The organism is Gammaproteobacteria bacterium, from assembly GCA_040183005.1.
Classification (GTDB): Bacteria; Pseudomonadota; Gammaproteobacteria.
The window spans coordinates 230,687-288,357 of the sequence record JAMPIW010000001.1 but is presented as its reverse complement, the minus strand read 5'-3'; the positions used below and the strand labels follow the sequence as shown (position 1 = coordinate 288,357).

The 57,671-nt window shown below is 56.3% G+C and carries 56 protein-coding genes (1 of these 56 cut by a window edge); 23 read left to right on the top strand and 33 right to left on the bottom strand.

The genetic code is table 11. The annotated features are described in order from the left end of the window. On the bottom strand, positions 1-181 hold the 5' portion of the coding sequence (locus M3A44_01380) for a PEP-CTERM sorting domain-containing protein (protein MEQ6340322.1). The gene continues 44 nt to the left of window position 1, outside the view; only the first 181 of its 225 coding nucleotides appear in the window; it begins with the start codon at positions 179-181; its stop codon lies beyond the left edge, outside the window. Between the two features lie 105 nt (positions 182-286). Here M3A44_01380 and M3A44_01375 point away from each other — a divergent pair, with 105 nt between their 5' ends. Beyond that, positions 287-1,336 (top strand): IS110 family transposase, encoded by a 1,050-nt coding sequence (locus tag M3A44_01375; protein ID MEQ6340321.1) that lies wholly within the window; start codon positions 287-289, stop codon positions 1,334-1,336. 430 nt (positions 1,337-1,766) lie between these two features. Then, positions 1,767-2,933 carry an IS4 family transposase gene (locus M3A44_01370; GenBank protein ID MEQ6340320.1) on the top strand — a complete coding sequence of 389 codons (1,167 nt, stop codon included), beginning with the start codon at positions 1,767-1,769 and terminating at the stop codon, positions 2,931-2,933. Here M3A44_01370 and M3A44_01365 read toward each other — a convergent pair. The 6 genes from M3A44_01365 to M3A44_01340 form a co-directional block, all read right to left on the bottom strand. Next, positions 2,930-3,982 (bottom strand): hypothetical protein, encoded by a 1,053-nt coding sequence (locus M3A44_01365; GenBank protein MEQ6340319.1) that lies wholly within the window; start codon positions 3,980-3,982, stop codon positions 2,930-2,932. The two genes, M3A44_01370 and M3A44_01365, sit on opposite strands and share 4 nt — an antisense overlap. Before the next feature lie 465 nt (positions 3,983-4,447). Further along, positions 4,448-5,740: a citrate synthase gene (locus tag M3A44_01360; protein MEQ6340318.1), complete on the bottom strand. Its 1,293-nt coding sequence runs from the start codon at positions 5,738-5,740 to the stop codon at positions 4,448-4,450. Between the two features lie 188 nt (positions 5,741-5,928). After that, positions 5,929-7,353: an MBL fold metallo-hydrolase gene (locus tag M3A44_01355; protein MEQ6340317.1), complete on the bottom strand. Its 1,425-nt coding sequence runs from the start codon at positions 7,351-7,353 to the stop codon at positions 5,929-5,931. Positions 7,354-7,445: 92 nt separating this feature from the next. Next, positions 7,446-7,700 carry a DUF504 domain-containing protein gene (locus tag M3A44_01350; GenBank protein ID MEQ6340316.1) on the bottom strand — a complete coding sequence of 85 codons (255 nt, stop codon included), beginning with the start codon at positions 7,698-7,700 and terminating at the stop codon, positions 7,446-7,448. 7 nt (positions 7,701-7,707) lie between these two features. After that, the gene (gene mdh, locus M3A44_01345) at positions 7,708-8,631 is read right to left on the bottom strand and encodes a malate dehydrogenase (protein MEQ6340315.1); all 924 of its coding nucleotides are present in this window, start codon (positions 8,629-8,631) and stop codon (positions 7,708-7,710) included. 84 nt (positions 8,632-8,715) lie between these two features. Further along, positions 8,716-9,183, bottom strand: coding sequence for a MarR family transcriptional regulator (locus M3A44_01340; GenBank protein MEQ6340314.1), 468 nt, complete (start codon positions 9,181-9,183; stop codon positions 8,716-8,718). Positions 9,184-9,291: 108 nt separating this feature from the next. Here M3A44_01340 and M3A44_01335 point away from each other — a divergent pair, with 108 nt between their 5' ends. Both M3A44_01335 and M3A44_01330 read left to right on the top strand, forming a co-directional pair. Beyond that, positions 9,292-10,002, top strand: coding sequence for a glutathione S-transferase family protein (locus M3A44_01335; protein MEQ6340313.1), 711 nt, complete (start codon positions 9,292-9,294; stop codon positions 10,000-10,002). 257 nt (positions 10,003-10,259) lie between these two features. Then, positions 10,260-11,621, top strand: coding sequence for a Fic family protein (locus tag M3A44_01330; protein MEQ6340312.1), 1,362 nt, complete (start codon positions 10,260-10,262; stop codon positions 11,619-11,621). A gap of 166 nt (positions 11,622-11,787) precedes the next feature. Here the strand turns inward: M3A44_01330 and M3A44_01325 are convergent, their stop codons facing one another. The 4 genes from M3A44_01325 to rsgA all read right to left on the bottom strand — a co-directional run bounded on the left by M3A44_01325 (position 11,788) and on the right by rsgA (position 16,419). Further along, positions 11,788-13,026, bottom strand: a complete 1,239-nt coding sequence (locus M3A44_01325) for a malate dehydrogenase (GenBank protein ID MEQ6340311.1) — start codon at positions 13,024-13,026, stop codon at positions 11,788-11,790. A 25-nt stretch (positions 13,027-13,051) separates the two neighbouring features. After that, on the bottom strand, positions 13,052-13,624 hold the full coding sequence (locus tag M3A44_01320; GenBank protein ID MEQ6340310.1) for a YecA family protein: 573 nt from the start codon (positions 13,622-13,624) through the stop codon (positions 13,052-13,054). Between the two features lie 218 nt (positions 13,625-13,842). Further along, entirely contained in the window at positions 13,843-15,294 is a 1,452-nt protein-coding gene (locus M3A44_01315) for an IS66 family transposase (GenBank protein ID MEQ6340309.1), read from the bottom strand. Positions 15,295-15,558: 264 nt separating this feature from the next. Beyond that, positions 15,559-16,419 carry a ribosome small subunit-dependent GTPase A gene (gene rsgA, locus M3A44_01310; GenBank protein MEQ6340308.1) on the bottom strand — a complete coding sequence of 287 codons (861 nt, stop codon included), beginning with the start codon at positions 16,417-16,419 and terminating at the stop codon, positions 15,559-15,561. Positions 16,420-16,634: 215 nt separating this feature from the next. Between rsgA and pyrC the strand changes: the two genes are divergently transcribed. The 5 genes from pyrC to rsfS all read left to right on the top strand — a co-directional run bounded on the left by pyrC (position 16,635) and on the right by rsfS (position 22,159). Next, positions 16,635-17,672, top strand: a complete 1,038-nt coding sequence (pyrC, locus tag M3A44_01305) for a dihydroorotase (GenBank protein MEQ6340307.1) — start codon at positions 16,635-16,637, stop codon at positions 17,670-17,672. Continuing rightward, the gene (gene rnt, locus M3A44_01300; protein ID MEQ6340306.1) at positions 17,665-18,324 is read left to right on the top strand and encodes a ribonuclease T; all 660 of its coding nucleotides are present in this window, start codon (positions 17,665-17,667) and stop codon (positions 18,322-18,324) included. The genes pyrC and rnt overlap by 8 nt, the downstream gene beginning before the upstream one ends. Before the next feature lie 87 nt (positions 18,325-18,411). Next, the gene (locus M3A44_01295; protein MEQ6340305.1) at positions 18,412-19,362 is read left to right on the top strand and encodes a diguanylate cyclase; all 951 of its coding nucleotides are present in this window, start codon (positions 18,412-18,414) and stop codon (positions 19,360-19,362) included. Positions 19,363-19,444: 82 nt separating this feature from the next. Beyond that, positions 19,445-21,631 carry a bifunctional 23S rRNA (guanine(2069)-N(7))-methyltransferase RlmK/23S rRNA (guanine(2445)-N(2))-methyltransferase RlmL gene (gene rlmKL / locus M3A44_01290; GenBank protein MEQ6340304.1) on the top strand — a complete coding sequence of 729 codons (2,187 nt, stop codon included), beginning with the start codon at positions 19,445-19,447 and terminating at the stop codon, positions 21,629-21,631. A gap of 174 nt (positions 21,632-21,805) precedes the next feature. Next, on the top strand, positions 21,806-22,159 hold the full coding sequence (gene rsfS, locus M3A44_01285) for a ribosome silencing factor (GenBank protein ID MEQ6340303.1): 354 nt from the start codon (positions 21,806-21,808) through the stop codon (positions 22,157-22,159). 144 nt (positions 22,160-22,303) lie between these two features. On the opposite strand, the gene M3A44_01280 is transcribed toward rsfS, so the two are convergent. After that, positions 22,304-23,005: an OmpA family protein gene (locus tag M3A44_01280; GenBank protein MEQ6340302.1), complete on the bottom strand. Its 702-nt coding sequence runs from the start codon at positions 23,003-23,005 to the stop codon at positions 22,304-22,306. A gap of 142 nt (positions 23,006-23,147) precedes the next feature. Here M3A44_01280 and rlmH point away from each other — a divergent pair, with 142 nt between their 5' ends. The 5 genes from rlmH to M3A44_01255 all read left to right on the top strand — a co-directional run bounded on the left by rlmH (position 23,148) and on the right by M3A44_01255 (position 26,638). Next, positions 23,148-23,618 (top strand): 23S rRNA (pseudouridine(1915)-N(3))-methyltransferase RlmH, encoded by a 471-nt coding sequence (gene rlmH / locus M3A44_01275; protein ID MEQ6340301.1) that lies wholly within the window; start codon positions 23,148-23,150, stop codon positions 23,616-23,618. Positions 23,619-23,713: 95 nt separating this feature from the next. Further along, the gene (locus M3A44_01270; protein MEQ6340300.1) at positions 23,714-24,292 is read left to right on the top strand and encodes a L,D-transpeptidase; all 579 of its coding nucleotides are present in this window, start codon (positions 23,714-23,716) and stop codon (positions 24,290-24,292) included. Between the two features lie 194 nt (positions 24,293-24,486). Beyond that, on the top strand, positions 24,487-24,846 hold the full coding sequence (locus tag M3A44_01265; protein ID MEQ6340299.1) for an Lpp/OprI family alanine-zipper lipoprotein: 360 nt from the start codon (positions 24,487-24,489) through the stop codon (positions 24,844-24,846). Positions 24,847-25,209: 363 nt separating this feature from the next. Further along, the gene (locus M3A44_01260) at positions 25,210-26,079 is read left to right on the top strand and encodes a DMT family transporter (protein ID MEQ6340298.1); all 870 of its coding nucleotides are present in this window, start codon (positions 25,210-25,212) and stop codon (positions 26,077-26,079) included. Positions 26,080-26,143: 64 nt separating this feature from the next. Continuing rightward, a complete protein-coding gene (locus M3A44_01255) occupies positions 26,144-26,638 on the top strand; it encodes a peptidylprolyl isomerase (protein MEQ6340297.1) in 495 nt (164 codons plus the stop codon). Between the two features lie 21 nt (positions 26,639-26,659). On the opposite strand, the gene M3A44_01250 is transcribed toward M3A44_01255, so the two are convergent. After that, complete coding sequence (locus tag M3A44_01250; GenBank protein ID MEQ6340296.1) at positions 26,660-28,423, bottom strand: CHASE domain-containing protein; 1,764 nt, start codon at positions 28,421-28,423, stop codon at positions 26,660-26,662. A gap of 104 nt (positions 28,424-28,527) precedes the next feature. Here M3A44_01250 and M3A44_01245 point away from each other — a divergent pair, with 104 nt between their 5' ends. Further along, positions 28,528-29,667 carry a class I SAM-dependent RNA methyltransferase gene (locus tag M3A44_01245; protein ID MEQ6340295.1) on the top strand — a complete coding sequence of 380 codons (1,140 nt, stop codon included), beginning with the start codon at positions 28,528-28,530 and terminating at the stop codon, positions 29,665-29,667. 398 nt (positions 29,668-30,065) lie between these two features. Here the strand turns inward: M3A44_01245 and M3A44_01240 are convergent, their stop codons facing one another. From M3A44_01240 to M3A44_01215, 6 genes are all read right to left on the bottom strand, one after another. Next, positions 30,066-30,857: an rRNA pseudouridine synthase gene (locus tag M3A44_01240; protein ID MEQ6340294.1), complete on the bottom strand. Its 792-nt coding sequence runs from the start codon at positions 30,855-30,857 to the stop codon at positions 30,066-30,068. Positions 30,858-31,216: 359 nt separating this feature from the next. Continuing rightward, positions 31,217-32,890 carry a dihydroxy-acid dehydratase gene (gene ilvD / locus M3A44_01235; protein ID MEQ6340293.1) on the bottom strand — a complete coding sequence of 558 codons (1,674 nt, stop codon included), beginning with the start codon at positions 32,888-32,890 and terminating at the stop codon, positions 31,217-31,219. Positions 32,891-33,078: 188 nt separating this feature from the next. Then, the gene (locus M3A44_01230) at positions 33,079-35,457 is read right to left on the bottom strand and encodes a VWA domain-containing protein (protein MEQ6340292.1); all 2,379 of its coding nucleotides are present in this window, start codon (positions 35,455-35,457) and stop codon (positions 33,079-33,081) included. A 130-nt stretch (positions 35,458-35,587) separates the two neighbouring features. Continuing rightward, the gene (locus M3A44_01225) at positions 35,588-36,391 is read right to left on the bottom strand and encodes a CbbQ/NirQ/NorQ C-terminal domain-containing protein (protein MEQ6340291.1); all 804 of its coding nucleotides are present in this window, start codon (positions 36,389-36,391) and stop codon (positions 35,588-35,590) included. Between the two features lie 339 nt (positions 36,392-36,730). After that, a complete protein-coding gene (locus tag M3A44_01220) occupies positions 36,731-37,087 on the bottom strand; it encodes a ribulose bisphosphate carboxylase small subunit (protein MEQ6340290.1) in 357 nt (118 codons plus the stop codon). A 57-nt stretch (positions 37,088-37,144) separates the two neighbouring features. Beyond that, positions 37,145-38,569 carry a form I ribulose bisphosphate carboxylase large subunit gene (locus M3A44_01215; protein ID MEQ6340289.1) on the bottom strand — a complete coding sequence of 475 codons (1,425 nt, stop codon included), beginning with the start codon at positions 38,567-38,569 and terminating at the stop codon, positions 37,145-37,147. A gap of 225 nt (positions 38,570-38,794) precedes the next feature. On the opposite strand from M3A44_01215, the gene M3A44_01210 reads away from it, so the two are divergent. Further along, positions 38,795-39,763 (top strand): LysR family transcriptional regulator, encoded by a 969-nt coding sequence (locus tag M3A44_01210; GenBank protein MEQ6340288.1) that lies wholly within the window; start codon positions 38,795-38,797, stop codon positions 39,761-39,763. A 19-nt stretch (positions 39,764-39,782) separates the two neighbouring features. On the opposite strand, the gene M3A44_01205 is transcribed toward M3A44_01210, so the two are convergent. The 3 genes from M3A44_01205 to M3A44_01195 form a co-directional block, all read right to left on the bottom strand. Beyond that, positions 39,783-40,106: a transcriptional regulator gene (locus M3A44_01205; protein ID MEQ6340287.1), complete on the bottom strand. Its 324-nt coding sequence runs from the start codon at positions 40,104-40,106 to the stop codon at positions 39,783-39,785. 25 nt (positions 40,107-40,131) lie between these two features. Then, complete coding sequence (locus M3A44_01200; protein ID MEQ6340286.1) at positions 40,132-41,124, bottom strand: sodium-dependent bicarbonate transport family permease; 993 nt, start codon at positions 41,122-41,124, stop codon at positions 40,132-40,134. A 307-nt stretch (positions 41,125-41,431) separates the two neighbouring features. Beyond that, positions 41,432-43,696: a SulP family inorganic anion transporter gene (locus tag M3A44_01195; GenBank protein MEQ6340285.1), complete on the bottom strand. Its 2,265-nt coding sequence runs from the start codon at positions 43,694-43,696 to the stop codon at positions 41,432-41,434. A gap of 168 nt (positions 43,697-43,864) precedes the next feature. On the opposite strand from M3A44_01195, the gene M3A44_01190 reads away from it, so the two are divergent. Continuing rightward, complete coding sequence (locus M3A44_01190) at positions 43,865-44,842, top strand: LysR substrate-binding domain-containing protein (GenBank protein MEQ6340284.1); 978 nt, start codon at positions 43,865-43,867, stop codon at positions 44,840-44,842. 178 nt (positions 44,843-45,020) lie between these two features. Here M3A44_01190 and M3A44_01185 read toward each other — a convergent pair whose 3' ends face one another. From M3A44_01185 to M3A44_01135, 11 genes are all read right to left on the bottom strand, one after another. After that, positions 45,021-45,209, bottom strand: a complete 189-nt coding sequence (locus M3A44_01185) for a histone H1 protein (GenBank protein ID MEQ6340283.1) — start codon at positions 45,207-45,209, stop codon at positions 45,021-45,023. Beyond that, positions 45,206-45,844: an AAA family ATPase gene (locus M3A44_01180; protein MEQ6340282.1), complete on the bottom strand. Its 639-nt coding sequence runs from the start codon at positions 45,842-45,844 to the stop codon at positions 45,206-45,208. Before M3A44_01180 ends, M3A44_01185 begins: the two co-directional genes overlap by 4 nt. 9 nt (positions 45,845-45,853) lie before the next feature. Next, positions 45,854-46,141, bottom strand: coding sequence for a 4a-hydroxytetrahydrobiopterin dehydratase (locus M3A44_01175; GenBank protein MEQ6340281.1), 288 nt, complete (start codon positions 46,139-46,141; stop codon positions 45,854-45,856). 4 nt (positions 46,142-46,145) lie between these two features. Further along, entirely contained in the window at positions 46,146-46,580 is a 435-nt protein-coding gene (locus M3A44_01170; protein ID MEQ6340280.1) for a bacterioferritin, read from the bottom strand. A 129-nt stretch (positions 46,581-46,709) separates the two neighbouring features. Next, the gene (locus M3A44_01165; GenBank protein MEQ6340279.1) at positions 46,710-47,048 is read right to left on the bottom strand and encodes a BMC domain-containing protein; all 339 of its coding nucleotides are present in this window, start codon (positions 47,046-47,048) and stop codon (positions 46,710-46,712) included. A 39-nt stretch (positions 47,049-47,087) separates the two neighbouring features. Continuing rightward, positions 47,088-47,378 (bottom strand): BMC domain-containing protein, encoded by a 291-nt coding sequence (locus tag M3A44_01160; protein MEQ6340278.1) that lies wholly within the window; start codon positions 47,376-47,378, stop codon positions 47,088-47,090. A 50-nt stretch (positions 47,379-47,428) separates the two neighbouring features. Then, positions 47,429-47,728, bottom strand: a complete 300-nt coding sequence (locus M3A44_01155) for a BMC domain-containing protein (protein ID MEQ6340277.1) — start codon at positions 47,726-47,728, stop codon at positions 47,429-47,431. A 56-nt stretch (positions 47,729-47,784) separates the two neighbouring features. After that, a complete protein-coding gene (locus tag M3A44_01150; protein MEQ6340276.1) occupies positions 47,785-48,069 on the bottom strand; it encodes a carboxysome peptide B in 285 nt (94 codons plus the stop codon). A gap of 3 nt (positions 48,070-48,072) precedes the next feature. Continuing rightward, positions 48,073-48,321, bottom strand: coding sequence for a carboxysome peptide A (locus M3A44_01145; GenBank protein ID MEQ6340275.1), 249 nt, complete (start codon positions 48,319-48,321; stop codon positions 48,073-48,075). Between the two features lie 17 nt (positions 48,322-48,338). Then, on the bottom strand, positions 48,339-49,958 hold the full coding sequence (locus M3A44_01140) for a carboxysome shell carbonic anhydrase (protein ID MEQ6340274.1): 1,620 nt from the start codon (positions 49,956-49,958) through the stop codon (positions 48,339-48,341). Between the two features lie 24 nt (positions 49,959-49,982). Further along, positions 49,983-52,793, bottom strand: a complete 2,811-nt coding sequence (locus M3A44_01135) for a CsoS2 family carboxysome shell protein (GenBank protein MEQ6340273.1) — start codon at positions 52,791-52,793, stop codon at positions 49,983-49,985. Positions 52,794-53,047: 254 nt separating this feature from the next. On the opposite strand from M3A44_01135, the gene M3A44_01130 reads away from it, so the two are divergent. The 6 genes from M3A44_01130 (at position 53,048) to M3A44_01105 (ending at position 57,585) form a co-directional block, all read left to right on the top strand. Continuing rightward, a complete protein-coding gene (locus M3A44_01130) occupies positions 53,048-53,494 on the top strand; it encodes a VOC family protein (GenBank protein ID MEQ6340272.1) in 447 nt (148 codons plus the stop codon). Between the two features lie 243 nt (positions 53,495-53,737). Next, positions 53,738-54,859, top strand: coding sequence for a porin (locus tag M3A44_01125; GenBank protein MEQ6340271.1), 1,122 nt, complete (start codon positions 53,738-53,740; stop codon positions 54,857-54,859). Positions 54,860-54,913: 54 nt separating this feature from the next. After that, a complete protein-coding gene (gene glnK, locus M3A44_01120) occupies positions 54,914-55,252 on the top strand; it encodes a P-II family nitrogen regulator (GenBank protein MEQ6340270.1) in 339 nt (112 codons plus the stop codon). A 23-nt stretch (positions 55,253-55,275) separates the two neighbouring features. Then, positions 55,276-56,616, top strand: coding sequence for an ammonium transporter (locus tag M3A44_01115; protein ID MEQ6340269.1), 1,341 nt, complete (start codon positions 55,276-55,278; stop codon positions 56,614-56,616). 134 nt (positions 56,617-56,750) lie between these two features. Then, positions 56,751-57,218 carry a helix-hairpin-helix domain-containing protein gene (locus M3A44_01110; protein MEQ6340268.1) on the top strand — a complete coding sequence of 156 codons (468 nt, stop codon included), beginning with the start codon at positions 56,751-56,753 and terminating at the stop codon, positions 57,216-57,218. Between the two features lie 94 nt (positions 57,219-57,312). After that, positions 57,313-57,585 (top strand): DUF4124 domain-containing protein, encoded by a 273-nt coding sequence (locus tag M3A44_01105; protein ID MEQ6340267.1) that lies wholly within the window; start codon positions 57,313-57,315, stop codon positions 57,583-57,585. Positions 57,586-57,671 lie beyond the last annotated feature (86 nt).

Below are 57,671 nucleotides of genomic sequence, written 5' to 3'. Positions count from 1 at the left end.
CCACAAAGCCCACCAAACCCAGTCCAGCCAGCATCATCACCCAGGTTTCCGCCTCTGGCACCGCCGCCACCTGCAACGTCACGTCATGGGGGTTGTAGAGCACATTGAAGGCCACGCCCGCACCGAAACCATTGACGCTGAGGCCGCTGAAGGTCGTTCCCGCCCGATCGTCAAAGGTCATCACCTTAAAGCTAATGAAATGGACTCCACCCTTCTTCAAACGGCATCATAGTGTGCCAAGCGGGTGAGTTAGGTCACCGGCCAAACGAAAAAGGAGGAGTCCGACATGAAGCATAACGCAACAGTAATTGGTTTGGATATTGCCAAGAACGTGTTTTACGCCGTGGGCCGGGATGAGCGTGGCAATGAGGTATTGAAACGAAAGATGTCGCGGGACCAGGTGCTGACATTTTTTGCCAATCTGCCTGCCGCGAAGGTCGGGATTGAGGCCTGTGCCAGTGCGCATTACTGGGCGCGAGAAATCAGTAAACTGGGGCATGAAGTACGGCTTATTGCCGGCCAGCGCGTGAGCCGACGGGTGGTCGGCAACAAGAATGATTATCGCGATGCGAAGGCGATTTGCGAGCTGAGGGCCGAACCCGAGACCCTGTATGTGCCGACCAACACCGAGGCGCAGCAGGATGTGCAGATGCTGCACCGGGTTCGTCAGCGCCTGGTGGAAAACCGCACAGCACTGATGTTGCAGGCACGCAGTCTGCTGGGCGAATACGGTATGAGTTTCTCCCAAGGGGCTACGGCGTTGCGCAAGGCGTTACCCCGCGTGCTCGGCGGAGAACATAACGGACTCTCCCCCAGCGCCCTGGAGACATTTGCCGACCTGCAGGAACAGTTGACGGCGCTGGATAAACGGATCGAGCACTACGACGAGCGCATCCAGCGGCTGGCACGCCAAGACGCTCAGGCCGCGCGATTGATGGGGCTGCCGGGTGTTGGCCCGCTCACCGCCACCGCCTTTGTCGCGGCTGTGGGTGACCCGCATCATTTCCCGGCAGGGCGTAACTTTGCGGCAAATCTGGGTCTCACGCCACACGAGCATTCCAGCGGCGGCAAACAACAGCTATTCGGCATCTCCAAGCGTGGAGACCGCTACCTGCGCACCTTGCTGATCCACGGGGCGCGCAGTGCGCTACGCTGTGCCGAGGGCAAGCAGGACCGTTTGCTGCTCTGGGCCTTGAAGCTCAAGGCAACCAAGGGTTTTAATGTCGCCGCCGTAGCCTTGGCGAATAAACTGGCGCGAGTAGCCTGGGCCATGCTTGCGCATGGCCGCCGTTATGAGGCGCAGTGGAACCCGCAACCCACTGTGGCGATCAGCTGATATTGCCAAGCCGTTAAGTTTTTTTAGTAAACGAAGCAGCAAGACCTGCCACGATTGCGAAGGTGAAGAAACGAACGATGCCCAACAGGTAAGACCGACGACGGGACACTCCGCAACGGCGTATGGCCAGCAAGGCCGAGACGCTATTTGGAACCCGACGTGCGTATTGCATTATGGCCCGAGCCGATTAATGGCTCACACTGAGGCCGGATAGATACACGCAATCCTTATCCTGAGAGCAAAATTTCAATCTTCCCCTTGCAAAACGGGTGGAGTCCATAGATATCGCCGATCAGAAGTGTCCGGCAATTTCGCAAAGACGGCTATATAACATGATGATGTTGAATAGGAAAGTGTGTGTTTAGGGGTGTCACCGACTTGAACGTGAATTTTTTGGGAAACTGGGGCTTTCCCCCCAGGAGTTTCCGTCATGTATTCAGGCCAGTTGGTGTTCGCACAACTCATGGAGCATTTGCCCCTTCACACATTCCGTCGCTGCGTGCAGCGCTACCCTTCCAAATATCCCACCAAGACTTTTTCGCATCTCGATCAATTTCTCTGCATGGCGTTCGCGCAGCTGACTTACCGCGAAAGCCTGCGCGACATCGAAACCTGTCTGCGCGCCCACCAAGCCAAGCTCTATCACTTGGGCATACGAGGCAACATCGCCAAGAGCACGCTGGCCGATGCCAACGAGCAACGCGACCGTCGCATCTACGCGGATTTCGCGATGAGCTTAATCCAGACCGCCAGAAAGCTTTACGCCAGCGACAGCTTTGCGGTCGAACTGGAACAGACGGTCTACGCACTCGATACCACGACCATCGACCTGTGCTTGAGCGTCTTTCCGTGGGCACGCTTCCGCTCCACCAAAGCTGCCGTCAAGATGCATACGCTGCTCGACCTGCGCGGCAACATTCCAACCTTCATCCACATCAGCGATGGCAAGATGCACGAGGTCAATGTGCTCGATATCCTGATACCCGAAGCCGGCAGCTTTTACATCATGGATCGTGGCTTCACCGACTTCGCTCGCTGGTTCACCCTGCATCAAGCACAGGCGTTCTTTGTCATCCGTGGCAAATCCAATCTGCTCTTTCGTCGCGTCTACTCTCGCACCGTGGACAAGTCCACTGGACTGCGCTGCGACCAGACCATTGCATTGACTGCTCGCAAGGCCAGCAAGGATTACCCGCAGCACCTGCGACGCATCAAGTTCTACGATGCCGAACACGACAGGTTTCTGGTCTTTCTGACCAACAACTTCGACCTGCCTGCGCTGACCATCGCTCAGCTTTATCGTTGCCGCTGGCAGGTCGAGCTATTCTTCAAGTGGATCAAACAGCATCTTCGAATCAAGCGGTTCTATGGCACCACCGAGAATGCAGTCAAGACGCAAATATGGATCGCCATCGCGGTTTACGTCGTGGTCGCCATCGTGAAAAAGCGGCTCAATACCGAGGCTTCGCTTTACACAATCCTACAGATTTTGAGCCTGACTCTTTTCGAGAAAACGCCACTCGATCAATTACTTAAAAATGCGGAGACGCAAATGAGCATGCAGAAAGACAATAACCAATTGAATCTATTCAATTAAATTACCGGACACTTCTGATCGCCGATGATCGGCGTGTAGCCCAGGTTCCACACCGCGATTTCACCGCCCAAGGTCACATCGTCTGTTATCGTCAGCAGATCGAAGCTGGTCAGGCTGGTCAGTTCGAAGTTCAGCACGCCGGTCGAAGTCTGCCTCAGATCGCCGTCAATGGTGAGATGTCCAATGGAGTTGCCAGGGTCGATGTCACCGCTGTTGCTCAGGCCGGACGTCGGGGTCGCCACCGTACCGTTACCGCCGATCACGCCGGTCGCTGTGTTGGCAAAGTTCGTAGCGCTCACCTGGAAGATGGCGCCCGCGTCGACGTTGATTATGCCGGCGTTGGCGAAGTTGCTGGCGATGCTGAGCGTACCGGCATTGACATTGACGGTGCTGGTCGCGCTATTGTTAAAAGCGCCAGCGAGGGTGGTGACGGTGTTGCCCTGCTTGTTGTAGGTGCCGACATTGTTGAAGGCGATGCCGCCGTCGATATAGGTAGCGAAGGCATTGGAGTCGTTCCAGGTGCCGGTGTTATTGATCGTGCCGCCGCTGCCGCTGTTGAGAATACGGTTGTAGTTATTGTTACCGCCCGTGTTGCCGTCCCAGGTGGTGGTACCGGCCGTGTTAATCACCCGGCCACCGCCGATGAACTTGTTGTTGTCACCACTGATGTTGAGATTGCCGTTGAACTGGGTGGTGCCGGTGCCGCCCTGCGTACCAGCCGTCCAGATGGAGCCACCGGATAACGTCAGATTACCGGTGCCCGTCAGCGTGCCGCCACCAAGCGCAAGCCCATTGACCACCGCAGCAAAAGAGAGCGTCGAGGTTCCAGCATTGATGATGGCCAGATCACCCGCGCCGGGCACCCCTGCTGGCGACCACTTGTTGCTGTCACCCCAGTCGCCGGTGCCGCCGAACCAGGTTTGGTTGACGGCCAAGGCCGGGCTGATGCAGCCGATGGCGATCAGCGCGACGGTGAGGGGTTTGAGGATGGCGTTGATGTGGCGCGGTGAGCGGACGGAGATCTGGGCGCTACGGGCATTCTTTTTCATTGCTCTATCTTCCCTGATTGGCTAATGGGTTGGGGTTACATGAACAGGTTCTCGGGGCAGTGAAGTCTGCCCATGGTGCAAGGATAGTTGTAGCGAAACGAGGGGTCGCGCACAGGCGCCCAGAAGCAGACTCCGGCGCGAAGCCGGGAGCTTCCGGAAGGGAAGGCAAGATATTCAGACCCCCAGTGCATGCCCATTTCCTTCTTGTGGGATTATGGCGCAATGATATTTATCATGCACCGTCCGCAAAAAAAGTCAAGACAAAAAGTAACTATTCAGCATCATTGGTCTCCCCCTTTGAAAAAGGGGGATCAAGGGGGATTTTATTCATCCGGCATCCATAACCCCCTGACATTATTGCCATTGTTGGGAGGAAATCCCCCCTGCCCCCCTTTTCAAAGGGGGGAGCTCGATGTCAGGGGTATACTGAATAGTTACAAATTATCAAGGTCCGTGAGATTATCGCTACCTGTCCTTTATCTCCACATAATCCCGCCGTCCCGCCCCGTCATAGACCTGCCGTGGCCGGCCAATGCGCTGATCCGGGTCGGCGATCATTTCCATCCATTGTGCTACCCAGCCCACAGTACGGGCAATGGCGAACATTACGGTGAACATGTTGGTGGGGATGCCGAGTGCTTTATAGATGATCCCCGAATAGAAATCCACGTTCGGATAGAGTTTGCGCTCGATGAAGTAATCATCCTTGAGGGCGACTTCTTCGAGTTTCAGTGCCAGCTCGAACAGCGGATCGTTTTGATTGCCCAGTTTGTTGAGTACCTCGTGGCACATGGCGCGAATGAGGCGGGCGCGCGGGTCATGATTCTTGTATACGCGGTGGCCGAAGCCCATCAGACGGAACGGGTCGTTCTTGTCCTTGGCGCGGGCGATGTATTTGGGAATGTTGTTGCTGTCACCGATCTCCGCCAGCATATGCAGCACCTCTTCGTTGGCCCCGCCATGTGCCGGACCCCACAGCGAGGCGATGCCGGCAGAGATGCAGGCGAACGGATCGGCACTGGAACTGCCCGCCAGACGCACGGTGGAGGTGCTGGCATTCTGTTCATGATCCGCATGCAGGATGAAAATCAGGTCCAGCGCTTTTTCCGCGAGTGGATCGACTTGATAGTCCTCGGCGGGCACCGAAAACATCATGTGCAAAAGATTGCCGCAATAGTTCATGTTGTTGCGCGGATACATGAACGGCTCGCCAATTGAATGCTTGTAACTGGCGGCGGCGATGGTCGGCATCTTGGCGATCAGCCGGTGCGCGGCAATGTCGCGATGGTGTGGATTATGGATGTCCGTCGAGTCGTGATAAAACGCCGACAATGAGCCGACCACGCCGACCATGATCGCCATCGGATGGGCGTCGTGATGAAAGCCGTTGTAAAAAGTCTTCAGGCTTTCATTAAACATGGTGTGGCGGCGGATGATGTTGGTGAACTCGCCGAGTTGCGTCTGGCTCGGCAATTCGCCATAGATCAGCAGATGGGCAACTTCGAGAAAACTGCTTTTTGCCGCAAGCTGTTCGATGGGATAGCCCCGGTAAAGCAGTACACCCTGCTCGCCGTCGATATAGGTTATCGCGCTGTGGCAACTGGCGGTGGCGAGAAAACCGGGGTCGTATGTGACGTATCCCAACTCACGCTGCAACACGCCGATGTCGATGGCGGGAGGTCCGAGCGTGCCGCGCCGGACGGGCAGCTCGACGCTCTTGCCAGTGGCATTATCCGTGATCGTGACAGTGTCTTTCATGGCTGCACCTCCGTTGGTTTGGTCGTGGTGTTCTTTCTATGTTATCGGTTAAATCGTCGCGCTTCTTAGTCCCGGCGTAAAGAGAAATGTAGGACGGGTTGTAACCCGCCGGGCATGCCGTCAGGCATTCGTCCATTCATTCAAGAACAGGTTGAGTGCTTTGCACGCTTGGCGGGTTACAACCCGCCCTACATTTCTATTAAATCCAGCCGCGCTCCGCGCTCGGGGGTATGGACGTGCGCTGCGCCTGCATCGCGCAGCCGCTCCGCCAGCGGGTCCATCGCTTGTGGCTCGCCATGCACCAAGGCGATGGCGGGACGTCCTTCGAAGTGATGGTACCAGTCGATCAGGCCGGCAGCATCAGCATGGGCGGACAGGCCGCCGATAGTGTGTATCTGTGCCGCCACCCGTATTGTCTCGCCTGCCATGCGCAGGTATTGCGCGCCATCCACCAGCGCGCGGCCTGGCGTGCCGCTCGCCTGAAAGCCTACGATCACCACATGGCATCCGCTGCGCCATAGGTTGTGTTTCAGGTGATGGCGGATGCGCCCGCCGTCACACATGCCGCTGCCCGCGATGATGATGGCTCCGGCATTGATGCGGTTGATGGCCATGGACTGGTTGGCGGTACGGCTGATGTGTAGGTTGGGCAGCATCGTGAAGGGATTGCCATGCGCACGCTGCTCTGCGGCGGCTTCTGTGTCATACAGGCCAGTGTGGCGTGCATAAACCTCGGTCGTCTCGATGGCCATCGGGCTGTCCAGAAAGATCAGCCAATCGTCCAGCCCCCATTCGGCATAATGACGGCCGAATTCGTAGAGCAATTCTTGAGTGCGTCCCACAGCGAAGGCGGGGATCAGCACGTTGCCCTGGTTGTGCTTGGCGTGCATGAGCACATCGCGCAGCTCATCCCAGGTTTGTTCCCAGGAACGGTGCAGACGGTCGCCGTAGGTGCTTTCCATCACCACCAGGTCTGCTTCGCGTACCGGTTGGGGGTCTTGCAGGATGGGGGCGTCGCGATGCCCGAGGTCACCGCTGAACACGATCTTGCGGCGCGCACCCTCCATCTCCAGCCACAGCTCCACTATCGCAGAGCCCAGGATGTGGCCAGCATCGGCCAACCGGATGGAAATGCCGGGGAGCAGCGGGATGGTAACGCCATAATCCAGCGCCTTAAAATGACGCAATGTATTCTCCACGTCATCCATGGTATACAAGGGCTCGACCAGCGGCAGGTGCTTGCGCTGGCGTTTGCGATTTTGCCATTCGATGTCTTTTTCGTTGAGATACGCCGCGTCCTTGAGCATGATGCGGCACAGGTCGCGAGTGGCGCGGTGTGTGTAGATGGTGCCGCGGAAGCCATTCTTGACCAGCAGCGGCAACCGCCCGGAGTGATCCAGGTGTGCATGCGTTAACACCACTGCGTCAATTTTTGCCGGATCAAACTCGAACGGCAGTTGGTTGCGCGCCTCGTCCGTCTTTGATCCTTGAATCAGTCCGCAGTCCACCAGAATGCGATGACGTCCTGCGCGGATCAGATAGCATGATCCGGTGACTTCGCGCGCCGCACCAAGAAATTGAATTTCCATGGTCGATTTTTCAACGTTCCCCATTTGTTATCCCCGCTTTTTTAATTTACCCATCCTCGCGCCGATCAGCGTGACAGGTTGGGCTGAACGAATGACAAGTCCAGCATTTCGGTGGCTCAATGTTCTCTGTGCCAGATCAGCGTGCCGTCCTTGTATACTTCCTTGACTCGGTGCAACGGAATCCTGTGCGTGTCGCCGTCTTCGGTTACAAGCTGAAAGGAAAAATGGTCAGCGGGATCAAAGAAGATCTCATGGAATGGCACGATAAGGATCTTGTCCAGCATCCGGTCGTAGTAACCAATCGCAAAATCGCCCTTGCCGAATTCCTCGTCCCAGCGGATTTTGCTAATAAGCTCGTGGATAGGGATCATCGTCTTTCTAGCCTGTTGCTCCGATCCCCGCCCGCACCTGCTCTGCCGAGCGCCGCACTGCCTCCTGCTCTTCCTCGGTCAGCGGCAGTTCCACCACCCTTTCCAGGCCCGCACCGCCAAGGATAGCAGGCACGCCGAAGGCGATGTCGTGCTGGCTATACTCGCCATCCAATATGGCAACGCACGGCAGCACGCGCCGCCGCCGGTGAACCAGCGCATCGACCATGGTGGCGATGGCTGCCGCCGGAGAATCATAGGCGCTGCTGTTCTCTTTCAGGGCTAGAATCTCGGCACCACCCTGACGGGTGTGTTCGGACAAGCGCACAATGGCGTCGGGAGACAGAAAGTGTGTGACAGGAATGCCGTTGATGCAGGTATAACGCGGCAGCGGCACCATCGTGTCGCCATGTCCACCGATCACCAGCGCCGTGATGTCCTTGACAGAGAACCCAGTCTCCAGGGCGATGAAGCTCGCCATGCGCGCGCTGTCAAGCACACCCGACAGGCCGAATACCCGCTGCCGCGCCCAGCCGGTATGACGCCAGGCGTGATACGTGAGCACATCCACCGGATTGCTCACGATCAGTATCATGGCTTGGGGAGCATAGCGCATAACTTGATCGACTATCGTGGTGATGACGGGCAGGTTGGCATCGCGCAGATCGGCGCGCGACATGCCTGGCTTGCGGGGAGCGCCGGCGGTGATGATTACCAGATCTGAACCTGCCATCAGGGCTGGATCGGCCCCACCCGTCACCCGGGTATCAAAACCGAACAGCGGCGCGGATTCCTGGATGTCCAGTGCAATACCCCGCGCCACGCCTTCCTGACGGCCAAGCAACACCAGTTCCCGGCACAGCTCCTCTTTGGCGAGGATCTGTGCGGCTGATTCGCCCACCCGGCCGGGGCCGACGATAGTGATCTTCTCCATATCCCTTTCCCCCACGAAGATGGACCTGCGCAACCTTAATCATGAGGCGGGAACGTGGGATTGTAAAGGCGTGGCTGCAGAGTCTCAGATCCCTTCGGGAGCGCTACCCCTTGCCGCATCCAGTATCCGGCGCAATGCCCCATTCATTATGGCCTGCTCGTCCTTGGAGAGGTGCTGGTTGAAAAGATCCATTATGCAGTCCTGATAGACCGGCCACATCCTTTCTCTCATCGCCAATCCTGCCGGCGTGAGCACGCCATAAGCGCCCCGTTTGTCATCTGTCGCAGATTGCCGCTCCACGAGTCCCGCAGCCCCAAGACGGTCAACTAATCGCGTCAGGTTGCTCCGGGAGAGGACAACCGAATGGGCGAGCTCGTGCATTCGCAAACGGTGCTGAGGCGCGCGCTCAAGCGCCCAAAGTACGTCATACCAGTCGAGGGGCGGCAACTCGGCCGCCTTGAGCGTGGCCTCGATTTTCTCAAGCAGCACGGCATGGGTTGTTAGAAACAGCGCCCATGTAGTGTTTGAAGTTGTTGACTTTGGTTTTCGCATTTTGAGTATCGTACTTCAATAGTAGTTGCAAACTCAATCAATTTACATTATTGCTGCAGTTGCAACTACTTCTATTTCGGGAAGCCTACCGACCCAAAAGGAGATGCCATGAATAAAGCAACACTGCACTTAATAAGTCATAACCTCTGCCCCTATGTGCAACGCGCTGTTATCGTACTCAACGAAAAGGGCGCACCCTTTGAGCGAACTTATATCGACCTCAAAAACAGCCCCGAGTGGTTCAAGAAGATTTCGCCCTTGGGGAAGGTGCCGCTATTGCAAGTCGGCGAGGAGGTGCTCTTCGAGTCCGCCGCCATCTGCGAGTATCTTGATGAGACTCTTGGCGAGCCGCTGCATCCCGGTGACCCCTTGCAGCGAGCCAAGCATCGCGCGTGGATGGAATTTGGCTCCGCGATTCTCGATACCATTTGGGGCTTTTACACTGCCCCGGATGCCAAGGTGCTTGAGATCAAACGCGCAGACCTCCAGGCGAAATTCGAAACCATCGAGCAGCAACTCAAGGAGGAGCCTTACTTTGCCGGTGAGCGCTTCTCGATGGTCGACGTGGTATTCGGCCCGATTTTTCGCTACTTCGACGTGTTCGATACCATTGCTGATTTCGGCGTATTTGATAACACCCCAAAAGCACGGGCGTGGCGTTCCGCTCTTGCCGCTCGATCATCTGTCAAGGAGGCGGTTCTCCCTGACTATTCAGCTCGATTATTGGCTTTTCTGAAGGCGCTAGTGTCTGAGTTGTCCGGGATGATTGCCATGGGCGGGGGTGATGATCTGCTATTTAGCGCTCGCAATAAGCGATAGCCATATTGCGCCGAATGTGACATTGATACTTCCGCAGGTTTTACGCCGGCGTTCTGACTGAGCGAACCGCATTCAGGGCCTGCGCCAGAAACACAGGCGGCGTTTCCCCCGGTGGAAACAATCTTGTCCGGCGAGTGATATAAGTACTGATAATTCGCAAGAGCAAATAGGGCTACTAATTTATGGATAGTTAGTAGCCCTATTTGCTCTTATGCCATATACTAATTTCATAAAAATTAGTATATGGGGCAATCGCTGTGAAAATACCTGAACCACCACCCTCTACTTCTGAAATACTCGATAACCTTACAAAAGAGCAAGGCCATAAAAAGCTGGCGCAAATTCTGACTTCTAATATTGGACTTACCGACAACAAAGGCAGATATCTTCATTGGGAAAAACTAAAACATCTTGCGCCTCCTGAAGGGTTGTCCAGCGAGGAGTACTGGTTTGCTACCAAGCTGGCACGGCAAAAGGCGTTTAAAAAATTATCCATCACAGATAAAAATGGGAGTCCCTTTAATTTTTGCGTCCCGGACACTTTGCAAAGGGAGTTGCATTGGTTGGATCAGAATGCGGCTGGAAGTATTACGATGGATCGGCCTATCACGAACCCTCATACTAGAGACACGTACCTCGTTAGCTCCCTTATCGAGGAATCTATAAGCTCTAGCCAGCTTGAGGGGGCTTCAACGACAAGAAATGTTGCCAAGGAGATGCTAAGGCAGGGGCGGCAGCCTAAAGACCATAGTGAACAGATGATTTTTAACAATCATCAGGCTATGAAGTTTATAAGAGGTTATAAAGACGACGAGCTGACGCCATCCCTAATCAAGCGCCTCCATGAAATTCTCACCCAAAATACTCTTGATGATCCTTCCAAAGCCGGACATTTTAGAGAAAATACGGACGATATCCAGGTCGTGGACGGTAGTGAATCAGTTGTTCTCCATATACCACCGGATGCGGATACTCTTCCTGAGCGCATTGAAAAAATATGCAGGTTTGCTAACGATTCGGAAGAAAAAGAGTTTATTCATCCGGTTATAAAGGCGATAACCTTACATTTTATGATCGGTTACGATCATCCTTTTGTTGACGGTAATGGGAGAACAGCCAGGGCATTGTTTTACTGGGCAATGGCAAAGCAAGGCTACTGGCTGATGGAATTTATTTCTATATCCAGAATCATTAAACAGAACCCTGCCCAATATGGAAAAGCATATTTACATACGGAAACTGACGGTAATGACTTAACCTATTTTCTTATTCATCAAATGGACATAATTAAAAAAGGGGTTACCGCACTACATGAATATCTGGAAATAAAATCACAAGAAATTGAAGAAGCTGAGAAGTTGCTTGATAACTCGCAGGCCAAGGGTCAGTTAAATCATCGGCAATTGTCATTATTGAAGCATGCTCTGGAGCATCCAAATGCTATTTACCGCATACAAGAGCATCAGGCTTCGCATGCAATTAGTTATCAAACCGCTAGAACAGATTTGTTGAAAATGTCTGATCAATTAAGTTTGCTGAGGAAGAGGAAATATGGAAATTCCTTCGTATTTGTCTCCCCACCAGATTTAAAGGCTAGGCTAATAGAAAATAAGCTCTAACAATACCCTTTCTTCTACGAAGACCTGCCCTGAGCACCTGTCCACGATCTCGCTGAAGGGCGCATTGCGGCGATAGGTCCCAGCCCATGGCCAACCTGCCCCCATACAGAACTCATAGGGCTCAATGCCCGCAGGCTTTACGCCCTATGAGCTTGATTTCCGCCATTCAACTAATATCAGGATATTTCTGCCGCGCTACCCCCGATTCCACCGCCGCCCGCGCCACGGCGGCGGGTACGCGGTCGATCAGCCGCAGGTCGAACGGCTTGGGGATGATGTAATCCGGGCCGAATTCCAAGTGGTCCAGTTTGTAGGCGTCGAGCACATCGCGGGGCACCGGTTCGTGGGCCAGTGCCTGCAGGGCATGCACGGCGGCGATTTGCATGGCCTGATTGATGCGGGTGGCGCGCACGTCGAGGGCACCGCGGAAGATGAACGGGAAGCCCAGCACGTTGTTGACCTGGTTGGGGTAATCGCTACGCCCGGTGGCCATGATAAGGTCGCTGCGCACCGCGTGAGCCACGGCAGGGCGGATTTCGGGGTCGGGATTGGACAGGGCGAAGACGATGGGGCGAGGCGCCATGACTTCCAGCATTTCGGGTGTCACCAGGTCGGGGCCGGATACGCCGATCAGCACGTCCGCATCCTGCATGGCGTCGGCCAGGGTGCGTTTATCGGTGTCGATGGCGAACTCGCGCTTGTAGGTGTTGAGGTCGGCGCGGCCGCTGTGTATGACACCCTGGCGGTCAGTAAGGAAAATGTTGTGCTTTTTCGCGCCCAGCGCTACCAGCAGGCGCATTGAGGCGATGCCTGCGGCGCCCGCGCCCAGGCATACGATGCGCGCCTCGCCGATAGATTTGCCTTGCAGCTCCAGGGCGTTGAGCAGACCGGCGGCAACGATGATGGCGGTGCCGTGCTGGTCGTCGTGAAACACCGGTATGTCGAGGCGCTCGATGAGCGCCTCTTCTATTTCGAAGCAATGCGGTGCGGCGATATCTTCCAGATTGATGCCGCCAAACGTTGGCGAGATGTGCGCCACGGTGTCGATGAAGGCCTGGGTGGAACCGGCGGTGACTTCAATATCGAAAACGTCGATGTTAGCGAATTTCTTAAACAGCACCGCCTTACCTTCCATCACGGGTTTTCCCGCCAGCGCGCCAACATCGCCCAGGCCCAGCACCGCCGTGCCATCGGTAATCACCGCCACCAGATTGCCCTTTGCCGTGTAGCGGTAGGCGGCCTCGGGGTCTTTGGCGATCTCGCGCACCGGCTCGGCCACACCGGGTGTATAGGCCAAGGCCAGCTCGCGTTGGGTGTCGCAGGGTTTGGTGATGCTGATACCAAGCTTTCCCGGCGTGGGGTGCTCGTGATAGTCGAGGGCGGCTTGTCTAATGTCTTGGGTCATGGTTAAGGTCCGGGTTGATCAGGTTTTAGTGTGCGCGCCAGAAGGCATAAACCGCCGCTACGCTGTCTGGCAACATATCGCAAAGGTCCGTCATCTCCTCGGGGCTGATAGGTTCGATGGGATCTTCCTCGCTGGAAAAATCGGGTGGCTCGCCCGCCAGCGCGATGATGGGAAACAGCATGTTGCCGAGGTCGCCCTCAAGGTGTTCCATCCATTGTTCTCCGCGCAGGCTCATGCCCATCATAAAACCACGGCACCAGCCCTCGGCGACGAAGTCTGCGTCTCCAATGTCTTCGCTCTGCGGCAGCAGCGGTTGGTATTCTGTTCCGGCCTGGAGGGTGGAGGCGATGCTGTTGTGCATGCGCATCAACAAACCCATGATGTCTTCTGCCTGCCGCGCATCGGCGAAATCCGGGTCGCCTGCGAAAACCAGCGGCATCCATTCGCTGGGTACAATCGCCTCCGGCCCGCAGATCATGGCGGTCATCAAGCCATGGATTTCGTCCGGATACAGGCTTTCCTCGCCACTGGCGTCCGAAGACAGGAAGTCGTCGAGGCGCGTGAGATCCTCGTCGGTAAGTGGTGCGTTCACATTCATGTTCTGGTCCTCTTTGTCTGTTGGATGCCGCAGTACGCAGTGCCCTGCCGATAGCCTGCGCGGGGGATAAAGACGTGCCATTGTTTTTCAGGATACAAGCTTACATCAAAAAGCCCGTATACCCCAATGGGCTTTCGCTGGCCGGATACGCCGGGAAAGGCGATGGATACGTTGTGTTTCCTCTCCCTTTTCCGTGCGCTATAGCCCTTTTGGGGTAACTACTCACCCCCGATTAAGTTGACCTCACCCGCGAGAGCCATTTGAATCGCAATAAGAGGATTATGTCCCTTGTTGGCCATAGTTTGCAGATAGCTTGATATTCGGCAATAAGCCTGAGCATAAATCTCTGAGCGGAAACAGCCAGAGACCTTTTGCTTCACCTTGGACATTCTCAAATCACGCTCGGCCCGGTTATTGGTGAAGGCGACATGAGGGTTTTTGGCGAACAGCAGGACGGATGCCTCATGTTTTTGCAATCGGTCCAGCAGATTGTGTGCATCTGACTTGGCGAGTTTGCCGCGTTTCCCGCTGGGCTTTTGGGGAATAGGTGGAAGCTCTTTTTCGCCACGGGTGAGAATCGTGCGGTAGCGCTTTTGCAACCGCGCCAGCGCTTCATCGGTCAATCTCTTTTCCGTGCTTCTGGAGACGGTGGCGCAGCTCTCCTGTAAAAGGCGTTTCATGTGGCGCGCCCAGGCATAGTCATTGGCGTCAACAATGAACGTCAATTCGCGCAGCAGATGCGAGCCGCACAGGCCGTGAGAGCAGTGATCATAGGACAAGTAGGATGACCAGCAGTCATGAATGATGACGCCATCGTAGCGCGGAATAATATCGATCGACGTGATCGCTGCCGTGCCCCGTTTTCGATGTAAAAACTTGAGGGTGATCTCCCCTGCGGAGTACACGTGTATCCAGTGGTTTTGCTTATCCACCCGCAAGGAGGTCTCATCCACATGCATAGAGGGTGCTTTCAGCAGCTGTGCGGTGGCGTGCTGCTCCCACCGCTCCAAGGCACGATGAAGCCGCAGCACAAAAGCCAGAAGAGTGGCTTCAGAGATCACAACACCGATCATGGAGGTCAGCAGCGTTTGCGCGCGATTGATCGCGACCATCTGAGACACCAGTAAATTGATGACAAAGGCCTTTAAGCCATCGCCGTATTGCAACGGGCCGTGCATATCCGCCGGGAACTTCCCTTTGACCGTCGCATCGCAGACCGGGCACTGCTTGACCTCGGCATCCACATGCTCAACGACTTTCTCAAAAACAATATCGATCTTCGTCCGTCTTTCATGGTGACTACAGGGCGTATTATCCAGATCTTCGCCACATACATCGCAGAGGCGGACTCTAGAAAGAGTCACACTCTCTTTGACGCGCGTGTTTTTCAGCAGGGCGCCGTTTTCGTTTTTCCCCTTACCCTGGCTCCCCGGATGACTCAACGAGGAGTCGTCCTTTTCCGTTTGGGAGGAGGGCTTGCTGGAGTTGCGGCTGTCTTTCTTGGTTATTCTTTCCAGAAAAATGGAGAGCATCAGCTCCATCATCATGAACATGCTATTCATAAGCACCTGAGTTTCGCGAGGCACTTTACCGTCGCAACTGAGCTGCTCAAAATCCGCTTTCAACCGGCTGACTTCGTTTCTGACCGAGGTTTTGTCTAGGCTTGCCATTAATAATGGGGGGCTATACGTTTGGAATAGCCAAAGGATAACATGGCATTTTTCGACCCCCTGATAACGGTCAGATCAGGCTGAAATGGTTTTTTCGACTTGAAATGGCAAGGCGGCTCATTGAAGAGATCAAAGCCCCTGCCAGCGGCAATAGAGAATAGATTTTACACCGAGATAAGGAAGTGGTTTTTTCGATAGAAAAAACCTGTCAAGAGATTTTTAAGTTATTTTTCGTGTGAAGGGAGTGAGTAGTTACCTTTTGGGTTAAGAAGCCTGCTTCATTAGCGTGTGGTACGTTGCCAGGCGGCGTGCGGAAATTTTTCCTGCGGCTACTGCCTGGAGTACGCCGCAGCCAGGTTCATGGATATGTTTACAATCGTTGAATTTACACTGGCCAAGAAATGGGCGGAATTCAATGAAGGCATGATCGAGTTGCGTGGCATTGATATGGTGCAGGCCGAACTCTTGCAGGCCGGGCGAATCGATCAAATGGCTGGTCGCATCCAGATGGAAAAGCGCGGCGTGGGTGGTGGTGTGGCGTCCGAAGTCCAGTGTTGCCGAGAGATCGCCGGTGCGCGCCCGCACATCAGGCAACAGCGCATTGATAATGCTGGATTTTCCCATGCCGGACTGCCCTACTAGTACGCTGGTATGGCCGGCAAGCATAGGACGCAAGGGAGCTACATTTTGTTTTGCACACAACGTCAATAGTGGATAGCCCAAATCACGATAGAGTTGCAGAATGCTCAAGGCATGTTGCGTTTCATTCACCATATCGCTTTTATTGAGCACGATGAGCGCTTTGATGCCCGCCACTTCGGCGGCCACCAGATAACGGTTGAGTAATTCCTCGTGAAAATTCGGCACCGCCGCGACCACGATAATGATTTGTGTGACATTGGCGGCAATGATTTTTTCGCGGAAGGCATCGGAGCGATACAGCAGAGAGGTGCGTGGCTCAACGGACTCGATGACGCCATGGTTCGATTCGGTGAGCTTGATCTGCACGCGATCACCGCACGCCACGCCGGTTTTTTTGCCGCGCGTAACGCACTCGATGATCCTGCCATCGGCCAACTCTACAATAAGTTGTCGGCCAAAGCTGGCGGTAACTTGGCCTGGCAATAGCGAGGTCAAGGCGTTAATGGGAAGGTATCTCTGGGCATAGGTAATCGATCACTGCAATTTGTCGCTTTGTGGAGGTGTCCATATTACGCTGAATTACGCTGACCCTAATACCGGCATTGTAGAGGTAACAGTGGGCAGCGTCATCTATAGAGTTACCGGTGCTGTAGCTATGGCATAATTAGCAGTATTCAACTCCAAACGGGATTCCCCTCGTGAACCAGATTACCCTCACCCGCCCCGATGACTGGCATTTGCATCTGCGTGATGGCGTGGCGCTGACCACCACCGTCGCGCATACGGCACGCTGCTTTGCTCGCGCCATCATCATGCCCAATCTCAAACCCCCGGTTACTACGACGGATGCGGCGCTGGCCTACCGGGCACGCATTCTCGCGGCAGTGCCGGAGGGAATGAGTTTTGATCCGCTGATGACCTTGTACCTCACCGACAATACTCCACCCCAGGAGATTGCCCGCGCCAGGAACAGCGGCCATGTTGCGGCGGTGAAACTCTACCCGGCGGGGGCGACGACGCATTCCGATGCGGGCGTGACGGCGCTGGAAAAGACGTATCCCGCGCTGGAGGCGATGCAGGAGCATGGATTGCCGCTCCTGATTCATGGCGAGGTTACCGATAATGATATCGACATCTTCGACCGCGAGCGGGTATTCATCGAGCGCCATTTGATCCCGCTTGCCGCGCGTTTCCCCGGCCTGCGCATCGTGCTGGAACACATCACCACCAAAGATGCCGCCGATTACGTGGCTGGGGCATCGGATAACATCGCAGCCACCATCACCGCTCATCATTTGCTGCTCAATCGCAACGCCATGCTGGCGGGCGGCATCCGCCCCCATTACTACTGTCTGCCGATACTCAAGCGCGAGACGCATCGTCAGGCATTAGTAGCGGCGGCGGCCAGTGGCAGCCCGAAGTTTTTCCTCGGCACCGACAGTGCGCCGCACGCCAGGCACACCAAGGAGGCTGCCTGCGGCTGCGCGGGCATTTACACCGCCCATGCCGCGATTGAGTTGTATGCCGAGGCCTTTGAACAGGCGGGCGCGCTGGACAAGCTGGAAGCCTTCGCCAGCTTTCACGGCCCGGATTTTTACCGTCTGCCGCGCAACAGTGGGCACATCACTCTGCGGCGGCACACATGGCGCGTGCCGGAGTCATTCGGCTTGGGCGAGGATGCGCTGATACCCTTCCGTGCCGGTGAAACTGTCGCCTGGGGCGTTACCGATGAATGATCCCGTGAGTAATTCGGCCAAGTCTCCCATGGCCTCCCGCTTCCGCGGTTTTCTGCCGGTGGTGGTGGACGTAGAGACGGCGGGTTTCAACGCACAGACCGATGCGCTGCTGGAGATCGCTGCGGTCACGCTGCGCATAGACGATGAGGGCGTCATATGCCCGCACGAGACTCACGCCTGCCACGTGGAGCCGTTTGCGGGCGCGAACCTGGAGCCATCGGCGCTGGCCTTCAACGGCATCGACCCCTATCACCCGTTCCGGCTCGCTAAACCTGAGGCCGAGGCGCTGCATATCATTTTTAATGCCGTGCGCAAGGCGATTAAAGAAAGCGGGTGTACCCGCGCTATTTTGGTTGGGCACAACCCCTTCTTTGATCTCGGCTTTCTCAATGCCACTGTGGCGCGTGCCAAAATCAAGCGCAATCCCTTTCATCCTTTCAGCACATTCGATACCGCCACGCTGGGCGGCCTGGCTTACGGCCAAACCGTGCTGGCGCGTGCGGTACATGCGGCAGGGTTGGAGTGGGACAGCCGCGAGGCACATTCGGCCATTTACGACGCCCAAAAAACCGCCGAGCTGTTCTGTGCAGTGGTCAACCGCTGGGGGATGCTGCAACGATCCGAAGTTATTAAAGTGATGGACGCAGGTTAAAAACCCGCGTACTCTTGGGGGTTTGCAGCGTATTGGTGTTTTGCGGGATTTTTCAAAAGGCTGCTGACCCGCCGGCGCACAAACCCCATGATCAGAAATGACTTATCGATAGTCCTGGTTGATGACATGCCTCTTTTTTGCGAGGCGGCATGTGTGCTGCTTGAAAGTATCGGCTATCTGGATGTTCGCAGCGCATATAGTGCCAAGCAAGCCTTGGTGTTGTTGGCTGAGCGTCCAGCGGATGTGGTGATCACCGACTGGAATATGCCGGAGATGGATGGGCTGGAGCTTACGCGCCATGTCCGCCAGGTGGACGAGGACATCAATCACTACACCTCGATAATCATGGTTACGGCTAACGAAAACCTGGAAAGTATGTTGCTGGCCTTTCAGCATGGTATCGACGATTACATGACCAAGCCCCTGCGTAAACAGGAGCTGGCCGCCCGTCTTCATGCCGCAGGGCGCATTGCCGACCTGCAGAACCGATTGATCGAAACCGCCCAGAGCCTGGATGCTCACAACAAAGAATTGCAGGAGCTGGCGACGACCGATCCACTTACCGGCCTTGGTAACCGTCGCTACCTGCAAACCCATCTGGATGCCATCCTCGCGGAAACCATGGCGCGCGGCGGTGTCACCTGCCTCGCCCTGATTGACCTCGACCATTTTAAAGTAATCAATGACACCCATGGGCATGGTGTCGGCGATGAAGTGTTGCTGGCGTTTGCCAAGCGTCTGCATCGCGCGGCACGACCGACTGATATAGTCGCACGGATGGGCGGGGAGGAGTTTGCTGTTATCATGCACTACCCGAAGATGAACCGATGCAATGTCGAAGCATTTGAACGTATTCTGCATGACATAAGCCAATACCCCATCAAAACCACTGTGGGCGACATTTTTCTTACCGCTTCGCTTGGGATATGTGATTATGTTGGTGGTGAAGGGTTGCCGACACCCGACGCGCTGATAAACTGTGCCGATATCAAACTGTATCAGGCCAAGGCGCAGGGGCGGAATCGAGTGGTGTTCTGACGCATTGCCACCTTTACGGTGGTCACGGTGGAATACCCCTCTGATCTTTTCCAGTCCCACCCTATTTTCTTGAATTATTGCCATGAAAAAATCCAATTTTTTTGCCACCGCCCCCAAAGGTATGGAACCGCTGCTGGCCGATGAATTACGCGCACTAGGTGTTTCCAGTGTGGCCGAGACCCGTGCCGGCGTGGCGTTTGAGGCATCACTGGAGCAAGCCTACCGGGTATGCCTCTGGTCGCGCATCGCCAACCGGGTGTTGTTGCCGCTGGCGACCTTTTCCGCACCCTCGCCGGAGGCTCTCTATGCAGGCGTGCGCTCAATCCGCTGGGACGAACATTTGTCCGCAGAGGGTACGCTGACGGTGGATTTCAGCGCATTACAGTCGCAGATTACGCACACCCATTTTGGTGCGCTAAAGGTAAAAGACGCCATCGTCGACCAGTTTCGCGATGCAACTGGGATACGCCCGTCAGTGGCGCGGGAGCGACCCGATGTGCGCATCAACGTCTATCTGCGCCGCGACGTGGCCACCGTCAGTCTCGATCTATCGGGTGAAAGCCTGCACAGACGCGGCTATCGCCAGGAGGGTGTGGAGGCGCCGCTCAAAGAGAATCTCGCTGCCGCGATTCTGCTGCGTGCTGGCTGGCCGGAAATCGCTCGTGCGGGCGGGGCGTTGCTTGATCCGATGTGCGGTTCCGGCACGCTTCCTATCGAAGCCGCCATGATCGCCGCCGATATTGCCCCCGGGTTGCTGCGGCCGTATTACGGTTTTCTGCGCTGGAAGGGGCATGATGCTGGTGCCTGGGCCAGTTTGATTGCAGAAGCGCAGGCGCGCCGGGCGCAGGGGGTAAAACACCTGCCGCCGATCTCCGGCTATGACGCCGATCCGGGCGCGGTGCGGATTGCGCTGGTCAATGTGGAGCATGCAGGCTTGCAAGGCAAGGTGCATATTGAGCGGCGTGAACTCGCCAACATGGATGCTCCGCGCTCACATCAACCCGGCCTGGTGGTCGTCAACCCGCCTTACGGCGAGCGTTTGGGGCAGGTAGACGAGCTGCGACATCTCTACAAGGCTCTGGGCGATAAGCTCAAGGCGCACTGCGAGGGCTGGAAGGCGGTGGTGCTTACCGGCAATCCCGATCTGGGCAAGCACATGGGGCTGCGGGCGCGGCGCATCCACACCCTCTATAACGGTGCCATCGAATGCAAACTGCTGAGCTTTGATGTTATCCCCGAATGGTATATGGGCTACTACGCCAAGAGCGTTGAAGCTGCCGCCACTGGGTCGCCCGTTGCGTCCTCTCCAGAACCACACTCTGAGCCGCTCAACACTGGCGCGGAAATGTTCGCCAACCGCCTGCGCAAGAACCTGAAAAACATCGGGCGCTGGGCGCAGCGCGAGGGCGTGCATTGCTACCGCCTGTACGATGCCGATCTGCCTGAATATGCGCTGGCGGTCGATATCTACGAGCAATGGGTGCATGTGCAGGAATACGAAGCCCCCAAGACGGTGGACCCGGCGAAAGCCGCCACACGCCTAAGTGTAGCCCTGGCGGTAATGCCGGACGTATTGGGCGTCCCCGCCGCAAACATTTTTCTCAAGGTGCGCCGCCAGCAGAAAGGCAAGTCGCAATATGTGAAACAGGATGCGGCAGGCAATTTTTATGAGGTGCATGAGGGCAACTGTAAATTCCTGGTGAACTTCACGGACTACCTCGACACCGGCCTGTTTCTCGACCATCGCCCGACACGCGCCCTGATCCATACCTTGGCGAAGGGTAAGCGCTTCCTCAATCTGTTTGGCTACACTGGCACAGCGACGGTGCATGCCGCCGTGGGTGGCGCAAACGCCACTGTCACGGTCGATATGTCCAACACCTATCTTGCTTGGGCGCGGCGCAATCTTGCGCTCAACGGCTTCAGCGATCTCAGGCACGAATTCATTTCGGCGGACTGCCTGGAGTGGATGGAAAACGAGAAGCAGCGCTATGGCCTCATCTTCCTCGATCCGCCGACCTTTTCAAACTCCAAGCGCATGGACAACACGCTGGATGTGCAGCGGGATCATGTGATGTTGATCAAGGCTGCCGTCAGGCTGCTTGAGCGCGATGGCGTGCTGCTGTTTTCCAACAACTATCAGCGCTTCAAAATGGATCGTGAGGCGCTCCCCGGCCTACAGATAGAAGACATCTCGCGCGCCACCCTGCCCAAGGATTATGAGCGCAATCCGCGCATTCATAACTGCTGGAAGATTACGCTGGCGTAGTCAGGGCGGGGCCAGCGGTGATCTGAAACACAGCCCTTTCGCCCTCATTTCGAGCACTTATGGTGCCGGATCATGCAAACGGGGATACAATAGCAATATTATCGGCACATCCTCGTGAATCAGGGTGTCCTCAAGTGGCTCACGTTGTACGGTTTTTGTTATCCAGGATAATTAATGCAATCTGAAGAATTGAAGCAGTTCGCGGTTGCCGCGCTCGAAGATATGAAGGCGGTTGATATCAAGGTGTTCGATGTGCGCGGCATCACCGGCATCACGGACTTTATGGTGATTGCCAGCGGCACGTCCAGCCGACATGTCAAATCGGTGGCCGATCATGTGAGTATGGAGGCCAAAAAAGTGGGGGTACGACCGCTAGGCGTGGAAGGCGGGCGTGAAGGCGAGTGGGTGCTGGTTGATCTGGCGGATGTAGTGGTGCATGTCATGCTGCCACAGGCGCGCGACTTTTACCAGTTGGAGAAGCTGTGGGATGTTGGGGCGCGCAAGCAGGATTCCATGACTGGTAGTTGAGTCGGCAATGGCCAGGCAGGGGGTCGTCATGCCCGCCCGGCGTTATTCCACTTTCAAGTCAATAGTGGAATCGTAGGGTGCGTGAGACGCACCCTACCTGATTATTGGCGCTTTGAAATAGAATTCGAGATCTCCCTGGAGAATTTATCCCTGGTTCTGCCCGTCTTTGAGTAACTGGTCGTTCGGGGATATATGCAGCTCGACACGGCGGTTTTGCGCGCGGCCATCGGCGGCATCATTGGAGGCCACCGGATTGTCCGGGCCGAACCCCATCACTGTCATGCGGCTGGCTTTTACACCCTGATCTATCAGATAGGCGCGCACGGCATTGGCCCGGCGCTCTGAAAGCTGCTGGTTATGGCTCATTGTGCCGACATTATCGGTATAACCCGCCACCGTAATTTCAGTTTTCTCATATTTTTTCAAAATGTCAGCCATTTTTTGCAGGCTGGCTTTCGATTCTGGCTTAAGGGCCGACTGGTTAAAATCGAAAAGAATCTTGTCCTTCATAGTGGCCACGATGCCATCATCGACACGCTTTACCTCTGCAACCTGCTCCAATTCCTGCGCCTGCTTGTCCATATAATTGCCGATAATGCCACCGCCCGCCGCGCCGACCACGCCGCCGATCAACGCGCCTTTGCCGGCGTTGGCTTTCTTGCTGCCGATCAGACCGCCGACGATAGCGCCACCCAGTCCACCGATCAGCGCGCCTTTTTTGGTGTGTGACATCGGCTCAGATCCGGATGAGGTTTGCGAGCCTGGCGTTGTCGCGCATCCGACCTGCCCAAGAGCAAGTCCGGCGATGATGGTCAAGGCAAGGCCTGTTTTCCAGCGGATAGTCATGAGCTGCATCTCCATTCCAAGTAAAGTTAAGGGGGTATATTTTAGGGCTGTTTAGTGCATAAAGTGTATTATATCACGCAAGGCTGTTAGAGCAGTGCGCCCCGAATTTCATGATGTAACAGCCGCCTTCTGGATAGCTTGAATGCGTATTTACTTGATTGCAGTAGGTGACCGTATGCCAGGGTGGGTGCAAGAGGGGTATCAGGAATACGCCAAGCGCATGCCGCCGGAGTGCGGATTGCATCTGATTGAAATAATCCCCGGCAAGCGTGGCAAGGGTGCCGATGTGGAACGGACTGTGCATGACGAGGGTGAGCGTATGCTGGCAGCGATACCCCGTGGTTGCCGGGTGCTTGCGCTCGATGTGCCGGGACGCCAGTGGAGTACCGAGGATCTGTCACAGAAGTTGGCGGGCTGGATGCAGGGCGGTTGTGATGTCGCGCTGCTTGTAGGTGGCCCCGAGGGTCTGTCTGCCGCGTGCCGGCAGCGTGCCGAGGGATTATGGTCTCTGTCACTGCTGACATTGCCGCACCCCGTAGTGCGCATCGTAATTGCCGAACAGCTGTATCGGGCGTGGAGTATTCTAAAAAATCATCCTTACCACCGGAAGTAATTTTTGATTTCTTGACGTCAGTTTAATGACGAATATAGTCAAAAACGTGGCGTGTTGAAGTGTTGTCGCAAGGACTCTTGTGGAAGAATGCAACGATGTGGAAATGGCTGACAAATAAAATCGGTTATTTGGTGCGTGTCGCAGGATTGTTGTTGTGCGTCTTGTCCGGCATCGCGGATGCGGAAGAAACCCAGCCATGGGTTATGGTGGATAGCCGCCAGCAAACACTGACCGTCTTCGCGGGGCAAAATAAGGTGCTTAAGCATTTCCCTTATGTGGCGCTGGGGCGGGGTGGCGTGGCGGGTGATCGTCATCGAGGTGATCGCACCACCCCTTTGGGCACATTTCATGTGGCATGGATTAATCCGAACAGCCGCTTTGGTATATTCTTCGGCCTTGACTTCCCTACTGTGGAGAACGCGGATCGCGCCTATCGCGACAATCTTATTGATCGTGATACCTACCTCAATATTATCGACGCCGTTATCGAGCGCCGTGTTCCTCCACAAGATACGCCGCTGGGCGGACAAATCGGTATTCATGGCCTGGGCGGCAGAGATCCGCGCTTGCACCGCGGCTTCAATTGGACCGATGGCTGTATTGCGTTAACCGACGCGCAGATCAGATCGCTTGCTAGTTTAGTGCGAATCGGCACCAAGGTGTTGATCATCTAATACGAGCTCCATCCGGAAAACTCATTCCCGCCAAACCTTACCCCAAGTCTACAGCCTGCTAGCGTCGTCGCCAAAGCCCGACGCGGTTTTTGAGCATGACGTCTGGTAAAATCCGAGCGAGTAGATTACTCTGAAAAAGGTCTTCTAAAGGGCCATTCAACAAGCACTTTTTGTATAAAATGTAAGGAGACATTATGAATAAACTACTGAAGCTGTCCCCCATCGTGCTGTCCCTTGGGTTGGTTGCCTGCGCAACGAGCGGCGACTTGGACAAGATCCGCGCCACAGCCGAGCAGGCACAGGAGACTGCAGGTGCCGCTCAAGCCAAAGCGGATCAAGCGTTAAGCAAAACGGCTACGGCGCAATCCACCGCAGACCAGGCGCTGAGCAAGGCGACCAGTGCCGCTTCGACCGCAGATCAGGCAATGAGCAAGGCTAATGCTGCTCAATCAACTGCCGATCAGGTCATGGGCAAGGCCGATGAAGCCAACCGGAAAGCTGATCAAACCAATGAAAAGCTTGATCGGATGTTTAGAAAGTCGATGGAAAAATAAGCGGCGATTTATAAGCTGCAAGAGAAGCCCCGCATGCTTTGCGCTACGGGGCTTTCAACTTCAGGGGCGAAGAGTAACTCTCCCGCGCATTCTGCATCTGCTGTATTCGCAAAACCCTACGTTTCACTTTGCCCTTGCAAATTGATGTGTGTGCTGGCAGACTCAGCGCATGTTCACACACCCCCATTCAATGATAATTCCTGCGGCGCGCTGCCTGTCCAAGCTACGTGCATGGCATGGGCTTGCGTGCTGGGGGGATGTGACGCGCTGATTATTTGATATTAGCCAGTAGTATTCCGAAGGCCGCAGAACTCACGTTCCGCGGCCTTTTTTTGTTTTTAGGATCGTCGGGGAGAAAAGGCAGTGTCTGTGCCAGCCGCTTTTATCGGTGTCATTCTCATTTGGTCCACCACGCCTTTGGCGATCAAATGGAGTAGTGAGGGTGGCGGGTTTTTGTTTGGGGTGACCGCGCGCATGTTGCTTGGCGCTGCGCTATGTCTGGCGCTCATCCGTGTGCTGCGTGTCGATATGCCTTGGCATAAAAACGCGCGGCGCACCTATTTAGCGGCCGGATTGGGCATCTATGGCGCGATGATCACCGTTTACTGGGGTGCGCAGTATATTCCTTCGGGGTTGATCTCGGTTTTGTACGGATTAACGCCATTGATGACAGGCGTGCTGGCCGCGGTGTTTTTGGGCGAAAGCGGCGTTAAACCAGGCAAGTTTTCAGGCATGGTGGCAGGTGTGGCGGGGCTGGTGGTTATCTTCGGTGTGGGGGTGCGTACTGATGCCTTCGCGGTTTTAGGCATGGCGGCTGTCCTGCTTTCTGTATTTCTGCATGCGGCAAGCGCGGTGTGGATTAAACGTATCGGTGCGGAGATGCCTGCCATGGCGGTAACGGGGGGTGGTCTGTTGGTGGCCGCACCCTTGTATCTGACGACGTGGATACTCGTGGATGGCTCACTGCCACGGGCATTGCCCATCCGCGCGATGTTGTCTATCGGATATTTAGGGACAGTAGGCTCTGTGCTGGGTTTTATACTGTATTACTATGCCCTCAAACACTTGGCGGTGGGACGCATCGCCTTGATAACCTTGATAACGCCGATAACGGCCCTGCTGCTGGGGTCCTTCTTGAATGGCGAGCATGTGGGCATGCAAGTCTGGATGGGTACCGCATTGATTATGGCGGGCCTGGTCTTGCATCAGTGGAGTGACCGGCCATGGAAGTAAGAGCCATGCGTCACGTTTAGTAGTAAAATTGCTATCACGGCATAAGATATTTGGAGAGAAAAACGTGTTGATTGAAGCCAATAAAGTAGTGACGTTTCATTACCGGTTGAGCGAGCCTGGCACAGAGGTTTTTGAAGACTCGCATCAGGGTAGCCCTATGGTTTATTTGCATGGGCATCACGGCATGCTGCCGGGATTGGAGACCGCTCTGGCGGGCAAGCAAGCCGGCGACACGTTTACGGTAACGCTGCCACCAGAACAGGCCTATGGTTTGCGGCGTGAAAATTCGCAACAGAGGGTATCTGTTAAACACGTGGTCAATCCTTCCGGTAGAAAGATTGCCTATAAGCCGGGCATGGTGGTGCAGGTTAATACCAATGATGGCCCACGAGAGGTTGTTGTGGTTAAGGCGGGACTCAAAACGATTGATGTGGACACTAATCACCCTTTGGCGGGCAAGACACTGATCTTTGAAATAGATGTGGTTGATGTACGCGCAGCATCGGCGGAAGAAGTCTCTCATCGTCATGTGCATGGCGATGGTGGCCATCATCATTAAAATGACGGAAATTGCTCCTGCTTATGGCGCTGACAAAGTGAAATAAAACGTCGCGCCCTCTCCTGGCTTGCTTTCCGCCCAGACCCGCCCACCGTGGCGGGTGATGATGCGCTGCACAGTCGCCAGGCCGATGCCTGTTCCGGAAAACGCGTTCACGCCATGTAATCGCTGGAAGGCGACAAAGAGCTTGTCCACATAACGCATATCGAAGCCCGCGCCGTTGTCCCGCACAAAGAAGACTACGCGGCCGGATTCTTCAATCTGGCCGAATTCGATGCGGGGATCAGGGGTCTTCGATGAGTATTTCCAGGCATTGCCAAGCAGGTTTTCGAGGACAATCTGCAGTAGCGAGCGATCGCCTTCGGCAATGATGCCTGGGTGGGTTATGAAGTCCACATGTTGGCCGGGAAAGCTGTTGGACAGCTCTGTGGCAATCTCACTGGCGAGACTGGAAAGATCAACCGGACCCATGTTCACGCTGGCACGGGTGGCGCGCGACAGTTTAATCAAATCGTCGATCAACATTCCCATGCGCTGAGCCGCTGCACGCACTCGCCGCAGATAATCCTGTCCCGTGCCATCGAGACTACTTTCGTAGTCTTCCAGCAAAACCTGGCTGAAACCATCGATGCTGCGCAGAGGTGCACGCAAATCATGAGATACCGAGTAACTGAATGCCTCAAGCTCCTTGATGGCGGCTTCAAGTTGCGCAGTACGTTGTTTCACGCGATGTTCCAGACTCGCGTTCAATATGCGGATTTTCTGTTCGGATGCGGCGCGTTGCGCAAAATTACGTGCCTGCAAGAATGTCGCCAAGAAGAGCATGGCGCTGATGGAAAACCCGCCTATCAGGGTGAATGTGGCCACATTGTCGGTAATGTTTCCAGGTTTGCCAGAGGAGATGATTTTGAGCGTCCAGATGCGGCCTGCTATTTTGATCTGCTCGGTCACTGTATCCTGTTCAACCCAGGATACGTGCGGAGAAGAACTGTAGAGCAGAGATCGGGGGTTGAGTGAATTGCCTTCGTAGACATCGAACACCAAGCCTGGGAAACGATCATGCGCCATAAGTCCGGCAAAGAGTTCGTCCAAGCGGAAACTGGCATATACGAACCCCACAAGCGCCTTGCGTCGCTCATCGAGTGACTGTTTTGGTTCACCGTTCCGGTAGACAGGGGAGAATATGACGAATCCAGGTTGTGAGGATACTCCTGCGTCCCCTATCAGAGTAAGGCGTCTCGTAGAGACAGACGCGCCCGAATCGCGCGCTTGTGTCATGGCTTCACGGCGTAGGGGATCTGCCAGTATGTCCGCACCAAACGATTTCGGTTTGCCGTGCTCAAATGGCTCCAAATAAATTACCGGACAGTACTCGGGCCGGCTACCCGGCGGCGTGACGGTGTACGCCGGAAAACCTTCCGCGCGGACTTCGGTGATATGATTGCGGAGAGCCTCTGCGCGCACCATGCCGCAATATGCGAAGCGGCGTATTCCTGGAAAGCGACGGATGGCATCGATTTGCCTGGTATAAGCGTGAAATTCGTTACGGTCGACGGAGACGCTCGCGGCGAACAGTCCCGTCAATCCATCGAGTATCTGCTGATAGTTGCCTAGTTGGCGATTGATGGTATTCGCCAGCGCATGTGATTCACTGGCAAGTTTTGCGTGTTCTTTCGTTTCGGTAAGTTGTTTGGCATAGTGCCATGCCACAAGAGTCAGCATGATCGAAGTGAGTCCCACCAGGTAGGCGATTATAGAGGGAGAGGTGAAACTTTTTGAGGTCATGTTAGCTACTACAGTAGGCTCCAACCGCCGTTTTTAGGATCATGCAAAACCTGCGTTACACAGAGCAGCGGAAAAATAGTTTAATACGAAAAGAGAGAAACTGTGTGAATTCATTTTTTGCCGTAACCGCGCCTGGACTGGAAGCGTTCACCGCACAGGAGTTGCATCGGTTGAACCTGTTGCCCGACGCCACAAATCCGCCCATGACAGAAGCCGGCGGTGTTGCCTTTCAGGGCGAGCTGGATGCCGTGTACCGCGCCAACCTGCACCTGCGTACCGCCAGCCGGATTTTGGTTCGCTTGGGCGACTTTAACGCCGCCGCCTTTTCCGAGTTGCGTAAAAAGGCCAGCCGTCTGGACTGGGCAAGCTATCTGGTCCCTGGGCAGGCGGTCGCTATCCGCGCCACTTGCCATAAATCGAAGTTGTACCATGCGGATGCGGTGGCCGAGCGTGTGGCTGGGGCCATCGCCGACCAGTTGGGTCAGCCTGTCTCCCGCCAGAAGCCGGGGGACGAGGAGGCGGACAATCCACCGCAATTAATAGTGGTGCGGCTGGTTCACGATCACTGCACTGTGAGCGTGGATTCGTCCGGCGAGTTGCTGCACCGCAGGGGTTACCGCCAGGCAGTCGCCAAGGCCCCATTGCGTGAGACACTGGCCGCTGCCATGTTGCTTGCCTCGGAGTGGGATACCACATCCCCTTTGCTCGACCCGTTTTGCGGCTCGGGCACGCTGCCGATTGAAGCTGCCCTGCTGGCGCTGGGGCTGCCGCCGGGCCGCAACCGCCGTTTCGCTTTTATGGACTGGCCGGGCTTTGACGAAAAACGCTGGGCGACATTGCTGGCCGAATGCCAGCCCCACGCCGGGGTGGCGTTGCCTCCGATTATGGCCTCCGACCGCGATGCGGGCGCGATTCGCATGGCGCAGGAAAACGCCGAGCGCGCCGGAGTGGCGCGGCATATCCAATTCACGTGTCAGGCAGTTTCGGCAATCAGCCCACCTGCCGGAACTGGCTGGGTCGTCACTAACCCGCCATATGGCGTCCGCGTCAGCAGCAATAAGGATTTGCGCAATCTGTATGCCCAGCTTGGCAACGTACTGCGCACCAAGTGTCCCGGCTGGCACACCGCCATTCTATGCAATGACCTGATGCTGCTAGGACAAACGCGCCTTACGCTGGATACCTCGCTTTCGATATTGAATGGAGGCATCAAGGTGCGGTTGGCAAGAGGGGTGGTAACGTAAAACCCCTTGAATTTTTTCCGGCAGCCCACATCTTACTTTGTAAGTGCATTCGTTTGCACTCTTCCGCCCCACCCCTCCCGGGACGGAAGCCCCCTATGCCCGGCGCCCCCAAGCCGGGTATTTTTGGCCCCGGAAGCCCTCCCCAAGGCGCCGGGGCATTATTTTTAACTCCTTTTAAATCAATTACTTGATAATATATTAGGTATGCGGTGCGTTTTTTGCGTGAATTTTTTGAACTCTCTTTGAGATTCGCTTGTCTGAGGTAGGGAGTGCAGTATTTTTGCACCTTTCCGTCCTACCCCTCCCAGGACGGAAATCCCCCTTTGCCCGGCTCCCCCAAGTCGGGCAACTTTTGGGCCTCGGTTTATTCGTGCTTCGTGCGTGGACAAAGCCGGGGCCTATTTTTTTGTGTTCCTCGTTTTGAGCGCGCCAAGCATTTCTGATATTGCCAATAGCTCCTGCTTGGTCAACAGGCGGCTTTTCCCCTTGGGCAGCGTTCCCAGCGTCACCGGGCCGATGGCCACTCGCACCAAACGCAGCACCTCGGCATCCAGCGCCACGAGCATGCGCCGGATCTGGCGGTTTATTCCCTCGTGAAGCACGATTTCCAGCCAGCAATTTTTTTCACCGCTACGCAACAGACTTGCTGCGACGGCGTGTGCCACGGTGCCGTCTTCCAGCGTCACACCCCGTTGCAAGCGCGCGAGGTCGGCCTCTTCCAGGCGCCTGTTAACCTGTACGTGGTAGGTTTTGGGCAAGTGGCTGGCAGGGTTCAAGATGCGCTGCGCCCAAGCGGTGTCATTAGTGAAAAGGATCAGCCCCTCGCTGGCCTTGTCCAGCCTGCCTACCGGAGCGAGCCAGACATCCCCGGCGTCTGGCAGGCATTCATAGACCGTTGCACGATTTCGTTCGTCGCTGGCGGTGGTTACCAGGCCACGTGGTTTGTTCACCGCCAGATAATGTTTTGCGGCTTCTGCCAGCGGCTTTTCATCCACGGCGAGCTTCACCCTTTCCATATTGATGCGCAGGTTCGGGTCCGTAATAACGCGCCCATCGACCCTCACCCTGCCTTCCTCAATCATTCGCGCCGCGACTGTGCGCGAGGCCAGGCCTAGCTTGGAGAGGGCGCGGGCGAGACTGACAAGGCCGGGTTTGCCGGTGAGTGTGCGCCTGATAGTAGGATTGGACATGAATAGATAGTAACAATATAGACCAGCGAGGACGCGCGTCAACTTACGAAACATTCGGGTTAGTAAGGGGTTAAGTGGCAACAAGCCCGAGCGTGGTTTTGCCTTAGGTTCGCTGGATTTGTATTTTACGCCGCAGTTCGGCGACCGGACCAAGATGCTGGCGGAGTTGTTTCTTTGAGGCGCGGTTCAACTCAGGTCGCTCGCTATCCACCGAACTGCCGCATACCTAACCCACACATACAGTGACATGGCGTGCGCGAAGGCACGCCATGTCAAATTTAGGCATTTATCGCAGCAAAGATTCCTTGAGCCGCTCGAAGCACAATTGCATCCCTGTCCCCGCATAGGCAAACATCACCTCAATCCGTTACCGCCCCTTTGCTGGCGCTGGACACCAGCTTGGCGTATTTTGCCAACACGCCGGTGGTGTAACGGGGTTTGGGCAGGAGCCAAGTCGCACGGCGGCGCGCGATCTCTTCGTCGGAGACGTTGAGTTGCAATAGGCGTGCTTCGGCATCAATGGTGATGCTATCGCCTTCCTGCACCAAAGCGATGGTGCCACCCACTGCCGCTTCGGGGGCGACGTGGCCGACGACCATGCCGTAAGTGCCGCCAGAGAAGCGTCCGTCCGTAATGAGGCCGACGCTGTCGCCCAATCCTTCACCGATGATGGCGGAGGTGGGGGAGAGCATTTCGCGCATACCCGGGCCGCCTTTCGGGCCTTCGTAACGGATAACAACCACATCGCCCGCTTTGATTTTTTGATCAAGGATGGCTTGCATGCAGGCTTCTTCGGAGTCATACACGCGTGCCGGGCCGGTGATTTTAGCGTTTTTCACGCCGGTGATTTTTGCCACTGCGCCTTCGGTTGCCAGGTTGCCCTTGAGCACGGCAAGATGCCCTTGTGCGTACACGGGGTTGCTCCAGGGGCGAATCACGTCTTGATCAGCGCGTGGCTCAGCGGGTATGTCTTTCAACACTTCGGCAATGGTCTGGCCGGTGATGGTGAGTGCGTCGCCGTGCAGCAGGCCATGATCGAGCAGCATTTTCATGACTTGCGGTACGCCGCCCGCTTGATGCAGATCTGTCGCCACGTATTTACCGGAAGGCTTCAGGTCGCACAGCACCGGCACACGACCGCGCATTGTTTCAAAGTCATCTATGCTCAATTCCACGCCAGCGGTATGTGCAATCGCCAGGAAGTGCAGCACGGCATTGGTGGAGCCGCCTACGGCCATGATGACGGCGATGGCGTTTTCAATGGATTTGCGGGTGATGATGTCGAGAGGCAGGATTTGTTTTTTGATGGCTTGCACCAGCACTTCGGCGGATTTGGCCGTACTTTCGGCTTTCTCTGCATCTTCCGCCGCCATGGTGGAGGAATACGGCAAACTCATGCCCATCGCTTCAAAGGCCGACGACATAGTGTTGGCGGTAAACATGCCGCCGCACGAACCCGCGCCGGGACAGGCATTGCGTTCAATGCCTGTCAATTCTTCTTCGTCGATTTTATGCGCGGTGAATTGACCTACCGCCTCAAAAGCACTCACCACGGTGAGATCACGCCCACGGTAATGGCCGGGCTTGATAGTGCCTCCGTATACGAAAATCGCGGGGATATTCAATCGGGCGATAGCAATCATTGCGCCAGGCATGTTTTTATCGCAACCACCAATAGCGATGACACCGTCCATGCTCTGACCGTTGCACACGGTTTCGATGGAGTCTGCAATCACTTCGCGAGATACCAGCGAATATTTCATGCCTTCCGTGCCCATCGATATGCCATCGGAAATGGTGATGGTGCCGAATACCTGCGGCATCGCACCCGCCCTCTTCAGCGCCTGCTCTGCGCGCGCCGCGAGGCCACCTATGCCCATATTGCACGGGGTAATGGTGCTGTGGGCATTGGAGATGCCGACGATAGGCTTGTCAAAGTCCCCATTGGTAAAACCCACCGCGCGCAGCATGGCGCGGTTGGGGGAGCGCTGCACGCCCTGGGTCACTACTTTGCTTCGGCGGTTATCGGACATGGCTTTATTCCTTGATGAAGAGAAAAATGCGGGTAGATATTGCTGAGAATTATCGGTGATCTTGGGCCAAGATGAAAGCGTATGCCGCCGATCGCAGGTCAGGCAACCACGTCGCACCAACCTGACCTGCAAAACAAACAAGCATGCTCTGTGTCCTCTGTGTCCTCTGTGCCTCCGTGGCTAAGAACTTACCGCGTCAGACCCATATACAGCATCGGCAGCTTCTCCGGCAGGCGCTGCACGTGATCCACCACCATATAGTTCTTCGCGCCAAAAATGCGTGACACGTATTGATCGGCATGGGGATCGAGGCTCATGCAATAGGTGAGAATGCCATTGCGATTCATCTCTTCCACCGATTTTTTGGCGTCGAAGCGCAGGTATTGCGGGTCGCGCACGTCGACATCGGCGGGCTCGCCATCGGTGATCACCAGCAGCAGTTTTTTGCCGGACGACTGATGCTTCAGGAACTGGCCGGCATGACGGATTGCGGTGCCCATGCGCGTCGAGAGTTGCCCGGTCATGCCCGCGATTCTGGCCCTGGCCTTCTCGTCATAAGGCGCGCCGAAATCCTTGAAGCGGTAGTATTCCACGTCATGGCGACCATTGGATGAGAACCCATGGATGGCAAAGGGATCGCCGATCTTGTTCATGGCATCGGCGAGCAGCACCGTGGCCTCGCGTGACAGCGAGAGCACCGAGCTCTCCGAACCGCGCACCAGCTCGTTGGTGGACTCAGACAGATCCAGCAACACCAGCACCGACAGATCACGCACCTTGCGGATGTTGCGCATCATGATGCGCGGGTCGGGCATCTCGCCCTGACGTATTTCGATCATGGCGCGAATCGCGGCGTTGATGTCGATCTCGTCACCGTCCTCCTGCTTGCGCAGGCGCTGCACACCTTGCGGCTGCATGGCCTCGATCAAGTATTTCAGGCGGCTGATGATGGGCTTGTTCTTCGCCACAATATCATCAACGACCGACAAATCACCAAGCTGGGGACGCTTTTCCAGCAGCGTACACCAACTCGGGCGCTCCAGCTGGATCTGGTAATCCCACTCGTGGTAGTGGTAGGGTGGGGAGACCGGCTCCTTGCCTTCCATTTCATTATAGCTCTTGCCCTCGTCCTCGTAGGGGAACAGCTCCGTGGGCAGCACCCAGATCTCTTCGGCATCATCGCCCGCCGTCTCCACGTCGATCTCGTTGACGAACTCCATCAGGCTGACGTGCTTGCGCACCTGCTTGGCCGCGCCCCAAGTGGCCTCCAGGCTTTTGGCAAAATCAAATTCCTCGAATTCCCAGAAATAGCGGTTGTCGTCGCGGTACGGCGCACGCAACACATCGGCGCGAGGATTAAAGGCGAGGCGCATTTGCGCAAAATCATGCGCCAAGGTGACGCCGATGTCCCAGGAGATCCTGTTGGCGTCTAGCGGCGTCCCGCCTCCCGCCACACTCGCAGCTCCCTGTGCAGCGTCGGCGAGGTTTTCCTGTGCTTCACGGAACAGGTCGCGGCCCTTTTGAATCCACGCATGATCGTCGTGGTAATCAGGATCGAGCAGCGCCCGCGCCAAGCGATTGAGAAAATCACCTACGCTTGCCTGCTGGTCAGGGGTAGCAACATGAAGTGCGGCCCACAGCTGGCGCAAGCCGGGGAAGGCGTTGATTGCGAGCTGCTCGACCCGCGCGTCCTCGATGACAGAGATCACCGCCATTTGCAGCGGGTTCAGATTTTCCGCAGAGATGGGCGTGCGCGAGTAGACGATATGCGCAGCGGCATGCGCCGCAGTGGCGCGGTAGAGCTCCAGGCCTGGGATGCCCTCGAAATCATCGTAGGCGTCCGGCAGATGAATGAAATAGTTCTCGATGAAGGGCTGGTAACCCTCGCGGTTTTCGAAATCGCCGCTGGTGGGGCGCATAAAGAAATCCCGCCCCCACAAGGCACGCAGATAGATGTTGATGCGCCGCTGCACATCCACAAATAGTGTACCTTTGCGCTCTTTTTGCAGCACCGCCAGCGCTTCTTTGCTTTCCAACCCGAAGTACCGGACCTGCTCGGGATAGTCGGTGCGGTGCGCCTGCGCACCCCACAATGCCCAGCGCCGCAGACCACCCAGGGTAAGCTGGCCGAACAGTACGTCCAGCTTGTCCAGCATTGGGCGCAGCCCGCGCGGTGCCTGTGCGATCAGATGATTGAGCAATTGCAGATAACCACGGAACAACTGCTCGTCGCCCAGGCGCTTGGCTGCAATAGGCGCAGTGGCGAAAATCATCTCGATCACCGCACCACTGGTCTTGGACGCCATCATCATGGCAGTTTGCACCAGATCAAGCACGGCATCCTCGCCGATTTCCCGCGCCACCTCCGGCGCCTCCTGGAGATAGGTGATAACCAGTTCGATGCCGCGCCCAAGGTTTTTCAGGCCTTTTGCGCCTTGCAGGTAATCTTCCAGCCCCCTGGGGCTGAACACCTTGGTCGCCTCCTGCCACGAAGAACGCAACACGTCCGTGGCGTGCTCGCCCAGTTCGTCGAGGATATCCTGATAGTCGTCGAGATTAATGGCCATGTTTATTAAGGGTCCAGAGGTCAGGGATCAGTCGCAGGTCGAAACCGTCGGCTCCGCCTGCGGCTTGAGCCAACCTACATATCTCCAGCAGTCGGGGATCGGGGCGCGGCATTTACCCGCCCCCTGATCCTTAAAAAAACGTCGTTACCGCCGAGTCCAGCGCATCGCGCATATCGGGGTCGTCGGTGATCGGACGCACCAAGGTCACAAGACAGGCGGACTTGGCATCCACGCCCTTGGCGATGAGCGAGCCTGCGTATACCAGCATCCGGGTGGAGATACCTTCATCCAGGCCGTGCCCCTTGAGGTTGCGGGCGCGCTCGGCAATGCTCACCAGCTTGCCTGCGACATCACTGTTGACGCCGGTTTCATGCGCTACGATCTCGGTTTCGACATCATGCGACGGATAGTTGAAATCCAGCGCGCCGAAACGCTGCTTGGTGGATTGCTTCAGATCCTTCATCAAGCTCTGATAGCCCGGATTATAGGAAATGACCAACTGGAAATCGGGATGGGCCTTCACCAATTCGCCCTTCTTTTCCAGCGGCAGTATACGGCGCGCATCGGTGAGCGGGTGGATCACCACCGTGGTGTCCTGGCGCGCCTCAACAACTTCATCAAGGTAGCAGATCGCACCATAACGGGCGGCAATGGCGAGCGGCCCGTCCTGCCAGCGCGTGCCGCTGGCGTCGAGCAGGAAGCGCCCCACCAGATCGGAGGCCGTCATGTCTTCATTGCAAGCGACAGTGATCAGCGGCTTGCCAAGTTTCCACGCTATGAATTCGACAAAGCGGGTCTTACCGCAGCCAGTTGGGCCTTTCAGCATCATCGGCATGCGCACGGAATAGGCAGCCTCGTAGAGCTCGATTTCATCCGCAACCGGGTGATAATAGGGCTTTTCGGTTATCAGGTACTGCTTGATTACGTCGTTCATGGTTCACTTACTCCAGAATGTTTAACCGCCAAGGCGCCAAGAATTTTGCACTTTGAATCTTGGGCGGCGCTCTTGACGCCTTGGCGGTTAACCCAAATGTTTCATAAATTCGCGTGATGATCGCGCAGAATTTTGTTTTGCAGGGAAATTTTGCGAAGGAGCGGCGTAGTGATTCATACGTCCGACTGAGCAAAATTTTTCTGCGGAACAAAAGACTAGCGAGGGCGCGCGTAATTTATGAAACATTCGGGTTAACCTCATTTCCAAAAAAAACCCCCGCCACCTTGCGGCAACGAGGGTTCTTTTATATGCAGGGGCGGGTTCACCGCCCTCGCAGATTTAAACCGTCTTACCGCGGTAGACAACCATGGCAGCACCCTGGGACTGGGCAAAATTGTCATACCCAATCAGGCGGATGTGGTTATCGGGGTTGGCCCGACGGCAAGCTTCGACTTCGGCCAGAATCTTGCTGACATCGGTCTCACCAAACATCGGCAGCTTCCACATATACCAGTAATCGTCCATCAGGTGTTCTGGCTCGACGTGCTCAACGGCCGGGTTCCAGCCCTTCTTGACGAGGTATTCCACCTGCTTGCGGATGTCATCCTGCGTCATCGCGGGCAGGTAGGAGAAGGTCTCGAACTTGCGGCTGGCGGGATCACTCAAACGCGATTTGTAATCTTGCATTTCGCTCATTTTTTCAATTCCTCTGTGTGTGGTAGGGTGCGTTACGCACCCTACATTGCTTCAGGTTTATTTGTGTGCCACATCCAGCTTGTCGACGGTGTCGAACTCGAACTTGATCTCTTTCCATGTTTCCATGGCGATCTTAAGTTCGGGGCTGCTCTGAGCGGCCTTGGCCAGGATTTCCTTACCAGCCTTCTCGATCTCAACACCTTCGTTACGTGCCTTCACGCAGGCTTCCAGTGCTACGCGGTTTGCTGCTGCGCCCGCCGCGTTGCCCCAAGGATGGCCCAAGGTGCCGCCGCCGAACTGCAGCACGGAGTCATCGCCAAAGATGCTAACCAGCGCAGGCATGTGCCAGACGTGGATACCGCCCGAAGCCACGGCGAACACGCCGGGCATGGAGCCCCAGTCCTGATCGAAGAAAATGCCGCGCGAACGGTCTTCAGGAATGAAAGACTCACGCAGAAGGTCAATCCAGCCCAGGGTCGCTTCGCGGTCGCCTTCAAGCTTACCAACCACGGTGCCGGTGTGCAGATGGTCACCGCCGGACAGGCGCAGGATCTTGGCCAACACGCGGAAGTGAATACCGTGGTGCGGGTTACGATCAAGCACGGCGTGCATGGCGCGATGGATGTGCAGCAACATGCCGTTGTCACGGCACCAGTTGGCCAGACCCGTGTTGGCGCAGAAACCGCCAGTGATGTAGTCGTGCATGATGATAGGCGCGCCGATGTCTTTGGCGTGCTCGGCACGCTTGTACATCTCTTCTGGAGTCGGGGCCGTTACGTTCAGGTAGTGGCCTTTACGCTCGCCAGTCTCACGCTCTGCCTTGATGGTAGCTTCTTGCACGAAGTCAAAACGCTGCCTCCAGCGCATGAACGGCTGGCTGTTGATGTTCTCGTCGTCTTTGGTGAAATCCAGACCACCGCGCAGACATTCGTACACAGCGCGGCCGTAGTTCTTGGCGGACAGGCCGAGCTTGGGTTTGATGGTGCAACCCAGCAAAGGACGGCCATACTTGTTCATGATGTCGCGCTCTACCTGGATACCCATGGGCGGGCCGCCGCAGGTCTTGACGTAGGCAATGGGGAAGCGCACGTCTTCCAAACGCAACGCACGCACGGCCTTGAAGCCGAACACGTTACCCACCAGCGAGGTGAATACGTTGACCACGGAGCCTTCTTCGAAGAGGTCGATGGGGTAGGCGATAAAGGCGTAATAGCAGGTATCGTCGCCAGGCACGTCTTCGATGCGGTAAGCGCGGCCCTTGTAGTAATCCATGTCGGTCAGCAAGTCGGTCCATACCGTGGTCCAGGTGCCGGTAGAAGATTCAGCAGCCACGGCAGCGGCAGCCTCTTCACGATCCACGCCAGGCTGCGGGGTGATCTTGAAACAGGCCAGGATATCGGTGTCCAGGGGGGTGTATTCCGGCATCCAGTACGTTTGACGGTACTCTTTAACGCCGGCGCTGTATTTCTTTGCAACTGCCATAGGTGACTCCTTCTGAGGGATGAAAAATACTTTAGTTTATTCAGTTAAAGGGCCGCACGCAAACTATCCAGAGCGGGGCCGGTAAGGTATCTCTGGCAAGCCGGGATATCAACACTACCTTAGTGGGCATTACTATGCCTACTTTTAATCATAAATAATATTCAGTATTTTTTATTATCAGCATAAGATATTCTTATCTATATGTTGAGGCACGACATTATTATGATGAAGAATATCACGCTTCGCCAGCTCAGGGTATTCGAGGCCGTCGCGCGCCATTCCAGCTATACGCGCGCCGCCGGGGATCTGCATTTGACGCAACCGGCGGTCTCTATGCAAATCAAGCAACTGGAAGACAATGTCGGCTTGCCGCTGTTTGAACAGATCGGCAAGCGTATTTTTCTGACCGAGGCGGGACGCGAGCTTCATCACTACAGCCGCCTTATCACGCAGCAACTGGCCGAGGCCGAGGCGGTGCTGTCGGAACTCAAAGGAGTAACACGCGGCCGGCTCAACATCTCGGTGGTCAGCACTGCCAAACACTTTGCCCCTTATCTGCTTTCCATTTTCAGCAAGCGTTTTGACGGGGCGACAGTCAGCCTGAATGTCACCAACCGCGAGACGCTGCTGCGCCAGCTTGCATCCAACGAGCGGGACATGATGATCATGGGCATGCCCCCCAAGCAGGACGATATCATCGCCGAGCCGTTTATGGAAAACCCGCTGGTGGTGATCGCGCCCTACAATCACCCTCTGCGCCAAGAGCGCAACATCCCGCTGGAACGGCTGCAACACGAGACCTTCCTGATGCGCGAGCAAGGTTCCGGCACACGTATCGCCATGGAGCGGTTCTTTGCGGAACACAACATCCACCTGATCGGCGGCATGGAAATGGACAGTAGCGAGGCCATCAAGCAGGGGGTACAGGCCGGGCTGGGGCTGGGGATCGTTTCGATTCATACTATCAATCTGGAGATAGAGGTCAAACGCCTTGCCATTCTCGATGTCGCCTCGCTCCCCATCATCCGCCAGTGGTACCTGGTCCACCCGCGCGACAAACGCCTCTCCCCGGTCGCCCAGGCGTTCAAGGAGTTTATTCTGAACGAGGCCAAGGGGTTGCTGGAGGGCATACGTGGCGGGGGAATTCCGGCGCAGGTGTCGAGCAGTAGCAAACAGACCAAAGGCGCGAAGTAACCGCCGTAGCGGCAGCATATCAAGGCTGAGCCGGAGGTAAGTCCTTCTTCCTGCGCATTACCTCGGTATCGGAGACCAGCACCAACAGGTGATGGCCACGACGGATGATCTTGGCCAAGTCCTCCATGACCTCGTCAAGCCGCTCCGGGGGCACGACCATCAGAAACAGGATATTGCTGTCGATGTCCATCAACCCGTGCTGAATACCGGAAGCCCCAGCGCCGCGGGCATCCACCACTGTATACCCGCTCACCGAATGACGCTTCGATAGCTCGATAAATTGCGTCTCAAGCTCCGCCGTCGCAATGATACGGACCAATTTTTCTGCTACTAATTTCACCATACTCACACCTCCGGGTACCATACTGTTAGCGGGCAAGCCATTGAGCCAATTCATAATACAGTGGAATCCCGAAAATGACATTAAACGGGAAAGTCACCCCCAGCGACAATGTCAGATAAAAGGACGGATTGGCCTCGGGGATTGCCAATCTCATGGCGGGCGGCACCGCAATGTAGGAGGCGCTCGCAGCCAGCACGGCAACGAGAGTGACGCCGCCCACGCTGAACCCCAGAATGGCGTGCCCCACCAGCAGGCCAATGGCCCCGCCGATCAACGGCATGATTATCCCAAAACCTACCAGAAACATACCTACCTTACGGAACTCGCCGATGCGTTTTGCCGCTTCCATACCCATTTCCAGCAGAAACAGCGACAGCACGCCCATGAATATCTGATCATAAAACGGCATGATCTTTTGCAGGCTGGGTGGCGTGGCGACCACCCCCACCACGATTGCACCGAGAAGGAGGATCACGCTACCGTTGGTAAAGGCATCCCGGAGAAGCTCACTCATCACCGAGTGACCACCGCCATTACCCTGCACCTCATTTGGCTGCACCTCCGTACCCGTGCGCGAAAACTTGGCCAGCAACAGACCAATGATAATCGCCGGGGACTCCATGATGGCAAGCATGATGATCGGGTAGGTTTCATGGGCGACGTTCTGCACTTCCAGGAATGCCAGGGCGGTCAGAAACGTACCCGCGCTGACCGAGCCGTAATGGGCGGCGATCGCCGATGAATTCAGGGGGTCGATGCGCCCCAGCCAACGCAGGATGGCGTAGGCCAGCAACGGCAGCAAAAACCCCAAGGCAAGCGCGGCAACCACGGCATCGACCGCCGCGCCGAAATCCGCCTTGCCCAGCTCAATACCACCATGCAGCCCAATACCCAGCAACAAGTAAATGGACAACGCCTTGGCCAGCTCTGCGGGAAATTTAAGGTCGGAACGGACCACCTGCGCGAGAAATCCGAGCGCAAAAAATAACACTGCTGGAATGAGAAGATTGGAAAGCATCGTACACCTGCCTAGTTTTAATACGTTAGCGAAAGCGTCACGCTAATGATGCACGGAAATAATGATAAATAAAAATAAGATTTAAATTACTTTTTCATAGATTTATATCTATCATTCTGGAGGCGGCCGTTGGGCGGGGTATGCGGTTTTCGGGGTGCAGGGCAAGGCGCGACGACGCGGAAAGGTTATTCCATATAAAGGGATTGCAACACTGCCACGCGCACTGAAAATCACGCAATTCACCCTGTAGCGGCCCCACCAGAAAGGTGAGCCTGCAAAACATCTTGCGAACGGCTTAAAGAAGCGGTCAACCGCCGTTTTTAGGATTGCATAAATCCGCAAACGAGAATAAAACCGGAATCGTACTGGCCTGCTCCAACTCTTTATCGGGCCTGAACGCCAAGCACATCGTGCCGCGCACCTCCATGTAAAACTTCGGATTGTCCATGAAGAACTGAATCACCTCATCAGTCAGACAGCCTCGTATGTCCGCGTCATTCTTGGTGTAAACACGGTAGATCTGGGAGAATTCCGGATGCTCATCAACGGCCACTTCCCGATAGCCGACCAGATAGCGTTCAAGGTAGTGCGCCGGCGCCACGATGAAATCCGGCATCGCCTTCTCCAACGGACCGACGATGATCAGCGTGTGGCGATGCTCCGAGTAATAGTCCGGCGCGCGGGTATGGCTATAGTCAAATAATTTGACCTGGCGGCCTTTGTACAGGCCGCTCATGACATTGCGTTTTTGCTTGTTGTCGCCGCGCCGAAAGTAGACGAAATCTTGCGCATTCAAGGTGGTTTCAATGCCCGGCGAAAACGCTAGGCCATAGTGCCCGGCGATCTCGCTCATCTGCTGTTGACGCTCTGACAACGTCTCTTCTTGCCGCATAAGTTGGACATCGGGCATGCGCGCGGACAGGGAGTGCTGCGAGAACGGATAATAATTCTCTATCCCCTGGATAGTGCATGACCTCCCTTCGCGCAGACATTCTTCGCGGAAATGGTGCAAGTATTCCATTGCGGTGTGGTCAATAATCTTGCCCGACTCGGTGACCAACAGCGCCACGTCGGCATGCCTGGGGAGCAGCGTGAGCACCTTGTCCAGGTGCAGCAGGTTAAAGCAGACCACCGACGAGAGCGATACTTCACAGGTTTCCTTGCCTACCTGCTCAATGGTCTTTACCTTGATCACGGGACTTTTCAGCAGCCCGGACAGATGAGCCCGTAAAAACTCAAACGAACGCCCAAAGGTAAAATGCCCCCGGAGCACGTACCTGAAGGAAGGCATCAACAGGTAGAGCAACAACAGGAACTCCGCCAGCACCCCGAGCAATATCCCCATCAGGAGATCCGTCACGAGAATGGCCGTTATCGTGCCCACAAAAATGACAAACTGATCTTTGCCTATACCATAAGTTTTGCTAAACACACCCGGCTGACACAAGCGCCATCCAACGTAGATGATGATCGCTGCCAGGGTGGCCAGAGGAATACGGTTAATCAAGCCTGTGCCCAGCAGGGTAAACACCAGCAAAAATACCGCGTTGTAGGCATTAGCCCACAAGGTGCGCCCACCGGCGTCAATGTTCGCCCGGCTTTTTACTCCACCGGGAATAATAGTCAGCCCACCCGCCAGGCTGGACAGCATATTGGAGACGCCCATCGCGCGCAGCGTGACATTGGGGTTCGATTTTCTTTGGAACGGGTCGATTTTGTCCACCGCCGCAATGGTGGCAAGCGACTCGATGCCATCAATAAGGGTTAGCGTAATCACAATAACGATGACGCTCCACCACAGCTCCTGCCTCTCCCAGACACCGCCGAAATTCGGCAAGGTGACGCCATTGAGGATTTGGTCTGGCACCTTGATCAATTGATTTGGCTCGAACTGAAACAGATAGCCAAGGGCAATACCAACGCCCGCCACCAGCACCGGCGCGGGCAGCCGCTTAAGCCAACGGCTTTTGCTGCGGTTGAAGAAAAACATCAAAAACAGACATATCCCGCCGAGCAGGAACACCTTCACATCAAGACGCAGAAAATAACCGGGCAGATTGGCCATCGCCGCCAGGATGCTTTTGGTCGGCGCGGCCTTGACACCGATCAGCAAGGGAAGTTGCTTGATGATAATCATCACCCCGATTGCCGCGAGCATCCCTTCTACTACCGTGGCGGGCAGAAAAATGGCATACTTGCCCGCTTTCAGTGCGCTCAGGATAACCTGCAACATACCCGTCAGGCATATGGCGACCAGCAACAGCGGGTAACCCGCCGCCAGATCGCCACTGCCCAGCGTGAGCATACCCGCCAATAATGCAGGGGCCAAACCCGCCGCTGGCCCGCTGATCGTCACATACGCGCCACCCAGCAACGGGAAGATCAAGCCTGCGATAATCGCGGAAATAAGCCCGGCGACGGGCGGGGCGCCCGACGCAATCGCAATGGCCAAGGAAAGAGGCAGCGAAACCATGGCCACTTGCAAGCCGGCAAGCATGTCATAGCGCCAGTGGCGCAAGCCTTTTATGCCGTTTTGTGGCTGGACGGTTGGTTCGTTCGCGGCCTCACTCATCTCCGTTCACTCTAATGTATGTCATGCACAGCACGCGGCTCTAATTATGTACCGTTGAGAATACCTTCAAAGGATAGATAAATATAATTATATTTTTATGATTGTCTTAATAGGATTTTGTCTATCATATAATAATTACGCAGGTATTTTCTCAGGAGCCAAACTTAAATGAGACACGCCACTTTCCGCCAGCTCAAGGTTTTCGAGACCATCGCGCGCCACCTCAGCTTTACCCGTGCAGCAGAAGAGCTTTTTCTGACGCAGCCGACCGTTTCCATGCAGATCAAACAGCTCACCGACATCGTGGGCTTGCCCTTGTTTGAGCAGATCGGCAAGCGCATCCACCTTACCGATGCGGGACGCGAACTCTACACCACTTGCCAGGAAATTTTCGGCAGCCTCGAACGCTTCGAGATGACGATAGCCGACCACAAGGGGTTAAAGAAAGGCCGATTGCGCCTTGCCGTCATCACCACGGCAAAATATTTTGCGCCACGCGTGCTCGGTCCTTTCTGTCAGCGTTACCCAGGCGTTGATATTTCTCTCAAGGTCACCAACCGCGAGCGTGTTCTGGAGCGTTTGAGCGAAAACATGGATGATCTCTACATCTTGGGCCAACCACCGGAAAATCTCGGAACAAACTTCCAGCCCTTCATGGAAAATCCGCTGGTGGTGGTGGCACGTGCCGACCACCCCCTGGCAAAAAGGAAAAACATTCCCTTGCAACGCATTGCCGAGGAGCCGTTTATCATGCGTGAGCCCGGCTCGGGCATACGTCAGGCAACGCAAAAACTTTTCGAGGAAAACGGCATATCGCTGAGGGTACGGATGGAGATGGGCAGCAACGAGGCCATCAAGCAGGGCATCGCGGGCGGGCTTGGGATAGCGGCACTGTCGGTACACACCCTGGCACTGGACTGGATCTCCGGGGAGTTCGCCATCCTCGACGTGGAGGGATTCCCCATCCTGCGCCATTGGTACATTGCTTATCCTGGCGATAAAAAGCTGTCCGTCGTTGCGCAGGCATTCCATGATTACCTGCTTAACGAGGGAAGGCAGGTCGCCGAGGCGCCCTTCAATGATCCCCGGATCGTTTGGCCGGAGAAGATACTAAAGGCAATTAGAGCGCCATTACCGAAGGCTTGAGCCAAGTGCCGTCCACGAAAGACACGAAAGGCACGAAAAAATAAGGATGATCGTTGGCGCTGGAATGCGCCTGGATTTACCAGTCAAATTCGGTTGCCATCCGAAAGTAACAATCAAATGGATTGTGCTATGAAGCTTTTTCGTGCCTTTCGTGTCTTTCGTGGACGGTGCGCAACGCTCAGTCCGGCCATACCCGCTCGGGGTGGAGATTTTGTCTCGCATCATCCCGGACCGGGACAGGCGGCTGACCGCTCTGAGGTTTGGCCTGTGGTTCCGCAGCTGGAGTCGAGGCAGGCGCCATGGCAGGTTCCTGTGTTTTTTTTGCTTGGCGCACGCCGGCGGCCAGCTTGGTTTCCAGTTTTTTCATAGCTCCAATATCTCCTCAATGATGGCGTCAATTTCTGCGGCAGCGGGTTTGCCGCGACTTGCAAGATCATACACACTCACCCCTTCCAGCGCCGCGCTGCGATAGATGGCGCGGCGCTGCACGGCGTTGTTCAGCGCCGGTATGTCAAATTCAGCGAGAGCCTGCCGCATGGAGCGCGACAACGCATTGCGCACCTCAAGTTGATTGAGGATCAAATTCGCCTGCAAATTGCGATTGTCCTGCCTTGCGTTTTCAACCGCCTTGGCCATGCGCACACTCGCCCATAAATCCATGGGTGATGGCAACACCGGGATCAGCACCCTGTCCGCCGCCACCATCGCCAGCCGCACGGCATCGCTCTCCAGTGTCGGCGGGCAATCCACCACGATATATTGATAATCCTGCCGGAAACGCCCGATTTCCCGGCTCAAACTACCCGCTACTGCTATCACTGTGGCAGGATAGGCACGCTCATCCGGGGCCAGACGCGCCCACTGGCTGGCCGACCCCTGCGGATCGGCGTCCACTACTAGCGTACGGCCTCGGCGCGCCAGGCCGGCCGCCAGATTCATGGTGAGCGTGGTCTTGCCCGTGCCGCCCTTCTGATTCGCTATCGCAAACACCTGCGTGGGCATATGCAAGCCTTACGCCGTGCCTGAGTTTTCGCAGAAGCCATCAATCTCGTGCGCAAATGCGATATCGGCGGGACTGATGGCCTTTCCGTCGCGCGCATCAATGGTTATATTGACATAGGTGGTGCCGAAACTACTGCTTGGGTAATAGCCCTCGCGCTCGGACAACGCGGCCAGCCGATCCAGAAAGCGGCGAGTCTCGGCATAGGAAGGAAAAGCCAGGCGGCGGCTAAGCGAGGCAGGCTTGTCGCGCTGCTCCCATCCTGCTGAAAGTGGATTTTGAGCGTGTTCGTCGTGCATGGCGTTACACCTGTTTCATCAATGACTGTTGCAGTTTATCAATATGCCGGAGATGTGCAATTTCTTCTTCCAGTATACCTGCAAACAGATCATGATTTTCAAAATCACGGGCGCGCTCGCAATAACCTGCCGCTTCCTCGTACAAACGCACCGCCTCAAGTTCGATGGCGCGATTGATATCGAATATCTCCGGCAGCGTTCTGCCTAATCTGACGGGGATGAGCTGGGTGGCGTTGGCGGTGGCGCCGTAAATCAGCATGCGCTCCATGAGACGCTCGGCATGGGCCAGCTCCTCGTCCACATCGCGGCGGAATTGCTCACTGAGATCAGCCATGCCCCACAATGCGGCAAGCCTGGACTGCATCAGATATTGTTGCACCGCCGCCATTTCATGGTTTAGCGCACGATTAAGAAAACCTATCAGGCGCGGGTTTGGCATCATGGAATCAGCCTCTTTGCGCTATCGATGTCATGCCAAAAACAGCCGCCATGATCCGGCACGCTGCCGTGCGCCCACACTGGCGGCACGCATTGCGTTATGCCTTCTCATGGCGTTTTTTTCTCACCATCAGCTACGAACTTGAGTGATTTCCGCGTCGCGCCCGCCTTCGCCATCCGGCGTTTGTGGCAGGATATTTTCCACTTCGCTATGCACGCGCGCGATGATGTGCGCCGCCACCAGCCCGTCACCGACGCGTTCGCAAGCATCCGCACCGGCGCGCACCGCCGCATTCACCGCACCCGTTTCGCCGCGTACCAGTACGGTGACATAACCGCCGCCCACGAATTGACGCCCGATCAGACGCACTTCCGCCGCCTTGGTCATGGCATCCGCCGCTTCGATGGCGGGCACCAAACCACGCGTCTCAATCATACCCAATGCAATACCATGAAAAGTATTAGCCATTTCTTTTACCCCTTAACTTAGTAAATACCAAAATTCAGATTAAGCCGCGGTAGGCTTGCTGGGCAGAATATTTTCCACTTCATTGTGCACGCGCGCGATGATGTGCGCCGCCACCAGCCCGTCGCCAACACGTTCGCAGGCATCCGCACCGGCACGCACCGCCGCATTCACGGCACCGGTCTCACCGCGCACCAGCACGGTGACATAACCGCCGCCCACGAACTGACGCCCAATCAGACGCACTTCCGCCGCCTTGGTCATGGCATCCGCCGCTTCGATGGCGGGCACCAAACCACGCGTCTCAATCATACCCAATGCAATACCATTCACTTCGTTAGCCATTTTCGTATTCCTTGATAGTAATAAAAAGTTAAAAACTATTATTCGCCAGGACGCATCGGCAGGATGTTTTCCACCTCGCTGTGTACGCGCGCGATGATGTGCGCCGCCACCAGGCCGTCACCAACACGCTCGCAGGCATCCGCACCTGCTCGCACAGCGGCGTTGACCGCGCCGGTTTCACCACGTACCAGCACGGTGACGTAACCGCCGCCGACGAACTGACGCCCGATCAGACGCACTTCCGCTGCCTTGGTCATGGCGTCTGCCGCTTCAATGGCAGGCACCAGGCCACGCGTTTCGATCATGCCCAAAGCAATTCCATACCGTTCATTTGCCATTTGCACCACCTCTCTTTCTCGTAAAATAAAAAATCACGCCCATAAAAAATCTTGACTCATGCCACCTTTTTCGCGGGCGGGCTGTCACCTGCTTCTTCCGTATCCCACTGGTCTATAATCCCGCCAATCGCAAGATCAGTAAGAACCTTGTAGTTGCCCATGGCATAGCGCGCTGCCGAACCGCTTGCGGTGAAAACCCATTTCCCTGGCGGCACGCCAACCGGATCAGTCGCCACGCTGAGCTTGCCTTTGGCGTCGCGCATGATGCGCAGCGAGGCGCCGTATAAGCCGGGGATGCGGCGGGTTACAACCAGCTCATCAACCACCTGCAAGATCTCCATCGGTCATTCTTCCTTCCAGTGATCAATGATGCCGACGATGGTGGCGTCGCTCGGATACTCCTTGCTACCCGCCGCCTCGCGTGCCGCCGAACTGCCCACCACAATCACCCAATCACCGGGAATGCAGCCTACCGCATCTACCGCGACACTGCGGCCACCGCTCTTCTCTTTCACCACCAGCAGGGGTTTGTGCCCCATTTCTCTGATGCGATTTGTGGAAACCAAGGTCTTTTCTACCTGACAAATCTTCATGTTCCACTCCAGTAAATCTAATGACCGTTATCTGCCGCCTCATCATTGATCATCTCAATACGGCTGCCTCGCACCTTGTCTTGCATCGCCATTGCGCATACCAACAGCCCTCTTTGCTTCAGCTCGCTGTATCGCGCTTCAATCGCCGCCTTCACCCGCCGGCACTGCGCGATGATGCGCTGTTTCGATCCCGGCACCCGGCCGTCATAGCGATAGTGAATGATAATCGGGATGGGCAATCCACGCGTCACGTTCAATTTCTTGAAAATCTTCACGCCGATATCAAGGTCCGGGGCGCCCTCTTCAACGGTATACGTCGCAGCGTAGTAGGCAAGATTGCGTATCTGAATCTCATCGAAGCCTTCGCCTACACTAATAAACAATTCGTTGTGGCCGATGTCTGCATAGCGCCCACCGTAGTTCTGGCGCACATATTCGATCTGCGACAGGTTGTTAATGAGAAATGATGCGATCAGCCGCAACATGCCTTCGTGCGGTGCACCGTTGCCTTGCGCCCAACCCTCTGCGCGCGTCGCCTCCTGAATCGCCTGATGCACATACAAATGCGCATCTCCTACATCCAGCCCCGTACTCTGACGATACAGTTCCGCACTATCGACATAACGAAACAGGCTCATCGCGCCATCCGCATCCGGGATGTGTACCTTGATGCTGTCGGTGTCGGTGTCAACACCGATCAGCAAGGTATCAACCGATGCGCCGCAGCAGAAACTGTTCTCTATCGCCTGACGGAAGGCGATCAACCGGTTCAGCGCTGCCTCGGCGGCATCACGCTCGTTGCTGCCGTGCGCGGCACAACCCTCATGCGCCGGATCAGAACTGCTCCAGTGATACACAGCGATCTTCAGATAACGCGTTCCGGCATCCGGCAGGCTCGGTTTGCCCTCGTGATAGCGGTAAAACTCGGTGTGCATCCAGTGCCTGACGTTATCTTCCACATCGAACATCGCGCCGGCATAGGACTTTCTGCGCACGGCGCCATAAGGCAGACGCAACACAAATGTCACCAGCCCCTTCAGCCGCCCGTCCGCGCACGGCGAAAAATCTACCTCGTGAAAGCCGCAGTCAAAAAGGGAACACAGTGTCTGCTCCATCGTCACCTGCTGCCGCGCCTGTTCATCGCAAAACTGTTCCGCCGCCCAATGAAAGGCCTGAAACACGCAGTGCGCATACAAGGAACGCATGTCCAGTTGCTCTACCCAAGCATCCTCAAGCGTGCTTGATGGCAGCGCAAAACCCAGCCGGGCATGGGCGACATTCTGGGCTTGCTCGACAAAACCCGGTTCGTGCTGGATTGCCGCGATTTCCTTGAGCACTGGAATAATCGCGGCAAACTTGTCCTTCACCGAACGCTCGTAATCAAACAACCGCCGGTTTTCTTCCGCATTGGACAAGGGGTGAGGCGCATTCCCTCTTTCGCTGCCAGCAACCTCATCATAGGCCAGATTAACTGGTGAGGCCGCCATCGTAGCCGCCGGATGTGCAATTGCAGCGGCAGGCGCGGGCTGAGTGGCAGCGGCGCGCCGATACGGCATCGCCGCATGGCGCGTGCCCAGGCCATACGGGCCGGAACGCTGGGCACCCCTACCATGCGATGTACGATTTCTGGCGCTCATTCCTACTTACCCATTCAATCCAAATTACCCACGCGCACCACCCGAAATCGTGATGGCTGCACCGCTGCCTGTATTGCCGCTGCTGCCGGTGACGCGGCTTGGCGCCACTTCCGGTTTTTCCATGCCCTTGAAGTTACGCGCACCCACCGCTACCGGCCTGTCGCGCGACTCGCCACGCTGAGTCATGTTGCGCCGCGCGGCCCAGGATCCCTCGGTGCCGGTCACCCGGCTGCCACGCTGCCAATCATCGCCAGTAATGGCACGCCCATTCTCGCGCCCCTCACCAGTAACGCGCTTGCGCTCGGGTTCAGATGCGGAAGCGGCGGGCACAGTCCCAGCTGCTGAGTATGTCTGCGCGGTGACCGCGCCCTCGTCGGCGGTGTAACGAAACTCCGGCGTGCCGGAGATCAATCCCGCCGCCAGGGTCACCGGGCCGGTGACCCGCCCACTGCTGGCATAGGCCGTGCCGGTAATGCGCTGGGTTTGGCGCGTCTGGGCGCTACGCGCAGGGGTAATGACACTAAAATCCGTGCTCGGCACCGGTGACGATGCTGACGCGCTCGCCCTGGCGGCAGAGAGCGTTACCTGCGAACGAGCACCGCTGCCATCGGCCGGGCCGGACACCCGATGATGCGCGCCCATGACAGACGCAGCGGCCGTATCGCACTGCCCCGCAAACTGATCCGCGCCCACATAAGGGGTGCCGCTCACTGGCATGCACACGCCCCGCCCACTGCCCGTCATGCGGCCGTTGATGCCCGGCTGGATGCCGGTCAGCACCGATCCCGGCGTGCTGCGCAATGCCCGAACACGCTCCTGGCTGACGGCCGTTTCATCGCTCTGGCAAAAGGCGGCGTACTGGTCGGGGCCAATATATTCCGTGCCGGTAATTGGCTTGCAACCGCCATACTCATCACCCGTCACCCTGCCACTGCGACCCACCTGAGTGCCGGACACCTGTTGCTGATGCCAGGTGCGCGCAACTCCCACCTTTGCCGGGCTGGGAGCAGGCTTGCTGCCACACAACGTCTGATACTGCTCTGCACTAACATACTCCGTACCGGTGACGGGCTTGCATGCGCCGGACTCGTTACCTGTCACTCTTGAGCTGCGATCCACGTCTGTACCTGTTATCCCGCGTTCGCTCAAGGTGTGCGTCAATCCTACTTTGGCAGGCGCGCCCGGCTCGGCACATAACCGCCCGGATTGATTGGGGGTGTAATACTGAGTGCCGGTAAGCTGCCGGCACGAGCCGGGCTCATCGCCCGTCACGCTTACGCTGCGCCCGACTGCTGCACCCGTAAGCGCCTGCCCGCCGAGCGTCGCCATCTCCAGCACCTTACGCGGCCCAGCAACAGGCTCGGCGGCACAGAAAGACTTGAACTGCTCCACTCCAAGATACTCGGTGCCCGTCACCGACGTGCATGCACCATGCTCATCGCCGGTGACCTTCACCGAACGCCCCACCTGTGTTCCTGAGACGGCCAGCCCATGGGATGTCCGCGTAGCACCTACTTTCTTCGGGGCGCCGCCATCACTTTCACTCGCGCACGGCACTGCGGATGCCTTCGGATTCAGGTATTCATCACCCGTAATGGCGCGGCACGAACCTGTCTCGTCTCCTGTCACCTTCAAACTGCGGCCTACCTCGGCACCGGTAACAGTCTGTCCACGCCCTGTCTGCACGGCACTCACCTTGGCGGGACCAACCGCCGGGCGTTCAGCGCAAAATTCATCAAAGCGCTCGGCACCGATGTATTCCGTGCCGGTGACTGACTTGCAGGCACCATGCTCATCGCCCGTCACCTTCATGCTGCGCCCCACCTCCACGCCCGTGACCGATTGGCCACGCCCGGTGCGGGTCATGCCCACCTTGGCGACGCCCGCCGCCGGGCGTGTGCCGCAGAACCCTTCGTATTGATCCAGAGAGATATATTCGGTGCCGGTAATGGCGCGGCAACTGCCCGGCTCATTGCCTGTCACCTTAGTGCTACGCTCCACGCGTGTGCCACTGATGGCTTGACCGCGCAGCGTTGAAGTCTCCTCGACCTTTGGCGGAACACCGGCCGATTCTGCGGCTGGGCGCACCCGCCCCGAGGGACGGCAAACGGCCTGACTGCCGCGGCCAAGCTTGCATAATTCTTCCCGGCGTGCGCGCGCAACATCGCGCCCCGACAACCCATTTGCCGCAGCAGTTTTCCATGCGCCTTCACGCCCTTTGACCACTTCCGCCCTGGTCACGCCAGTTGTTTTACCCAGTGCCGCCTTGCCACGGGTAGACAGCGCCTGCCGACGCGTTAGACACAAGGCACGCACCGTTGACAGGCCAGGACTTCCGCTCGTGTCCGCCTCTACAATTTCACATATCTGGTCAAGCTGAGCCTCTGCCTGAACAGGAGCTTCTCCAGGTTTGCAGCCGCAACCGCAACCCTCTTTTTTAGGAGAGGAAGGTTCAGCGAACACCTCCACGGCAGCCGCCGGGGCTTGTACAGACTGAGCCGCAGCGGGCCGGGTTCTGCCCTGCTGCACCACCGTCTTTAATCCGGCCTTGCCGTTTTGCGCAAGCGCCTGGCGCCGTGCGCGGGCGCGCTCGCTGCCGCTCATGCTGCCTGCCGATGAAGCCTGGGCTGCCGGGGCCTGTGTAATTGGCGCGGCCGTAACTGCGGCTTCAGCAGGTTTTTCCGTGGGCCTTGCAGGCGCGCTGCGCGCCGCTGCCGGGGATTGGCTTGCCGGCAACCCTGCCTTGCCGTTGCTCGATAACGCGCGGCGACGCTGCAGAGCGATGTCTCGCCCGGACTGCGCGGATGCTGGTGTGTTGTGTGTCGTGTTATTCATGCTTGCATACCTACCCAATCTGGATTTAACCTCACGGCAGATCAAACCAATCTCCGCACCCCGTTCAGCGTTGACACGGTGAAGCTCTCGAAAATATCCTTACCTATGGCACGACTATACAGCCCGCGAACACATAAATAACAATCAGTAATAAATATTATTTTTATAGGTTTTTCACTATGCGAACTTTATCAAAGGCTTCCGCCCCTGCAACATCCAGGTTTCGGCAAGCACTTTTCCTATCAGGATAATTCATGACACTACGCGGTATCAATCATATTGTTCTAAAGGTGCGCAATCTGCACGTATCCGATCACTTTTACCGGGAAGTCCTCGGCATGGAGCGCGTCGGCGAGCGGGGCAGGATGTGGTTTTACCGCGCAGGAGGGCATCACCACGATCTGGCGTTGATGGAAATTGGTGCGAACGCGGCGTCACCACAACCGCAGCACACGGGGCTATTCCACTTTTGTGTGGATGTCAGCGACGAACAGGCGCTGGCGCAGCTTTACAAGCGTTGCCAGGCCAGCGGCGCCACCCTCTTAGGCACGGTAGACCACACTATAATGCGCTCGTTTTATGTCCAGGACCCGGATGGCAACGTGGTGGAGCTGGGCGTGGACGTGCCGCAGGAGGAATGGGCGCAGAATGCGGCGCCCTTTGCCAGGGACACGGCCTATGTCTTGCTTGGCGGCGACTGACCAGCCCTGAATCGCACCACTTTAGCGCATTCACCCATCCGCACCGCCCATATTGGTGCATTCCACTTTTTTGACCCTCCGCACTTATTTCTCAACATACTGTTTATTATAAATAATATTACAATGGCATGGGATCTGCTAATAATCAGGCGGGTACAGATCGTAATGGAGTTTTTCCGTTATTTTTCACAAAAACCATAGCCCGGCCCTGCCCGGAAACAGTCAGTAATGAGGGGAGAAATCATGAACAAAGCTAAAAATACTGTCGTCGCCATCAGCCTGCTCGCCAGCGTTCCCGCATTTGCGGCAGAGGAAAAAATGCCGGACAAGCCTGGTGTGCCTAGTCTGGGGCAAATCATGGGGGCATCAGGGATCAATGTCTCTGGGTATATTGATACTTCGTATACCTATCTGTCGGGAACGGGCGCATTTAACAGTGGTGTCGCCAATCGCGTCTTCGACACCACACGCAACAACTTCAACCTGCAAATGATCGATGTGACGGTATCTAAGCTGCCTACCAACGGGTTTGGTGGATTGGTCAACCTCAACTTCGGGCCAGATGCCGACGTGGTCGCCGCCGCCGGCCCTGGCAACACCAGGGAAGTACAGCAGGCCTACGTCCATTACGCCAGCGGCCCGCTGATGGTGATTGCCGGTAAATTTGTCACTATGGCGGGTGCCGAGGTAATCAAAAGCCCCAACAATCTGAACTTTTCGCGCTCCATCCTGTTCGGCTACGCCATCCCCTTCGCCCACACGGGCGCGCGGATGACCTACACCGTCAGCGACAAGCTGTCACTGATGGCCGGCGTCAACAACGGCTGGGATGCGCAGAAGGACAATAACCAGAACAAGACCCTGGAACTCGGCTTTTCCGCAGCCCCCGTCAAGCCATTACTCCTGGCCGGTTCGCTCCACAGCGGCAGGGAATATGCCAACAACGCAATGGGTACGGGCGATCTTGGCATGCGCAACCTGGTCGATCTGGTCGCCACCTGGAATGCCACCGACGCCCTGAGCTTCATCCTCAACTATGACTATGCCACCCAGGAAAATGCCGTGACACTGGGCGAGAAGGCGAAATGGTGGGGCGTAGCCGGCTATGCCAATTATAAATTCAGCGATACATGGCGCGTGGCGCTGCGCGCCGAGACCTTCGACGATAAGAATGGCTACCGCACCGGCGTCACGCAGAAGTGGGACGAGGCCACGCTGACGCTGGCCCACATTCCGACAGAGAACGTGGAGCTGCGGGCAGAAGTGCGCGCCGACAAGTCCGACAAAAAGAGCTTCCTGAAGAGCGACGGCACAGCCACGGACAATCAAACCTCCGTCGCACTGCAGGCCATCTACAAGTTTTAATTCCCATGCAGGGGGCGTTCTTTGTAGCCCCCTGCCTTTTAATGAGGTCATCGTATGAAACTGGTCACAGCCATTATCAAACCCTTCAAACTCGACGACGTACGCGAGGCGTTGTCCGAGGTGGGGGTGCAGGGCATCACCGTCACGGAGGTCAAGGGATTTGGCCGGCAAAAGGGGCACACGGAACTTTACCGTGGGGCGGAATATGTGGTGGATTTTTTGCCCAAAGTGAAGCTCGAAGTCGCTGTGAGTGCCGATCTTCTCGACCGCGTTATCGAGGCCATTACCAAGGCCGCTAATACCGGCAAGATCGGCGATGGCAAGATCTTCGTGTCCAACCTGGAGCAGGCCATTCGTATTCGTACCGGCGAGTCCGGCCCAGACGCCCTGTAATATGCAGTGGAGGAATGACGTAAATGATATGCACCACAAACAATAAAACCGCAACGTCTGCTCTGTTGTTACTTTTTGCGGCGTTTTTGCCCGCCTTGGCCGCCGCCGATGCGGCCGCACCTCCCGTCGCCAATACCGGCGACACTGCATGGATGCTAACCTCTACCGCACTGGTATTGCTGATGACCATTCCCGGCCTGGCATTGTTCTATGCCGGCATGGTGCGCAGCAAAAACGTGCTGTCGGTGATGATGCAATGTTTCGCCATCACCTCGCTGGTCACCGTGTTGTGGATGATGTATGGCTACAGCATGGCCTTCGATGTTACCGGCATGGAAAAAGGTGTCACTAACCTCAACTCCTTTATCGGAGGATTAAGCAAAGCGTTCCTGTCGGGCGTAACGCTGGAGAGCCTCACCCTCACCGTGCCTGAAACGGTGTTCATCACCTTCCAGATGACGTTCGCCATCATTACTCCCGCGCTGATCGTAGGCGCGTTTGCAGAGCGCATGAAATTTTCCGCCATGCTGTGGTTCATGGCCATCTGGGTGACCATCGTTTATGTGCCGATTGCCCATATGGTATGGAGCGGCGACGGTGGTTACTTCTGGGATATGGGCGTGCTGGACTTCGCCGGCGGTACGGTGGTGCACATCAACGCCGGCATCGCAGGCCTGGTAGCGGCGCTGGTACTGGGCAAGCGTAAAGGCTTTCCGACTACTGCCATGCCCCCGCACAACCTCACCATGACCCTGGTGGGCGCCTCACTGCTGTGGGTGGGTTGGTTCGGCTTTAACGCAGGCAGCGCGGTCGGCGCCAATGGTACTGCGGGCATGGCCATGCTCGTTACCCAGATCGCCACTGGCGCAGCCGCGCTGGCATGGATGCTGAGCGAGTGGCTGACACACGGCAAACCCAGCGTGCTGGGCATCGCCTCCGGCGCGGTGGCAGGCCTGGTCGCCATCACCCCGGCCTCCGGCTTCGTCGGCCCCACCGGAGCGCTAGCGATTGGCTTGGCGGCAGGCTTGCTGTGCTTCATCGCCTCCACAAAGATCAAGCGCACCTTCGGCTATGACGATTCGCTGGATGCCTTCGGCGTGCATGCTATCGGTGGCATTGTCGGCGCACTGCTGACCGGCGTGTTCGCCGCCGCCAGCTTGGGCGGCTCCAAAGCCGATCTGGATATCGCCAGTCAGCTATTCATCCAATTCAAGGGCGTCGCCATCACCGTAGTGTATTGCACGGTGGTCACCTTCATCATTCTCAAGGTGCTGGATGCGGTGATCGGGCTGCGCGTAAGTGAAGAACAGGAAACCGAAGGGCTGGATCTTACCCAGCACAACGAGCGGGGCTACAACCTATAAATGTTTTTTCCGATGTGTAGGTGAGTGTCTGCGGGCGCGCAATGCGCCCGCTTTTTTTGGTGCGGGGTGAGCAATACCCAACTCGTGCGATTTGTTATAATTGTTTTTTCCCCTCTACAAACCGAAAACCAACCATGAAACACGCTATAACAGCGGTCCTCTGGCTGACAATCACCCAGGCACTTCCCCTCTGGGCGGGCAGTGGCATTTATAAATGGACCGATGCGCAAGGCCAGACGCATTACAGTGACGACCCTGAAAGCAGCAAAAAGGCAAAGGCACGGGAACTCAATGTTCCGCCTTTATCTGGCACTTCACCGCCGCTTAAAACCGAACCTGCACCGCTGACGGATGAACGCGCGCCCGAGAAAAATGGCACTCAAAAAACAGCGGGTGCTGCGCAGAGAGCAGTCAACATCAACACCGCCGACGCCAAAACCCTGGATGACACACTGCTGGGTATCGGCCTCCAGAAGGCGGAGGCCATCGTCGCCTATCGCAAACAGCATGGCCCCTTCAAATCCGTTGACGGCCTGGATCAGGTCAAGGGCATCGGCAGCAAGACTATCGACAACAACCGGGCGAGAATGACTGTAAGGTAGGAGCCTGCTCGCGTCGATGTATTTGCGGTGCCCTCAAGTGTAGACCATACCATGCCGCTACCGGTTAAGGGTTATGGCAACGCCGGACAACACAATGAAACACGCTTTGATAGCAGCAAGCATGATGATCCTGGCGTGCGGGGTGACTGCGCAGGCTGACGGTGTTTATAAATGGACAGATGCGCAAGGCCGGATACACTATGGTGATCGGCCTCAGAGCAATACGGCGCAACCGCTCAATATACGACCCGCGCCACCTGTGGATGAAGGCCTGCGGCAACAGAGGGAAGCCGTCCCCGAAGCCGATCCGAAAGCACAGATAAAACCGGAAGGTATCATCAGCAACGCCAAGAAGGTAAGAACCTGATCGTATCGACGCATTTGCAGCACTCTCAAGTGTGGGCCATAAAATGCCGCTACCGGTTAAGGGTTATGGCAATGCCGGGAAACACA

Coding starts and splice junctions, on each gene's coding strand:
- ilvD (MEQ6340293.1), bottom strand. CDS start 32,890: ATGTCCGATAACCGCCGAAGCAAAGTAGTGACCCAGGGCGTGCAGCGC.
- M3A44_01295 (MEQ6340305.1), top strand. CDS start 18,412: ATGATCAGAAATGACTTATCGATAGTCCTGGTTGATGACATGCCTCTT.
- M3A44_01115 (MEQ6340269.1), top strand. CDS start 55,276: ATGATATGCACCACAAACAATAAAACCGCAACGTCTGCTCTGTTGTTA.
- M3A44_01315 (MEQ6340309.1), bottom strand. CDS start 15,294: ATGGCAAGCCTAGACAAAACCTCGGTCAGAAACGAAGTCAGCCGGTTG.
- M3A44_01105 (MEQ6340267.1), top strand. CDS start 57,313: ATGAAACACGCTTTGATAGCAGCAAGCATGATGATCCTGGCGTGCGGG.
- M3A44_01265 (MEQ6340299.1), top strand. CDS start 24,487: ATGAATAAACTACTGAAGCTGTCCCCCATCGTGCTGTCCCTTGGGTTG.
- M3A44_01375 (MEQ6340321.1), top strand. CDS start 287: ATGAAGCATAACGCAACAGTAATTGGTTTGGATATTGCCAAGAACGTG.
- M3A44_01175 (MEQ6340281.1), bottom strand. CDS start 46,141: ATGCACGACGAACACGCTCAAAATCCACTTTCAGCAGGATGGGAGCAG.
- rlmH (MEQ6340301.1), top strand. CDS start 23,148: ATGCGTATTTACTTGATTGCAGTAGGTGACCGTATGCCAGGGTGGGTG.
- M3A44_01365 (MEQ6340319.1), bottom strand. CDS start 3,982: ATGAAAAAGAATGCCCGTAGCGCCCAGATCTCCGTCCGCTCACCGCGC.
- M3A44_01145 (MEQ6340275.1), bottom strand. CDS start 48,321: ATGAAGATTTGTCAGGTAGAAAAGACCTTGGTTTCCACAAATCGCATC.
- M3A44_01370 (MEQ6340320.1), top strand. CDS start 1,767: ATGTATTCAGGCCAGTTGGTGTTCGCACAACTCATGGAGCATTTGCCC.
- M3A44_01155 (MEQ6340277.1), bottom strand. CDS start 47,728: ATGGCAAATGAACGGTATGGAATTGCTTTGGGCATGATCGAAACGCGT.
- M3A44_01280 (MEQ6340302.1), bottom strand. CDS start 23,005: ATGACTATCCGCTGGAAAACAGGCCTTGCCTTGACCATCATCGCCGGA.
- M3A44_01180 (MEQ6340282.1), bottom strand. CDS start 45,844: ATGCCCACGCAGGTGTTTGCGATAGCGAATCAGAAGGGCGGCACGGGC.
- M3A44_01135 (MEQ6340273.1), bottom strand. CDS start 52,793: ATGAATAACACGACACACAACACACCAGCATCCGCGCAGTCCGGGCGA.
- M3A44_01220 (MEQ6340290.1), bottom strand. CDS start 37,087: ATGAGCGAAATGCAAGATTACAAATCGCGTTTGAGTGATCCCGCCAGC.
- M3A44_01170 (MEQ6340280.1), bottom strand. CDS start 46,580: ATGCCAAACCCGCGCCTGATAGGTTTTCTTAATCGTGCGCTAAACCAT.
- M3A44_01150 (MEQ6340276.1), bottom strand. CDS start 48,069: ATGGAGATCTTGCAGGTGGTTGATGAGCTGGTTGTAACCCGCCGCATC.
- M3A44_01140 (MEQ6340274.1), bottom strand. CDS start 49,958: ATGAGCGCCAGAAATCGTACATCGCATGGTAGGGGTGCCCAGCGTTCC.
- M3A44_01270 (MEQ6340300.1), top strand. CDS start 23,714: ATGTGGAAATGGCTGACAAATAAAATCGGTTATTTGGTGCGTGTCGCA.
- M3A44_01195 (MEQ6340285.1), bottom strand. CDS start 43,696: ATGAGTGAGGCCGCGAACGAACCAACCGTCCAGCCACAAAACGGCATA.
- M3A44_01240 (MEQ6340294.1), bottom strand. CDS start 30,857: ATGTCCAATCCTACTATCAGGCGCACACTCACCGGCAAACCCGGCCTT.
- M3A44_01250 (MEQ6340296.1), bottom strand. CDS start 28,423: ATGACCTCAAAAAGTTTCACCTCTCCCTCTATAATCGCCTACCTGGTG.
- rnt (MEQ6340306.1), top strand. CDS start 17,665: ATGAATGATCCCGTGAGTAATTCGGCCAAGTCTCCCATGGCCTCCCGC.
- M3A44_01350 (MEQ6340316.1), bottom strand. CDS start 7,700: ATGATCCCTATCCACGAGCTTATTAGCAAAATCCGCTGGGACGAGGAA.
- M3A44_01335 (MEQ6340313.1), top strand. CDS start 9,292: ATGAATAAAGCAACACTGCACTTAATAAGTCATAACCTCTGCCCCTAT.
- M3A44_01215 (MEQ6340289.1), bottom strand. CDS start 38,569: ATGGCAGTTGCAAAGAAATACAGCGCCGGCGTTAAAGAGTACCGTCAA.
- M3A44_01190 (MEQ6340284.1), top strand. CDS start 43,865: ATGAGACACGCCACTTTCCGCCAGCTCAAGGTTTTCGAGACCATCGCG.
- M3A44_01125 (MEQ6340271.1), top strand. CDS start 53,738: ATGAACAAAGCTAAAAATACTGTCGTCGCCATCAGCCTGCTCGCCAGC.
- rsfS (MEQ6340303.1), top strand. CDS start 21,806: ATGCAATCTGAAGAATTGAAGCAGTTCGCGGTTGCCGCGCTCGAAGAT.
- M3A44_01355 (MEQ6340317.1), bottom strand. CDS start 7,353: ATGGGGAACGTTGAAAAATCGACCATGGAAATTCAATTTCTTGGTGCG.
- glnK (MEQ6340270.1), top strand. CDS start 54,914: ATGAAACTGGTCACAGCCATTATCAAACCCTTCAAACTCGACGACGTA.
- M3A44_01130 (MEQ6340272.1), top strand. CDS start 53,048: ATGACACTACGCGGTATCAATCATATTGTTCTAAAGGTGCGCAATCTG.
- M3A44_01110 (MEQ6340268.1), top strand. CDS start 56,751: ATGAAACACGCTATAACAGCGGTCCTCTGGCTGACAATCACCCAGGCA.
- M3A44_01205 (MEQ6340287.1), bottom strand. CDS start 40,106: ATGGTGAAATTAGTAGCAGAAAAATTGGTCCGTATCATTGCGACGGCG.
- M3A44_01210 (MEQ6340288.1), top strand. CDS start 38,795: ATGAAGAATATCACGCTTCGCCAGCTCAGGGTATTCGAGGCCGTCGCG.
- M3A44_01165 (MEQ6340279.1), bottom strand. CDS start 47,048: ATGGCTAATACTTTTCATGGTATTGCATTGGGTATGATTGAGACGCGT.
- M3A44_01225 (MEQ6340291.1), bottom strand. CDS start 36,391: ATGAACGACGTAATCAAGCAGTACCTGATAACCGAAAAGCCCTATTAT.
- M3A44_01320 (MEQ6340310.1), bottom strand. CDS start 13,624: ATGAATGTGAACGCACCACTTACCGACGAGGATCTCACGCGCCTCGAC.
- M3A44_01200 (MEQ6340286.1), bottom strand. CDS start 41,124: ATGCTTTCCAATCTTCTCATTCCAGCAGTGTTATTTTTTGCGCTCGGA.
- M3A44_01230 (MEQ6340292.1), bottom strand. CDS start 35,457: ATGGCCATTAATCTCGACGACTATCAGGATATCCTCGACGAACTGGGC.
- M3A44_01185 (MEQ6340283.1), bottom strand. CDS start 45,209: ATGAAAAAACTGGAAACCAAGCTGGCCGCCGGCGTGCGCCAAGCAAAA.
- rlmKL (MEQ6340304.1), top strand. CDS start 19,445: ATGAAAAAATCCAATTTTTTTGCCACCGCCCCCAAAGGTATGGAACCG.
- M3A44_01325 (MEQ6340311.1), bottom strand. CDS start 13,026: ATGACCCAAGACATTAGACAAGCCGCCCTCGACTATCACGAGCACCCC.
- mdh (MEQ6340315.1), bottom strand. CDS start 8,631: ATGGAGAAGATCACTATCGTCGGCCCCGGCCGGGTGGGCGAATCAGCC.
- M3A44_01340 (MEQ6340314.1), bottom strand. CDS start 9,183: ATGCGAAAACCAAAGTCAACAACTTCAAACACTACATGGGCGCTGTTT.
- M3A44_01360 (MEQ6340318.1), bottom strand. CDS start 5,740: ATGAAAGACACTGTCACGATCACGGATAATGCCACTGGCAAGAGCGTC.